49 protein-coding genes and 2 riboswitches (2 of these 51 cut by a window edge) are annotated in these 56,379 nt (G+C 70.9%); of the genes, 25 read left to right on the plus strand and 24 right to left on the minus strand.

All coding sequences use genetic code 11. The features are described from left to right. A protein-coding gene (locus GA0070612_RS23770) for an acyl-CoA dehydrogenase (protein WP_088989924.1) crosses the window boundary here: on the minus strand, positions 1 to 1,292 show its 5' portion. It extends 511 nt beyond the left edge of the window; 1,292 of the gene's 1,803 nt are visible here — the first part of the coding sequence; the start codon lies at positions 1,290 to 1,292; its stop codon lies off the left edge, out of view. 152 nt (positions 1,293 to 1,444) lie between these two features. Here GA0070612_RS23770 and GA0070612_RS23775 point away from each other — a divergent pair, with 152 nt between their 5' ends. The 4 genes from GA0070612_RS23775 (at position 1,445) to GA0070612_RS23790 (ending at position 3,643) form a co-directional block, all read left to right on the plus strand. Continuing rightward, positions 1,445 to 1,864, plus strand: a complete 420-nt coding sequence (locus GA0070612_RS23775) for an MmcQ/YjbR family DNA-binding protein (protein WP_088989925.1) — start codon at positions 1,445 to 1,447, stop codon at positions 1,862 to 1,864. 129 nt (positions 1,865 to 1,993) lie between these two features. Next, complete coding sequence (locus GA0070612_RS23780; RefSeq protein WP_088989926.1) at positions 1,994 to 3,031, plus strand: L-dopachrome tautomerase-related protein; 1,038 nt, start codon at positions 1,994 to 1,996, stop codon at positions 3,029 to 3,031. Positions 3,032 to 3,058: 27 nt separating this feature from the next. Beyond that, positions 3,059 to 3,439, plus strand: coding sequence for a VOC family protein (locus GA0070612_RS23785; RefSeq protein WP_088989927.1), 381 nt, complete (start codon positions 3,059 to 3,061; stop codon positions 3,437 to 3,439). Positions 3,440 to 3,448: 9 nt separating this feature from the next. Beyond that, entirely contained in the window at positions 3,449 to 3,643 is a 195-nt protein-coding gene (locus GA0070612_RS23790; RefSeq protein WP_197699228.1) for a hypothetical protein, read from the plus strand. 167 nt (positions 3,644 to 3,810) lie between these two features. Here GA0070612_RS23790 and GA0070612_RS23795 read toward each other — a convergent pair whose 3' ends face one another. The 3 genes from GA0070612_RS23795 to GA0070612_RS23805 all read right to left on the minus strand — a co-directional run bounded on the left by GA0070612_RS23795 (position 3,811) and on the right by GA0070612_RS23805 (position 7,356). Beyond that, positions 3,811 to 5,085: an MFS transporter gene (locus GA0070612_RS23795; RefSeq protein WP_088989928.1), complete on the minus strand. Its 1,275-nt coding sequence runs from the start codon at positions 5,083 to 5,085 to the stop codon at positions 3,811 to 3,813. Then, a complete protein-coding gene (locus GA0070612_RS23800; RefSeq protein WP_088989929.1) occupies positions 5,082 to 5,699 on the minus strand; it encodes an ArsR/SmtB family transcription factor in 618 nt (205 codons plus the stop codon). Before GA0070612_RS23800 ends, GA0070612_RS23795 begins: the two co-directional genes overlap by 4 nt. A 61-nt stretch (positions 5,700 to 5,760) precedes the next feature. Continuing rightward, positions 5,761 to 7,356 (minus strand): LLM class flavin-dependent oxidoreductase, encoded by a 1,596-nt coding sequence (locus tag GA0070612_RS23805; RefSeq protein ID WP_088989930.1) that lies wholly within the window; start codon positions 7,354 to 7,356, stop codon positions 5,761 to 5,763. A gap of 114 nt (positions 7,357 to 7,470) precedes the next feature. On the opposite strand from GA0070612_RS23805, the gene GA0070612_RS23810 reads away from it, so the two are divergent. Beyond that, a complete protein-coding gene (locus GA0070612_RS23810) occupies positions 7,471 to 8,046 on the plus strand; it encodes a MarR family winged helix-turn-helix transcriptional regulator (protein WP_088989931.1) in 576 nt (191 codons plus the stop codon). Positions 8,047 to 8,113: 67 nt separating this feature from the next. On the opposite strand, the gene GA0070612_RS23815 is transcribed toward GA0070612_RS23810, so the two are convergent. Together GA0070612_RS23815 and GA0070612_RS32645 are read right to left on the minus strand one after the other, a co-directional pair. After that, complete coding sequence (locus GA0070612_RS23815; RefSeq protein ID WP_088989932.1) at positions 8,114 to 9,625, minus strand: CehA/McbA family metallohydrolase domain-containing protein; 1,512 nt, start codon at positions 9,623 to 9,625, stop codon at positions 8,114 to 8,116. 125 nt (positions 9,626 to 9,750) lie between these two features. Then, positions 9,751 to 10,410, minus strand: a complete 660-nt coding sequence (locus GA0070612_RS32645; RefSeq protein WP_231924313.1) for a hypothetical protein — start codon at positions 10,408 to 10,410, stop codon at positions 9,751 to 9,753. Between the two features lie 430 nt (positions 10,411 to 10,840). On the opposite strand from GA0070612_RS32645, the gene GA0070612_RS23825 reads away from it, so the two are divergent. Beyond that, entirely contained in the window at positions 10,841 to 11,803 is a 963-nt protein-coding gene (locus GA0070612_RS23825) for a helix-turn-helix transcriptional regulator (RefSeq protein WP_088989933.1), read from the plus strand. 41 nt (positions 11,804 to 11,844) lie between these two features. On the opposite strand, the gene GA0070612_RS23830 is transcribed toward GA0070612_RS23825, so the two are convergent. After that, complete coding sequence (locus GA0070612_RS23830) at positions 11,845 to 12,261, minus strand: winged helix-turn-helix transcriptional regulator (RefSeq protein ID WP_088989934.1); 417 nt, start codon at positions 12,259 to 12,261, stop codon at positions 11,845 to 11,847. Positions 12,262 to 12,347: 86 nt separating this feature from the next. Here GA0070612_RS23830 and GA0070612_RS23835 point away from each other — a divergent pair, with 86 nt between their 5' ends. Beyond that, positions 12,348 to 13,205: an SDR family oxidoreductase gene (locus tag GA0070612_RS23835; protein ID WP_088989935.1), complete on the plus strand. Its 858-nt coding sequence runs from the start codon at positions 12,348 to 12,350 to the stop codon at positions 13,203 to 13,205. A gap of 81 nt (positions 13,206 to 13,286) precedes the next feature. Here GA0070612_RS23835 and GA0070612_RS23840 read toward each other — a convergent pair whose 3' ends face one another. Continuing rightward, on the minus strand, positions 13,287 to 13,976 hold the full coding sequence (locus tag GA0070612_RS23840; protein WP_231924314.1) for a TetR/AcrR family transcriptional regulator: 690 nt from the start codon (positions 13,974 to 13,976) through the stop codon (positions 13,287 to 13,289). 64 nt (positions 13,977 to 14,040) lie between these two features. Between GA0070612_RS23840 and GA0070612_RS23845 the strand changes: the two genes are divergently transcribed. From GA0070612_RS23845 to GA0070612_RS23865, 5 genes are all read left to right on the plus strand, one after another. Beyond that, on the plus strand, positions 14,041 to 14,874 hold the full coding sequence (locus GA0070612_RS23845; protein WP_088989937.1) for an alpha/beta fold hydrolase: 834 nt from the start codon (positions 14,041 to 14,043) through the stop codon (positions 14,872 to 14,874). 140 nt (positions 14,875 to 15,014) lie between these two features. Continuing rightward, entirely contained in the window at positions 15,015 to 15,962 is a 948-nt protein-coding gene (locus tag GA0070612_RS23850; protein WP_088989938.1) for an ion transporter, read from the plus strand. A 77-nt stretch (positions 15,963 to 16,039) separates the two neighbouring features. Next, positions 16,040 to 17,209 (plus strand): acyl-CoA dehydrogenase family protein, encoded by a 1,170-nt coding sequence (locus GA0070612_RS23855; protein ID WP_088989939.1) that lies wholly within the window; start codon positions 16,040 to 16,042, stop codon positions 17,207 to 17,209. Continuing rightward, positions 17,209 to 18,054: a phosphate/phosphite/phosphonate ABC transporter substrate-binding protein gene (locus tag GA0070612_RS23860; RefSeq protein ID WP_088989940.1), complete on the plus strand. Its 846-nt coding sequence runs from the start codon at positions 17,209 to 17,211 to the stop codon at positions 18,052 to 18,054. The genes GA0070612_RS23855 and GA0070612_RS23860 overlap by 1 nt, the downstream gene beginning before the upstream one ends. Further along, a complete protein-coding gene (locus GA0070612_RS23865; protein ID WP_088989941.1) occupies positions 18,051 to 19,262 on the plus strand; it encodes a hypothetical protein in 1,212 nt (403 codons plus the stop codon). Before GA0070612_RS23860 ends, GA0070612_RS23865 begins: the two co-directional genes overlap by 4 nt. A 49-nt stretch (positions 19,263 to 19,311) precedes the next feature. On the opposite strand, the gene GA0070612_RS23870 is transcribed toward GA0070612_RS23865, so the two are convergent. After that, the gene (locus GA0070612_RS23870; protein WP_088989942.1) at positions 19,312 to 19,662 is read right to left on the minus strand and encodes a DUF1330 domain-containing protein; all 351 of its coding nucleotides are present in this window, start codon (positions 19,660 to 19,662) and stop codon (positions 19,312 to 19,314) included. A 123-nt stretch (positions 19,663 to 19,785) separates the two neighbouring features. Next, complete coding sequence (locus GA0070612_RS32870) at positions 19,786 to 20,376, minus strand: TetR/AcrR family transcriptional regulator (protein WP_167393669.1); 591 nt, start codon at positions 20,374 to 20,376, stop codon at positions 19,786 to 19,788. 115 nt (positions 20,377 to 20,491) lie between these two features. Here GA0070612_RS32870 and GA0070612_RS23880 point away from each other — a divergent pair, with 115 nt between their 5' ends. Further along, positions 20,492 to 20,845: a TraR/DksA family transcriptional regulator gene (locus tag GA0070612_RS23880; RefSeq protein ID WP_088989944.1), complete on the plus strand. Its 354-nt coding sequence runs from the start codon at positions 20,492 to 20,494 to the stop codon at positions 20,843 to 20,845. Positions 20,846 to 20,859: 14 nt separating this feature from the next. Here the strand turns inward: GA0070612_RS23880 and GA0070612_RS23885 are convergent, their stop codons facing one another. Continuing rightward, a complete protein-coding gene (locus GA0070612_RS23885; RefSeq protein ID WP_088989945.1) occupies positions 20,860 to 21,357 on the minus strand; it encodes a GNAT family N-acetyltransferase in 498 nt (165 codons plus the stop codon). A 156-nt stretch (positions 21,358 to 21,513) separates the two neighbouring features. Further along, a complete protein-coding gene (gene eno / locus GA0070612_RS23890) occupies positions 21,514 to 22,779 on the minus strand; it encodes a phosphopyruvate hydratase (RefSeq protein WP_088989946.1) in 1,266 nt (421 codons plus the stop codon). A gap of 119 nt (positions 22,780 to 22,898) precedes the next feature. On the opposite strand from eno, the gene GA0070612_RS23895 reads away from it, so the two are divergent. Further along, the gene (locus GA0070612_RS23895; RefSeq protein ID WP_088989947.1) at positions 22,899 to 23,813 is read left to right on the plus strand and encodes a MerR family transcriptional regulator; all 915 of its coding nucleotides are present in this window, start codon (positions 22,899 to 22,901) and stop codon (positions 23,811 to 23,813) included. Here GA0070612_RS23895 and GA0070612_RS23900 read toward each other — a convergent pair. Both GA0070612_RS23900 and GA0070612_RS23905 read right to left on the minus strand, forming a co-directional pair. After that, on the minus strand, positions 23,810 to 24,805 hold the full coding sequence (locus GA0070612_RS23900) for a ribonucleotide-diphosphate reductase subunit beta (RefSeq protein WP_088991726.1): 996 nt from the start codon (positions 24,803 to 24,805) through the stop codon (positions 23,810 to 23,812). The genes GA0070612_RS23895 and GA0070612_RS23900 overlap by 4 nt on opposite strands. 59 nt (positions 24,806 to 24,864) lie before the next feature. Next, positions 24,865 to 27,213, minus strand: a complete 2,349-nt coding sequence (locus tag GA0070612_RS23905) for a ribonucleoside-diphosphate reductase subunit alpha (protein WP_231924694.1) — start codon at positions 27,211 to 27,213, stop codon at positions 24,865 to 24,867. 193 nt (positions 27,214 to 27,406) lie between these two features. Next, positions 27,407 to 27,622: riboswitch (cobalamin riboswitch) on the minus strand. Between the two features lie 633 nt (positions 27,623 to 28,255). Here GA0070612_RS23905 and GA0070612_RS23910 point away from each other — a divergent pair. Both GA0070612_RS23910 and GA0070612_RS23915 read left to right on the plus strand, forming a co-directional pair. Continuing rightward, entirely contained in the window at positions 28,256 to 29,650 is a 1,395-nt protein-coding gene (locus tag GA0070612_RS23910; RefSeq protein ID WP_088989948.1) for an enolase C-terminal domain-like protein, read from the plus strand. 7 nt (positions 29,651 to 29,657) lie between these two features. After that, positions 29,658 to 30,371: a FadR/GntR family transcriptional regulator gene (locus GA0070612_RS23915; protein ID WP_088989949.1), complete on the plus strand. Its 714-nt coding sequence runs from the start codon at positions 29,658 to 29,660 to the stop codon at positions 30,369 to 30,371. Positions 30,372 to 30,391: 20 nt separating this feature from the next. Here GA0070612_RS23915 and GA0070612_RS23920 read toward each other — a convergent pair whose 3' ends face one another. From GA0070612_RS23920 to GA0070612_RS23940, 5 genes are all read right to left on the minus strand, one after another. Further along, entirely contained in the window at positions 30,392 to 31,360 is a 969-nt protein-coding gene (locus tag GA0070612_RS23920; RefSeq protein ID WP_088991728.1) for an aldo/keto reductase, read from the minus strand. 70 nt (positions 31,361 to 31,430) lie between these two features. After that, a complete protein-coding gene (locus GA0070612_RS23925) occupies positions 31,431 to 32,249 on the minus strand; it encodes an ATP-binding cassette domain-containing protein (RefSeq protein WP_088989950.1) in 819 nt (272 codons plus the stop codon). Continuing rightward, entirely contained in the window at positions 32,249 to 33,304 is a 1,056-nt protein-coding gene (locus GA0070612_RS23930) for an ABC transporter substrate-binding protein (RefSeq protein WP_088989951.1), read from the minus strand. The genes GA0070612_RS23925 and GA0070612_RS23930 overlap by 1 nt, the downstream gene beginning before the upstream one ends. Positions 33,305 to 33,344: 40 nt before the next feature. Further along, positions 33,345 to 34,352, minus strand: a complete 1,008-nt coding sequence (locus tag GA0070612_RS23935; protein ID WP_088989952.1) for an ABC transporter permease — start codon at positions 34,350 to 34,352, stop codon at positions 33,345 to 33,347. Between the two features lie 509 nt (positions 34,353 to 34,861). Next, complete coding sequence (locus GA0070612_RS23940; RefSeq protein ID WP_088989953.1) at positions 34,862 to 35,740, minus strand: amidohydrolase family protein; 879 nt, start codon at positions 35,738 to 35,740, stop codon at positions 34,862 to 34,864. A 266-nt stretch (positions 35,741 to 36,006) separates the two neighbouring features. Next, positions 36,007 to 36,151: riboswitch (cobalamin riboswitch) on the plus strand. Positions 36,152 to 36,186: 35 nt separating this feature from the next. On the opposite strand from GA0070612_RS23940, the gene GA0070612_RS23945 reads away from it, so the two are divergent. Genes GA0070612_RS23945 through GA0070612_RS23955 form a run of 3 tightly spaced genes read left to right on the plus strand, consistent with a single transcriptional unit; the run spans position 36,187 to position 37,738 of the window. Next, on the plus strand, positions 36,187 to 36,390 hold the full coding sequence (locus tag GA0070612_RS23945; protein ID WP_088989954.1) for a CbtB domain-containing protein: 204 nt from the start codon (positions 36,187 to 36,189) through the stop codon (positions 36,388 to 36,390). After that, on the plus strand, positions 36,381 to 37,154 hold the full coding sequence (locus GA0070612_RS23950) for a CbtA family protein (RefSeq protein WP_088989955.1): 774 nt from the start codon (positions 36,381 to 36,383) through the stop codon (positions 37,152 to 37,154). The genes GA0070612_RS23945 and GA0070612_RS23950 overlap by 10 nt, the downstream gene beginning before the upstream one ends. Continuing rightward, complete coding sequence (locus GA0070612_RS23955; protein WP_088989956.1) at positions 37,151 to 37,738, plus strand: histidine phosphatase family protein; 588 nt, start codon at positions 37,151 to 37,153, stop codon at positions 37,736 to 37,738. Before GA0070612_RS23950 ends, GA0070612_RS23955 begins: the two co-directional genes overlap by 4 nt. A 141-nt stretch (positions 37,739 to 37,879) precedes the next feature. On the opposite strand, the gene GA0070612_RS23960 is transcribed toward GA0070612_RS23955, so the two are convergent. Together GA0070612_RS23960 and GA0070612_RS23965 are read right to left on the minus strand one after the other, a co-directional pair. Further along, positions 37,880 to 43,495: a GH92 family glycosyl hydrolase gene (locus tag GA0070612_RS23960; protein WP_088989957.1), complete on the minus strand. Its 5,616-nt coding sequence runs from the start codon at positions 43,493 to 43,495 to the stop codon at positions 37,880 to 37,882. Positions 43,496 to 43,783: 288 nt separating this feature from the next. Continuing rightward, positions 43,784 to 44,863: a glycoside hydrolase family 19 protein gene (locus GA0070612_RS23965; protein WP_088989958.1), complete on the minus strand. Its 1,080-nt coding sequence runs from the start codon at positions 44,861 to 44,863 to the stop codon at positions 43,784 to 43,786. A gap of 449 nt (positions 44,864 to 45,312) precedes the next feature. Between GA0070612_RS23965 and GA0070612_RS23970 the strand changes: the two genes are divergently transcribed. The 3 genes from GA0070612_RS23970 (at position 45,313) to GA0070612_RS23980 (ending at position 48,354) form a co-directional block, all read left to right on the plus strand. After that, a complete protein-coding gene (locus GA0070612_RS23970; protein WP_088989959.1) occupies positions 45,313 to 46,341 on the plus strand; it encodes a polysaccharide deacetylase family protein in 1,029 nt (342 codons plus the stop codon). A 142-nt stretch (positions 46,342 to 46,483) separates the two neighbouring features. After that, positions 46,484 to 47,902, plus strand: coding sequence for a WGR domain-containing protein (locus GA0070612_RS23975; RefSeq protein ID WP_088989960.1), 1,419 nt, complete (start codon positions 46,484 to 46,486; stop codon positions 47,900 to 47,902). 119 nt (positions 47,903 to 48,021) lie between these two features. Continuing rightward, complete coding sequence (locus GA0070612_RS23980; RefSeq protein ID WP_088989961.1) at positions 48,022 to 48,354, plus strand: putative quinol monooxygenase; 333 nt, start codon at positions 48,022 to 48,024, stop codon at positions 48,352 to 48,354. Between the two features lie 89 nt (positions 48,355 to 48,443). On the opposite strand, the gene pdxY is transcribed toward GA0070612_RS23980, so the two are convergent. The 3 genes from pdxY to GA0070612_RS23995 form a co-directional block, all read right to left on the minus strand. Beyond that, complete coding sequence (gene pdxY, locus GA0070612_RS23985) at positions 48,444 to 49,295, minus strand: pyridoxal kinase PdxY (RefSeq protein WP_088989962.1); 852 nt, start codon at positions 49,293 to 49,295, stop codon at positions 48,444 to 48,446. A gap of 143 nt (positions 49,296 to 49,438) precedes the next feature. After that, complete coding sequence (locus tag GA0070612_RS23990; RefSeq protein WP_088989963.1) at positions 49,439 to 50,233, minus strand: S1 family peptidase; 795 nt, start codon at positions 50,231 to 50,233, stop codon at positions 49,439 to 49,441. 178 nt (positions 50,234 to 50,411) lie between these two features. Then, a complete protein-coding gene (locus GA0070612_RS23995; RefSeq protein WP_088989964.1) occupies positions 50,412 to 51,428 on the minus strand; it encodes a LacI family DNA-binding transcriptional regulator in 1,017 nt (338 codons plus the stop codon). Positions 51,429 to 51,667: 239 nt separating this feature from the next. Between GA0070612_RS23995 and GA0070612_RS24000 the strand changes: the two genes are divergently transcribed. The 3 genes from GA0070612_RS24000 to GA0070612_RS24010 all read left to right on the plus strand — a co-directional run. Further along, positions 51,668 to 54,022: an AbfB domain-containing protein gene (locus tag GA0070612_RS24000; protein ID WP_088989965.1), complete on the plus strand. Its 2,355-nt coding sequence runs from the start codon at positions 51,668 to 51,670 to the stop codon at positions 54,020 to 54,022. Positions 54,023 to 54,478: 456 nt separating this feature from the next. After that, a complete protein-coding gene (locus GA0070612_RS24005) occupies positions 54,479 to 55,771 on the plus strand; it encodes a cytochrome P450 (RefSeq protein ID WP_088989966.1) in 1,293 nt (430 codons plus the stop codon). 230 nt (positions 55,772 to 56,001) lie between these two features. Continuing rightward, on the plus strand, positions 56,002 to 56,379 hold the 5' portion of the coding sequence (locus GA0070612_RS24010; protein ID WP_088989967.1) for a helix-turn-helix transcriptional regulator. Its footprint extends 114 nt past the window's final position; 378 of the gene's 492 nt are visible here — the first part of the coding sequence; it begins with the start codon at positions 56,002 to 56,004; the stop codon falls past the right edge of the window.

A 56,379-nucleotide genomic window follows, 5' to 3' on the forward strand; every position in this document is an offset into this window, starting at 1 on the left:
CGGGTGTAGCCGGCGCCTCCGAGCACCTGGATCGCCAGGTCGTTGGCGGTCAGGCACCACTGCGACGGCCAGCTCTTGGTGATCGGGGTGAGCACGTCCAGCAGTAGGTGGGCACGCTCGCGGTCCGCCTCGACCGGTGCGGTCCTCTGCTCGTCGAGCAGCCGCGCGCAGTAGAGCACCAGCGCCAGCGCCCCCTCCACGTAGCTCTTCTGGGCCAGCAGCATGCGGCGTACGTCGGGGTGGTCGATGATCGGCACCTGCGGCGTGGCCGGGTCCTTCGCGTCGACCGGTCGGCCCTGCGGCCGCTCCCGGGCGTACGCCAGGCTCTTGAGGTAGCCGGTGTAACCGAGCGCGGTGGCGCCCGCCCCGACCCCGATCCGGGCCTCGTTCATCAGGTGGAACATCTGCGCCAGGCCCTGGTGCGGTGCCCCGACCAGCTGCCCGACCGCGCCGGCCCGGCCGCCCGGGGTGTGCCCGCCGTCGCCGAAGCTGAGCAGGGTGTTCGTGGTGCCCCGGAACCCCATCTTGTGGTTGAGCCCGGCCAACACCACGTCGTTGCGCTCCCCGAGCGACCCGTCCGCGCCGACGAGGACCTTGGGCACGATGAACAGCGAGATGCCCTTCACGCCGGGCGGCGCGCCGGGGATCCGCGCCAGGACCAGGTGCACGATGTTCTCGGCCAGTTCGTGGTCGCCACCGGAGATCCACATCTTGGTGCCGAAGAGCCGGTAGGTGCCGTCGGCCTGTGGTTCGGCGCGGGTGGTGATGTCGGCCAGCGAGCTGCCGGCGTGCGGCTCGGACAGGCACATGGTGCCGAAGAAACGGCCGTCCAGCATCGGCCGGACGTAGGTGTCCACCTGCTCGGCGCTTCCGTGCGCCAGCAGCAGGTTGGCGTTGCCCAGGGTCAGGAACGGGTACGCCGAGGTGGCCACGTTGGCCGCCTGGAACCAGGCGAAGCAGGCAGCCGCGACCGTGTGCGGCAGTTGCAGGCCGCCGACCGAGGCGTCCAGCCCGGCGGTGAGCAGACCCGTCTCGGCGAAGCTGTCCAGCGCGGCGCGAACCTGCGGGATCAGCCGCACCCGCTGCCCGTCGACTGTGGGCTCGGCGAGGTCGGCGGCCCGGTTGTGCGGGGCGAACTGTTCGGTGGCCACCCGTTCGGCGAGGTCCAGTGCGTCGTCGAACGTCTCCCGGGAGTGCTCCGCGTAGCGGGGACGCTCGACGAGCTGCGACACCCGCAGCCAGTCGTGCAGCAGGAAGTCGAGGTCGCGGCGGGAGAGCAGGGTGGACGGCACGGAACTCCTCAGCGGGCGCGGGGTGGGACTGCCGGGACGACGGCCCACTGTCGTCCCGGCCCATCCTGACGGATCGTGGAAGCGGGCACCACCGGCGCGGGCGGTGCCGGGCGAGCGGAATCTGTCACACCGGGCGGCTAGGGTCGCTGGCCGTGACCGAACCCGGAGATGTCCCGCCCGAGGTCCTCGACCGGCTGCGCCCGATCTGTCTCGGCCTGCCGGAGACGTACGAGGAGCCGGCCTGGGTGGGCATCCGCTGGCGGATCCGCAAGCGCACCGTCGCCCACGTGTTCACCGTCGACCCCGCCCGTCAGGTGGTGCACGCCCGGGCTGCCGAGCTGGACCAGCCCGCCTGCCTGCTGACCTTCCGCTCACCGCTCGACGAGATCGCCGGCCTGCTGAGCGGCGGTCACCCCTTCTACAAGCCGGACTGGAGTCCGACGGTGATGGGCATGGTCCTGGACGAGGGGGCCGACTGGGTCGAGATCGCGGAGTTGCTCTCCGAGAGCTACTGCATGCTCGCCCCGAAGCGGCTCGCCGCCCTGGTCGGCCCGCCAGCATCGACCCACTGAACGGCGGCCGCATCGGGGGCAGGCGGTTTCGCCCGGCATGCTCCGGGGATACCGCCCTGGGTGGCCGAGGAGGGTCGGGCGCCCCGCCGAAGTGCCGACGACGCCGCAGGGCGGGTGAGGAGCGGGCCGATGTCCACCCTGCCCACCCGGGAGGACCCCCGGCTGACTCCGATCCTCGGCGAGGGTCGGGTGTGCACGGGGGTGACGACCCTGCGGGGGCGGGTCTTCCTGAGCTACCCGTCGGCGGACCGGCCCGGCGTCCAGGTGGTGGAGGCCCATCCGGACGGCCGCCGCACCCCGTACCCGGACGCCGCGTGGAACCGGACGAACCAGCCACCGGACGGTGCGTTCGTGCACGTCAACGGGTTGCGCGCCGGCCCGGACGGTCGGCTGTGGATCCTCGACTCGGGCACGCCGCAGATCGGCGGGGAGCAGGTGCCGGGAGGTGCCCGTCTGATCGCGGTCGACCCGCACCGCGACCGGGTGGAACGCGTCTACCACCTCGGCGAGGCGCTGCATCCCACCAGCTACGTCGACGATGTCCGGTTCAACGGGATGATCGCGTACCTCAGCGACGCGGGGATGCCCGGCCTCGTCGTGCTCGACCTCGAATCGGGTCGGCCTCGGCGCGTACTGGACGGACACCCGAGCACTGTGGGCGGGCCGATGGTCGCCGACGGGCGGGTGCTGCGCGATCCGGACGGCGTCGAGGTGCGCCTGCACGTCGACCAGCTCGAGGTGTCTCCCGACGGTCGCTGGCTCTACTACCAACCGGCCTCCGGTGGGATGTCCCGGATCGACACCCGCTGGGTGGACGACCCGACGGTGTCGGTCGACGAGGTGGCCCGGCGGGTCGAACGGTGGTGCGACACTCCCAGCACCGGCGGTACGGCGATCGACAACACCGGGACCATCTACCTCAGCGACGTGCAGCGCAGGCGCATCCTCACCGTCGCTCCGGACGGCAGCGTGCGTACCCTCGTCGCCGACCCTCGGCTGGTCTGGGTGGACGCGATGTGGCTCGACGCCGAGGCCCGGCTCTGGATGCCGGCGGCCCAGTTGCACCGGACCGCCGGGCTCAACGACGGGCGTTTCGCGGTCGACTACCCGGTGCACGTCTACCGGATGCCGGTCGCGGCCGGGCCGCCCCTACTGGACCACTCCTAGCTGACAGACGTCGATATGCTGCCGCGTATGCATCGAAGTCGCGTCTACGCCCTGCTGATCGACGCCCCCGCGGCGGAGGCCACCCGGGCTGCGGAGTTCTGGTCCGCCGCGCTCGGCGTCAGCACCCGGACCCATCCGGCGGAGCCGCAGTACGTCGGCCTGCACGAGGCGCTGCCGGGGCTGGTCTCCGCCGTCCAGGCAGTCGACGACGAGCCCCGTCTCCACCTCGACATCGAGACCGACGACGTGCCGGCCGAGACCGCGCGGCTGATCGGCCTGGGCGCCACGGAGGTGTCCCGGTGGCTCGAGTGCCGGACCCTGCGGGCGCCCGGCGGTCACCTGCTCTGCGTGGTGCCGGTGGAGAGCCCGCCGGAGCTCTTCGCCGCCGAGGCCCGCACCTGGTCCTGACGGTCGGCCGTGCTGACCCGCCCGTTGGGTGAGCTTCCGGCAACATACATCAGGTGCCTGCTCGTCGGGCCTGAGCCCAACGACACCGTGGCCACGCTGCTGGGCAGCGACACCTGGCGACTGGTCACCATGGACACCGGCCGCTGGCCGATGTTCTCGCAGCCCACCGAGCTGGCCCGGATCCTGGCGGCGCAGGCTGACTGACGGCGTCGGGCGCGTGAGTGGCGCGCGGCGCACCCGGGCCGCCGACGACGCGGTGTCGCCGTCGTCGACAGGGGTGCGTCGTCCAGCCGGCCCGACGGGTAGGACGTCTGCGGCTGCGAGGTGCCCACCCGGGGTGCGCCGCCCCGGGGTGTCCCGCGCCATCGAGGTCAGGGGGTCTGGTCGTCCAGGGTTTTGATCTGACGCACCGGCGACGCGACGAGCCAGAGCACGGCGAGCACGCCCCCCAGCCCGGCGATGGCCAGGGTGGGCCGCAGCCCGATGGTGGTGCCCAGCGCGCCACCGACCAACGCGCCGAGCGGTCGGACGCCGTAGTTGACGGCGCTGTACGCCCCGGCCCGGCGTCCTCGCGCCTCGTCGGGTGTCACGGCGGTGAGCAGGGCGTTCAGGTTGACGTCCATCAACATCACGCCGATGCTGGAGACCAGTTCGATGGCCGCCAGCATGGCCACCTTCGTCCAGGTGGGGCCCGTCACCAGTGCGGTCAGGGCCAGCGGTGCGGGAAAGAGCACCGCGCCGATCATGGCAGTCCGCCCCAACCCGATGGCGCGGGAGATCAGTGGGGCGAGCCCCGCGCCGGCGAGGCCGCCGAGCGCGCCGAACCCGAGGGCGACGCCGATCGCGCCGGCCGACAGGTCGAGGTCCCGGCTGGCGTAGAGCACCAGCAGTGCGGTGGCGATGAACGTGAAGAAGTTGACGGTGGTGGTGCAGCCGAGGGCTGCCCGCAGCACCGGGTGCCGCACCACCATCACGAGTCCTTCGCGGACCAGACCGAGGGTGGACGTGTGGCGCGGCGGTGGGGGCGGCTCCGTCACCGGGATGCGGCGGAGCAGCAACGCCGAGCCGAGGAACGACACCGCGTCGACGAAGATGGCGACCGGCGCGCTGAGCGCCTGGACCAGCCCGCCGCCGACGGCGGGGCCGGCGATGAAGGACAGCGACCGGCTCATGCTGAGCTTGCTGTTCGCGTCCACGTACGCCGATCGCGGCACCAGGGCGACGAAGAAGGCCTGACGCGCCATGGCGAACAGCACCGCCCCGAAGCCGGTGAGCAGTGCCACCAGGTAGAGCTGGGCGAGGGTGATCGCGTCGAACAGGTACGCCACCGGCAGGCTGAGCAGCACCGCGGCGCGGACCAGGTCCGCGATGATCAGAAGCCGGCGCTTGTGGGTGCGCTGGTCCACCCACGCGCCGAGGAACAGGCCCAGCAGGTTGGGCAGCCAGATCAGCGCGGTGAGGACGCTGACCTGCACAGGCGTCGCGGTGAGCAGGGAGACGGCGATCAGCGGCAGCGCCAGTTCGCTGACCCGGTCGCCGAACTGGGAGATCGTCTCGCCGGCCCAGAAGGTGCGGAACCGTCGGTCGCGGTGCAGGGCCGGCGGGGGTACGGCGCCGGTGGCGCTCGCGGTGCCGACGGCGGTCATGATGTGCCCGCGCCGTCGCCCGGCTCGGCCGAGGAGTCGTCGCCGGACTCGGGCAGGAGGTAGCGCAGCATCCGGACGATTCGCGCGCCGTCCGGGGCCGACTCCTCCTTGCGCCGCACGTACGGAGCGAGCAGCTCCTCGATCGATTCCTCCAGCTGCCGCAGCTCGTCGGCGGTGGCCACGAATCGGGTGTCGGCGACACCGGCCAGCCCGCGCCACTCGGCGTCGAGTCGGGGTTCGTCGTGCAGCAGCCACTGCTGGGGCACCTCGGCCCGCCGGGCGAACATCTCACCGCGCAGTTGCCGGCCGGCGGCCTGCCCTTCGGCGTCGTCGGGCAGGACGAAGCGGAAACCACGGGCCGCTGCCTGCCACCAGCGCTCCCGCTTGCTGGTGGCACCGTCCCAGTCGGTGACCAGGCCGAACGTCGCGAGGTGCCGCAGGTGCCAGCTGACCACCGACGGTGTGGCGCCGACGTGCGGCGAGAGCCCGGTCGCGGTGGCCGGGCCCTCCCGCTGGAGGTGTTCGAGGATGGCCAGCCGGACGGGGTGGGCCAACGCCCGCAGCGCCTGCGGCTCGGTGATCTCGAAATCCCCGTACGGATTCTTGAGAGACATGTTTCGAGAGTAGTCTCTCAGATTAGATCGGGGCAACCCCGAGCCGGCGGCGCCGCGTTGATCAGGCGATGCCCAGCCGCGCCAGCGGCTCGACCAGTTCCCGCTCCTCGTAGCTGAGGTGCGACAGCAGGGCGTCGGTCAGCAGGTCCACCGCGGCGCGCAGCTCGGCGATGCCGTCCGGAGACCCGACGTACGCGACCAGGGCCCTGTCGACACCCTCCAGCACGTCGTGGATGGCGTGGTGCTCCTGCTCCAGCCGGTCGACCACCGGGCCGAGTCGGGGGTCGCGCGCCCGCAACCGGGGGAAGAGCGACTGGTCCTCGATCGTGTGGTGGGTGGTGACGATGCGGCAGTACGACTCGCAGTAGACGCCGAGCGTCCACCGGTTCTGCCGCATGGTCATCGTGTTGATGTGCGACCGGGCCGCGCCGGCATCGATCTCGCCGGCCGCCACCTGCTCGATCAGGTCGTGGATCTGGGCCAGCTCGGCGCGCAGACCGTCGTGGATCTGCACCAGGTGCGCACCGGTGGCCTGCTCCTGCGGCGTGTAGGTGCGATCCGGGTCGGGCGCCGGACCGGTCGGGCGGGTCGACTCGTCCCAGACCCGCTGGTCGCTACGCCGTACGCCGTCGTCGGGGGTCGGCACCACCGCGAACGCGCCACCGGTCACTGCCGCCCGGCTCGGCCGCACCGCGGGGGCGGCAACCGGCTCCGCCGGCGCGCCCCGACCGTCCGCCGCCATGCCGCCGTCGCCCAGTGCCGCGCCCCGGTCGCGTTCGGCGGCGACCACCTCGCGGACCCCCGGGGCGACCTCGGCCGCGAAGCGGCGCAGGTCGTCGGGGTCGTCGCCGGCGAGGATGAAGGTGCTGACGCCGTCGCCCAGGGCCAGCTCGGCCAACTCCCGCACCCACTGCTCGGCGGGCCCGTTCAGCGGGCCACGACCGACGGCCGAGAACTGGCCGGCGATGTTGAGCAGCCGGCGCACGTCCCGGGGGGACCGGCCGGCCTCCTGCGCGGCGTCGTCGATGATCGCGTTGCCCTTGGCCAGGTCACCTGGCTGGAGGTAGCCCAGCGTGGGCAACCAACCGTCGGCCCGCCGTCCGGTGAGTTGGAGCATCCGAGGCTTGTACGCCCCCAGCCAGATCGGCACCGAATGCGCCGGAGCCGGACCGCGCTTGGCACCCACCACCCGGTGGAACTCGCCGTCGACACGAACACCACCGCGGGTCCCGGTGTCCCACATCTGCCGGATGATCTCGATGGCTTCCTCCAGCGCGCGTACGCCCTGGCCGGGGGTCAGCCGTCGGCCGCCCATCGCCTCGATGGCGTCCCAGAACGCCCCCGCGCCGAGGCCGAGGGTGATCCGGCCGTCGCTGAGCAGGTCCAGGCTGGCCACACTGCGGGCGAGCACCGCCGGTGGGCGCAGCGGCAGGTTCGTCACGTTCGCCGCCAGGTGCACCCGGTTGGTGCGGGCCGCCACGAAGCTCAGCAACGTCCAGGTGTCGAGGAACGCCGGTTGGTACGGGTGGTCCTGGAAGGTGACCAGGTCCAGGCCGACCTGCTCGGTCAGGACGGCGAGGCCGACCGTGCGGTCCGGATCGCCGGCGCCGGGGGTGACGAAGGATCCGAAGACCAGGTCATGGCCGTAGTCGCTCATCTGCGAGCCTCCCGATTCACACGACGCGTCGGACGATGCGCCACGACCCGAACCTTATGCCAGTCAGAACATCTCCTGCCAACAAGGTCTGCGTCACTGCGCTACTGTCGAGGCATGACGGGTGCCACCCACCGGCCGGACCGGCCCGACCCCTCCGACGACGACCTGGGCTGGATGCTCGGGATCGTCTTCCGTGGCTACGTCCGGGCAGCCGACCACGCGCTCACCGATTTCCCCGGCGGCCCCCGCGGCTACCAGGTGCTCACCGCCGCGATCAACGGGCCAGCCCGCAACCAGGGGGCGATCGCCGAGGAGCTCGGCCTCGACCGCACCGTCCTGACGTACCTCATCGACGACCTGGAACGGCCCGGGTTCGTCGCGCGTCGGGCGGACCCGGCAGACCGACGCAACCGGTTGATCGACGTCACCGACGCCGGCCGTGCGGCCTGGGAGAAACGGCGCTCCGCGCTCCGGCAGGTCGAGTCGCACCTGCTGGGTGCGCTCACGCCGGCCGACGCGACGACACTGCGGGCGCTGCTCCAGCGGGTCGCCTGCTCGACCCAGGCGGCGGACCCGCTGCGTGACCTGTGCGAGGTGGTGACGCAGGTGCAGCCGACGACGGACCGCCCCGACGCCGCGTCCGGCCAGGGCGGGCCGACTCCGACCCCCCGAGCCCGCCGCCGCGGCTGACACCCGTCGCACACGGGCGGGTGCCGCTCGACCGTCGAGCGGCACCCGCGTCACCGCTGCCGCGCTGTCAGCGCACGTGCACGAACACCGGGTTCGAGTAGAACCACAGGTCGTCCCACGGGCTCTCCAGCCCGTCGGCGAGCGGCTCGGCCTCGTCGGTGCTGGTGCCGCGAACTCGCGCGTAGGTGTCGGCCTCGACGTTGCGCAGGGTGTGCCGGATGACGTAGCTGTCGCCGCGTCGACGCCAGTCCCGCGGGCCGAACCGGGCCACCACCTTGGTGGTGGGGTTGGTGTCGGCGTCCAGGTTGGCGCTCGGGCCGGTGATCTGGCCGACGATCAGGTCGACCCGGCGGACCTCGGGGCGGTCCCCGTTCGCGTTCACACCGCCCAGCGGACGGAACGTGATCTCGATCTCGACGTCGGTGCGGCTCCGGCGGCTGACCGTGATGGTCTGACCCACCTCGGCGGTCCTGCCCTGGGACGTGGCGGTGACGTCGAGGCTGCGGATCAGGTCACCGGTGGTGACCCAGATCCGGCCGTTACGCAGACCGTCCATGATGTCGCCGTAGTCCTGACGGGCGTGCACGTAGGTCTTGCTGTACTCGCCCGGCCAGAAGTCGGAGCCACCACGGGTCCAGTGCACGTGCGAGTCCGACGTCGCGGTGATCCACCAGCGCCGACCCTCACCGAGCAACGAATCCCACAGCCCACCGACCCGCGCGGTCATCTGGTCGAACCCGCCGTAGGTCGGGTGGTTGCCGTACCCGCCGCGCCTGCCACCGTTGAGGGGGCCCGCCTGGTGGCCGGGCGCGCCCTCGAAGCCGATGTAGACGTCCGGCGCGGCGTTGTTGCCGTTGCGGAACTCGCGCGGGGTGTCCTGGCCGTAGACACCCAGACCGGGCGCCGATCGGGACGCGTGGTGGGCGATCACCAGCGGCTTGTGCGGCATGCCCCGGGCCACCTTGAGGAACTCCACCATCTTCGCCTCGGCGTCCCGCGCCGGGTCGGTGGGGAACGCGTCGTACTTGGCGAACCGGCTCTCCAGCTCGAAGAGCTGCTTCGCCTCGTCGTCGTGGCGCGGGATCATCAGCGTGTGGTGGTCCAACGACGGCGCGTCGAACTCCATCCCCCAGAACTGGAGCACCTCGGGGACCAGCTTGCGCGACCGCAGCAGGTCCGGGTACGCCTGCTCGATGTTCACCTTCGAGTGGGTCGGTCCCCCGTGGTCGGTGCACATCGCCCAGGTCAGGCCGAAGCTCTTCGCCATGATGGCGTTGGTGACGATCGGGTAGACCGCGTCCGCGCCCTTGTGGAAGACGATCGGTGACTTCGTGGTGTCGAACTCGCCGCTGTACTCGGAGTGGACGTGGTGATCGCCGGCACGCCACGCCCGGTTCTTGGAGTTGCCCCGGCCGTCCTTGTCGTCGTCACCCGGCTTGCGGTCCTCGTCGGCCCACGCCGCGCCGGCACCGACCAGGGGGCTGGCCGCAGCCAGCGTCGCGCCGACGCCCGCGTACTTGACCAGCTTGCGCCGTGACAACTGCGCCTGCTCGGTCTCTTCGGCTTGCTTGTCCCTCACGTGAGTGCCTCTCCTTGATCAAGCGATTGCTCTTTCGATCAAGGAGCCTTGAAGAGCGGCGTTAACGCCCGTCGTACGGGATGCGTGTCCACGATGAACACCCTGCCCGGTCAGGGTTCCAGCCGTCAGATCCGGGCGCGGGGCAGCCAGCCGAGGAACCGGTGCCGCACCCGGGGCAGCGGCAGCGTGGGCAGGTCCTGGGCTGCGGCGACGAGGCAGGAGCCGAGGTAGACCGCGAGGGCGGCGCGCGCTCCACCGAACTCGGCGAGCAGTTGGCTCTGCTTCGTGGCGCAGGGCCACTCCCGACCGCATCCGGTGCAGGTCCAGCTCGGCGGGCTGGGAAGGTGCTCCGGCAGCTTGGCCCGGCGGTACCGGCCGACGACGCTGTTGTCCGAACGCACGTCGCGTCGTCGCGGCGCGGGGCCCGCGTTGCGGTGCGTCGGGCGGGCACCGGGAAGGTAGCGCCCGACGGTGCCGAGGAGCACTCCGACACGGATGAGCGCGTCCGGCCCGACGTGCTGGGCCAGCAGCGCGGTCATCAGATAGTGCCCGAGCAGGTCGAAGGAGTCGCGGTGGAGACGCAGGTCGCGGCACAGGTCGACGAAGTCCGGCGTGGTCAACGGCACCCGGTCGTCGAGCGCACGGTGCAGCACCTCGCGTAGGGCACCCCCGAGTCGCTGCACCGCGTCGCCCTCGCCCAGTCCGAGGCTGTCCTCGTCGGCCACCCGGGCCAGCGCTTCGGCCACCGCCAGTCGAACGACGCGTTCAGGGTCAGTACTGTCCAACGCTCATCCCTCCGTGGGCCGGTCCGCCGGGCGGTGCCCCATTCGTCAGATGACCGCCCGGGATGATCGTGAATAACATTTCGCCAGCGGCCGCGCGGGTGGCTAGGACAGCAGACGTAGAACGACGTCAGGCGTTAGTCGGAAAGCGAAGTCGGTCCGCCGACACGCGGTGGTGATTCGCGGGACAGCGCAGCCGCGGTTGTCGTATGGTGGCATTCCCATTGACAGATATTGCATCCCGGAATCGCCCTACGGTCTGTGCACTTCCGCCGCCCCGCCCGGTCGCTGCCGTCCCGCTCGCGACGTTTCATCCACCGCACCGCCGGCCACGACGTGCCGGGTCACCGCCGAACACCCCGGCACGTCCCGATCTGCCGCCGGCACCGTCTCGTCCACCGGCGGCACCCGCACCGGACGGAGGCAGCAGCGGATGACGTCAACACCAGTGCACACACACCAGTTCGACAGCCACGACCCGGTGGCCATCCACCAGTTCCTGTGCACGACGTACGACCCGAAACTGCGCGTCCAGAGCAGGAACGGTTACCACCTGAGCCATCACCGCCTCGACGCCGGTCCGTTCGCCATTGCGACCACGCGCCAGAACGGGCATCTGGACATCGACGCCAGCCGACTCCACGGTCTGGTCGTCGGTCGCACCCGAACCGCGCGGGTCGATCGCGCCTGTCACGGATCGGCCGACCGCTTCGGGCCCGGAGACGTCTTCCTCGTCACCAGGCCGGAGGAGCCGTGCCGCGTCCAGTGGCATCCCGGCGAGGTGGAACTCTGCGTGCTGGACCTGTCGGTCCTTGCGCAGGTGGCCACCACCGCGCCGACCCGGCGACCCGGTCCGATCCGATTCACCGACCTGGGCCCCGCCAGCGCGGCACTCGCCCGCCAGTGGCGCAACACCACCAGCTTCGTCAGTGGTGTGGTGCGGAACAGCCCGGCCGCCGGAACGCAACCGCTGGTGATCGGCAACGCCGCGCGCATGCTCGCCGCGGCGGCGCTGACCGTCTTTCCCAACACCGCCTTCACCGAACCCACCAACGGTGACCGGCACGACGCCGGCACCAGCACGCTCCGGCGGGCCATCACCTTCCTGGAGGAGCACGCCGACCAGGACATCAGCGCGGCCGATATCGCCGCTGCCGCCCGGGTCTCGGTGCGGGCGGTGCAACTCGCCTTCCGCCGCCACCTCGGGACCACGCCGACGGCGTACCTACGGCGAATCCGCCTCGACCGGGCCCATCACGACCTGGTGCGGGCCGATCCGCACCAGGAGACCGTCTCGGCGATCGCCAGTCGGTGGGGCTTCGCCAGCCACAGCAGGTTCACGGCCCGCTACCACGCGAGCTACGGCGTACCGCCGCGCGAGACGCTGCACGCCTGAGGGCTGGGCTCTGGTGAGTGGACCAGGGCCGTTACCGCTGCTCACATGGATGGCCCTCGCCGCCCGCGCTCGTGGGTGTCGCGGGCGGCCTCCACCTCGGGCACCGAGGCCTCCAGCAGGTCGGCGAGGCCGCGCAGCTGGTCGGCGACCCGCGTGCCGAGGGGCGTCAGCGAGTATTCGACGCGGGGCGGGATCGCGGTGAGCACCTCGCGGGTCAGCATTCCGTCGCGTTCGAGGGTCTGCAGGGTCTGGGAGAGCATCCGCTCACTGACCCCGTCGATGCGGCGACGCAGGGCGTTGAACCGGTAGCGACCCTCGCCGAGCGCCAACAGCGCCAGCGAGGCCCACTTCGAGGTCACGTCCTCGAAGGCCGCCCGGGAGGTACACCCTCGGGCGAAGACATCGCTGACGAATTCCTGGGTAGGCCCCGCCGGGTCCTGGGCGGGTATGTCGCTCACCTCACCAGCGTACCCCCAATTACTCACCGACAGTGCTGTAGATTCGTAAGTGCATACATATTCGGCACCACTCTTCGGAGGTTCCCATGCCCACCTATGCCGTGACCGGCGCCACCGGTCGCCTGGGCCGCCTCGTGGTCGGGCAGTTGCTCGACAGCGGCGTACCGGCCGCCGAGATCGCCGCTGTCGTCCGCAGCCCGGAGAAGGCCGCCGACCTGGCCGCGCGCGGGGTCGAGATCCGCCAGGCCAACTACGACGACCCGTCGACACTGCCCGGCGCCGTGGCCGGTGTACGCCGGCTGCTGCTCGTCTCCGGCGACACCCCCGGTCAGCGCGTCCCGCAGCACACCGCGGTCATCGACGCCGCCACGCTCGCCGGGGTCGATCGGCTGGTCTACACCAGCATCCTGAAGGCGGACACCACCACGAACCCGCTCGCCCCGGAGCACAAGGCCACCGAGGAGGTCCTCGCCGCGTCCGGCCTGACCCACACGGTGCTGCGCAACGGCTGGTACACCGAGAACTACACCGACCAGCTGCCGCAGTACCTGGGGTCCGGCACCATCCTCGGCGCCACCGGCGGCAGCAAGATCTCCGCCGCGACCCGGGCCGACTACGCGGCAGCGGCCGTGGCGGCGCTCACCCGCGAGGAGGACGGCAACGCCGTCTACGAGCTGGGCGGCACCCCGTTCACCTTCGACGAGCTGGCCGAGGCCGTCACCGAGGTGACCGGCACCCCGGTCGTCCACCGGGACCTGTCCGCCGCCGAACTGGCCTCGGCGCTGGAGAACGTCGGCCTCGACGCAGGCACGGCCGGATTCGTCGCCGCGCTCGACCACTCGATCGCCATCGGCGAGCTGGTGACCGACAGTGACGACCTCAGCCGACTGATCGGGCGGCCGAGCACCCCGCTGCGTGACGCCATCCGGGCCGCGCAGGCCTGACCTGGTCGTCGTCCACGCCAACTCCGGGCGGGTGGCGGGCAGACGCCCGTCGCTCGCCCGACCCACGACACGTCGCTGAGGTCAGCCTGTCTCAGTCGACCCGGCAAGCAGCAGACCGGTCAGCAGACCGCGCAGGGTCCGCTCGACGAGGTCGGCCCGGGGCGCCGGTCCGGAGGGCTGGCCGAACGCCGCGACCAGGTGCGGGTACGCCGTGAGGTCGGCCCCGGCGAGGCTGAACGCCCCGGCGGCGGTCTCGCGACGGGCGAAGAGGCTCACCACGCCGGTCATCATCGCGATGGCCTCGAACTTGGACGCGACGGGGCAGCGTACGGGCTGCAGGATCCGGATGCAGTTGTCGAACCAGGCCAGGCTCTCCGGGCCGACCCCGGACGGCCGTTGGATCACGTCGAGCAGCCACGGGTGCGCGCCGAACAGCGCCAACTGTCGTCGTCCCAGCAGCACCATCGTGTCCAACCAGTCGCCGTCCGCCTCCGGGTACGGGCGCAACTCCCCCACCGCCCGGTCGGTCATCAGGTCGAGCAGGTCGTCGCGGGACGACAGGTACCGGTAGAGGGATCCGGCCCCCGTGCCCAGCGCGCCGGCCACGGCGCGCATCGACACCGCGGCCAGCCCTTCGGCGTCGGCCAGGGTGATGGCGGCCACGACGATGGCGTCCCGACTGTGCGCCGGAGTGGGTCCACGGGTGCCGCGTTCGGGCCTGCTCCAGATCGACTGCCGGTCGGGGCCGGCACTGGCGGGTGCGTCGCTCACCGATCTACTGTAAACTGCAAACGTCGTTCGCAGTTGTTGTCGGTGTCGGAAGGATGGGCCAATCATGGAGCAGGTCAGGGCACGGGACGGCGCGACGATCGTGCTGCACTCCACGGGGGTCGGGCCGGGGATCGTCGTGGTGCACGGCGGCGGCACGACCATCGCCGTCTACCGACGGCTGGCCCGGGCGCTCGCCGACCGGTTCACCGTGCACCTCTACAACCGACGTGGGCGGGCCGACGCGCCACCGAGGCCGAGGCCCTACACCGCCGACCAGGAGGTCGACGACCTCGCCGCCGTGCTGGAGCACACCGGCTCGGGCAACGTCATCGGCCACAGCAGTGGAGGGTTCCTGGCGCTCGAAGCCGCACTCCGACTGCCGATCGACCGGCTCGCTCTCTACGATGCCGCGATCTCGGTCGACGGCAGCTTCCCGTCGGCGTGGCTGCCGTCCGCGCGGGCGGCGGCGGAGGCTGGTGACATCCCCCGGGCTCTCGCGATCACGAGCGCCGGGATCAACCCCCAGATGGCGGCGGGGAAGCTACCGCTCGGCGTCCGGATCGCGATCATCCGCGCCTTCCTGCGTACGTCGATCGGCCGGACCATGGGCGAACTCCTGCCGACCACATTGGAGGAGACAACCCTGATCCTGGCGCACGACGCCCCGGCCACGCGGTGGGCCGGGGTGAGCGCCGAGGTGCTGCTGGCCTGCGGCGCCGACGGTCCGGCGTACTACGTGGAGCAGAACACCGCGCTGGCCCGCGCGCTGCCACACGCCCGGACGCTGACGATTCCCCGCAGCGGCCACGACGCCGTCAACCGGGCGCACCCGAGGATCATCGACCCGCTTGTCGAGTTCTTCGCGGCGCCGGTGACGCCGGAGCGGGCGCGTCACTGACGAGCGGCGCACGATCGCGCACCGTCATTGATCTTGGCTAGGCTGGTGGGCATGCCCGCACACCAGCCGCACCGCCACGACGACGGCCGGAGGTGGGCCCCCGCCACGGCCCCGGCGCGCCCGATCGAACCGGCCGGCCGGTGAGCGACGCACAGGTGCCCGCCCAGCGGGGCGGGCCGGCCACGTCCCCGCACCACCGCTCCGGTTGGGCCGCCCGCTGCGCCCGCCTGTCCCGGTCGCGGCCCTTCGAGATCGCCATCGTCGTGGTCATCCTCGCCAACGGGATCGTGCTGGGCCTGGAGACGTACGACGACCTCAGCCCGGCGGGCACGGCGCTGCACTGGCTGGAGTTGTTCTTCCGCGCCGTCTTCGTCGCCGAGATCGGCATCCGGCTCGCCGCGTACGGCAGGCGTCCGCAGGACTTCTTCCGGCACGGCTGGAACGTCTTCGACTTCGTGGTGATCGCCGCCATTTTCATACCGGGCCTGCACGGCGACCCGGCCCTGCTGCGGGTCGTGCGGGTCGCCCGCATGGTGCGGCTGGTGCGGTTCTCGCCGGGCCTGCGGACCATCGTCTCCGCGCTGTGGCGCAGCCTTCCCGGCGTCACCGGCTTCCTCGCCCTCGCGGTGGTGACGCTCTACGTGTACGGCATGGCCGGCTGGTTGATCTTCGGTAACAGGTATCCGGAGGAGTACGGCGACATCGGCCGGTCGTTGCTGACGTTGTTCGTCCTGCTGTCGCTGGAGACGCTGCCGGACCTCATCGAGCAGGGCATGACCATCTCGCCGTGGACGCTGCTGTACTACGTCAGCTACGTCGTCATCACCGTCAACCTGCTGCTCAACATCCTCATCGCCGTCATCGTCAACTCGATGGAGGAGGCACGCCGGTTGGAGATGACCGAGCGGCTGGCCCCGGACTACGACGAGGACGGCGACGGCGTACCGGACGAGGTGGACCGCATCGCGCTGACCCAGCGGCTGGACGACCTGCGGGCGGTCATCGCCGAGTTGGAACGGGAGTTGCGGATCGACCGGGAGGACGGGCACGGCCGGCCGCACCGGGACGGCGCCCGCGTCAGACGGTGATCCGACACTCGCGCCGCGTACTCCGGTTCGGATAGTGTCGGCGGCGGTCCCACCGCTTCGGCCGAAGGGGCACCAGCATGACGTCCACTGTCGACAGTCTCCGATCCGCCAGCGACGTCGCCGACACTCTCGGCACCGTCATCGACGAGGTGATCCGACCGCAGGCGCCGTCGGTCGACCGGGAGGGCGTCTTCCCCCGGTCGGGTGTCGACGCTCTCGCCGCAGCCGGCCTGCTCGGTCTGTCATCCTCCACCGACGTCGGTGGCGGCGGCCACGGCATGCGGACCGTCGCCGAGGTCGTCGAGCGGCTGGCCGCCGAGTGCGGCTCCACAGCGATGGTGGTGCTCATGCACTACGCGGCGACCGCCGTGATCGAGGCGCACGGCCCGCGCGAGGTCCGCGCGGCCATCGCGACCGGCGGCCACCTCACCACCCTGGCCTTCTCCGAGTACGGGTCACGCAGCCACTTCTGGTCGCCGACCGGCACCGCGACCGTCACCGACGACGGCAGCGTCCGCCTCGACGCCCGCAAGAGCTGGGTCACCTCGGCCGGCGAGGCCACCAGCTACGTCTGGTCGAGCCTCCCACTGTCCGGCGACGCCGGCCCGATGACGCTGTGGCTCGTGCCGGCCGACAGTGCCGGCCTCACCGTGACCGGGAGCTTCGACGGGCTCGGCCTGCGCGGCAACGGCTCCCGGCCGATGACCGCCGACGGGCTGCGGGTCCCGTCGACGGCGATGATGGCTGCCGACGGTGCGGGGCTCGACACCGCGCTCGGCGCAGTCCTGCCCTGGTTCCTGGTGCTCAACGCCGCGTTCTGTCTCGGCCTCGCCGACAGCGCGGTCGCCGAGGCGGGCCGGCACCTCACGGCGACCACGCTCACTCACACCGGCGCCGCCCTGCGCGACGCTCCGGTCACCCGGCGGGACCTCGCCCGACTGCTGATCCGCACCGACGCGCTGCGCGCCTTCCTGGGCGACACCCTCATCGCGCTGGAGACCGGCCGTGACGACGCGATGCTGCGCGTGCTACAGGTCAAGGCGCTCGCCGGGGAGACCGTCGCCGAGGTGACCGACGGCGCGATGCAGCTCTGCGGTGGCAGCGCGTTCCGCAAGGAGTTGGGCCTTGAGCGTCGCTTCCGCGACTCGCGGGCGGCCCGGGTGATGGCACCCACCACCGACGCGCTGTACGACTTCGTCGGCCGGGTCGCCACCGGGCTGCCACTGCTCGACGAGGCGAACCGCTGATGTCGACGCCCAGCGTCCTGATGGGCGCGGTCGCGTACGACCCCAAGGTGGTGACCATCTGGGAGGGTTTCCGCGCCTGGCTGCGCGGCCGTGGCCTGGACTTCGACTTCGTCCTCTACTCGCACTACGAGCGCCAGGTCGAGGACCTCGTCGCCGGGCGGATCGACGCGGCGTGGAACTCTCCCCTGGCCTGGTTACGCGCCGAACGACTGGCGACCGCCAACGGCACGAGGGTGCGCGCGTTGACGATGCGCGACACCGACCAGGACCTCACCTCGGTCGTGGTGGTCCGGGCCGACTCACCGGTGCGCCGCACCGCCGACCTGGAAGGGCTGACGGTCGCGGTCGGAGCGGTGGACAGCCCTCAGGCGACGTTGATTCCGCTGGGTCACCTCGCGGCGGCCGGGGTCGGTGTCGACGTACGCCGCTTCGACGTGGGTGTCGGCCTGCACGGCGACCACATCGGTGGTGAGCGCGACGCGGCCCGCGCCCTGACGGCCGGGGAGGTCGACGCCGCCTGCATGATCGACGCCAACCACCTGGTGTTCGTTCGGGAGGGCACGTTACCGCCCGAGGGCACCCGGATCGTGGCGCAGACCGCGCCGTACGACCACTGCAACATGACGGTCCGCGTACCGGAGTCCGCCGGCGTCCGGCTCTTCGGCACGCTCCTGCTCGGCATGTCGTACGCCGATCCGCAGGTGCGTCCGCTGCTCGACCTGGAAGGGCTGACGGCCTGGCGGGAGGGCCGCAGCACGGGGTATGACGCCCTCGCCGACGCCGTCGACGCCAGCGGTTTCTACTCCCCCGACGGGCGGGTGACGGCCACGGACTACCGGCCGTGAGCGCGACACCCGCCGCCCAGGTCGACCTCGGTGACCTGGGTTTCGGTCGGGGCGCGCACCTGCTCGTGCAACGCGCCCTGGCCGGGCTGCCGCCCGGCGGCCGGTTGGGGGTCTCCGGCCGCGACCCGGCGTTGCGCGTGCACCTGCCCGCCTGGTGTCGTGGTCGGGGCCATCGGGTCGAGTCAGCCGTGCCCGACGACCGCAGCGACCTGGTCGCGGTGATCGTGCGGGGTACCGCGGACGACGACCGTTGGCTCGGCGCGGAGCGGGCCGGTCCGGCCCTGCCAGCGATGCTGAGCAGCCGCCCACCGGCGCGCTGGGGGCTGGGCGTCCGGGGCGCGCTGCTCGAATCCGGTGGCCCGGAGGCCCGGTTCGACCTGGACGACCGTGACCTGGTGTGGGCCGACGTCGCTCCGCAGCTCTACGCGCAGGCGGCGGCACGGCAGTGGGATCCACAGACCGCCGTCCCGTGGGACGACCCGTTCGCGCTACCGGCCGACGTCGAGGCCGCTGTGGTGCAGGTGATGACCTACCTGGTCGAGAACGAGCAGGCCGCTCTCGTGGTGCCGGCCCGGTTCGTGGGGCGCATCCACCCGCACTTCCGGGAGGTGGTGCAGCTCCTCGCCGTGCAGATGGCCGACGAGGCCCGACACATGGAGGTCTTCAGCCGGCGGGCGCTGCTGCGCGGCAGCGACCTGGGTACGTCGTCCGCCGGCGGCCGGCAGTCGCTCTTCACGCTCGTCGCGGAGTCGGACTTCGCGTTGGCGTCGTTCCTGCTCTCCGTTCTCGGGGAGGGCAGTTTCGTCGACCTGCTCTCGTTCCTGCACGAGAACGCGCCGGACCCGGTGACGCGCCGGATCTGCTGGCTCGCGATGCAGGACGAACGCCGGCACGTCGTGTTCGGCATGGCCCACCTGGAGCATCAGGCCCGGCTGGACCCGCTGCTGCGCGACCGGCTGCGGGCGGCGATCCACCGTCGCCACGACGCGCTCGCCGACACCGCCGGCCTCAACGCGGACGTGTTCGACGCGCTGGTGGTGCTCGCCGCGGGTGGATGGCACCCCGACGACGTGGCCGCCGGCTTCGACCGGGTGCAGGCCCTGCAACAGGCGATGGACCAGGGCCGTCAGCGCCGGCTGGTACGCCTGGGTTTCCGACCGGACGAGGCTGCCGCGCTCTCGGCCCTGCACACCCGTAACTTCATGTAGGCGCGGCCCCCGCGCACGACACCGCGTGCGCGGGGGGCCGAGGCCGGCGTCACTGGCCGAGCAGGGTCCGGATCTGCTGCGCGTAGCCGGCCACCGTGAACTCCGGGCCGACCGAGTCCACCAGGATCAGGTCGTTGATGGTGTGCGCGGTGCGCAGCGACAGGATCGCCTGGTACTCGGGCGAGTTGTACCAGGCCTTCGCGGTCTCCGCGTCCTTGAACTCGATCAGGACGACCGAACCGGGCCAGGCGCCCTCGATGACCTGCACCTCGGCGTCGACGGCGAGCCACTTGGCGCCGTACGCCTCGGTGGTGGCCTGGACCTGCTCCAGGTAGCGCAGGGACTCCTCGGTGGGCACGCCGCCGGGGATACGCAGGTGGTTGATCAGGTAGGTGCTCATGTCCGACTCCTCAGTGCGGTTGATGGGCCTGCCGGCCGAAGGCGTACGACCGGTCGTCTTGCAATTGGTACAAACCGAGGCTCAGGTACAACGCCCCTCGCCACAGTTGGTGATCGACAGGGATCAGGTGAGGATCCGCGTCGTGGTGATCGTGAAGAACTCCCGCAGGGCATCCGGGTTGCCGGAAGCCTTGGCCCGCGCTGCCGCCCCCTCGTAGCCGGAGACCACGAAGCCGGCGAGGTCGCGGGCCGGTTCGTCGCCGTGCAGCTCATCGGCGGCACGCGCCTGCTCGATCGCCACGGTGAGGGCGGCGACCCACCGGCCGAAGCCGGCGTCGACGGCGGCGCGTAGGACGTCACTGTGCGCGGGGATCTCGCTGGCGAAGTTGCCGAGCAGGCAGCCCCGGTCCCCCATGGTGTCGCCGAGGCCGGTGATGTAGCGGAGGTGGTTGACGATCCGCTCGCGCGGCGTGCCGCCCTGCTTCTCGTCGAGCATCTCCAGCCCCATCGCCGCGGAGTATCTCGCCACCGAGTCGAGGGCGAGGTCCTCCTTGCTGGCGAAGTGGTTGTAGAAGGTGCCCTTGGGCGCTCCGGCGGCGGCGACGATGTCCTGGACGCTCGTGCCGTTGTAGCCGCGCAGGTGGAACAGGTCCAACGCGGCGTCGGACAACCGTTGCCGCGTCCCGGCGGAGGCCGGCGACTTCGACCGTGCCATGGCGGGCTCCTTCCGATCGGCGGTTCCGGCTTGCTGACACCACAAACGATATGACCGGTCGTCTCGAAATGCAAATGCTGTGACCACGGTCATTCGGCAGTACCGTGGAACGGCCATGGACAGGGACTCCGCCTCGATCCGCGAGGAACTGCTGCGGCTGCGCCAGCAGACCGAGGCCCAGGTCGCCGCCCTCGACGGCGACCTGCGCAGCCTCTTCGAAGCGTCCCGGGCGTCGAACGCCGACGACGAGCACGACCCCGAGGGCGCCACCATCGCCTTCGAACGCGCACAGCTCACCGCCGTCCTGGACGCCGCCCGCCGCCGCCTCGCCGAGCTGGACGTCGCGCTGCGACGAGTCGACGACGGCAGCTACGGGGTGTGTGAACGGTGCCGTCGTCCCATCCCGGTGGAACGGCTGGTCGCCCGCCCGTCGGCGCGTACCTGCGTGGCCTGCGCCAGCCGACGCTGACCGCTCCGGCCCGCTCAGGTGACGACAGGGCTGCGTCGCTCCAGCAGGACCACGTCACGCCAGCGTCCGTGGTGACGACCAACCCGCTCGCGTACGCCGACCGCCCGGAACCCGGCCCGCTGGTGGAGCACCAGACTGGCGGCGTTCTCCGGGAAGATTCCGGACTGGATCGTCCAGATGCCGGCCGCCTCGGTGGAGCTGATCAGCGCGTCCAGCAGCAGCCGACCGGCACCACGGCCCTGGGCAGCCGGGTCCACGTAGACGGAGTGTTCGACCACACCGGCGTACACCTCCCGGGTCGAGGTCGGCGAGGCGGCGACCCAGCCGAGGACCGTGCCGACGCGGTCGACGGCCACGAAGCGGTGCGCGGCCAGGCGGGCGACGTCGAACGCCGCCCAGGTCGGCGCGGTGACCTCGAAGCTGGCGTTGCCGGCGTCGAGGCCGGCCTGGTAGATCGCCAGGACCCGACCGGCATCGCCGTCGGTCATGGGCCGCACGATGGTGTCACTCATCTCTGGGCGCAGTGACGGGCGCTTGGCTGGCCGCCATCGCCAGTGCGCTGACGAGCGGTATACCTCAGGGTCATCATCATGACTCTGAGGTATACCGCCTACTACCGCACCCCTGCCCGGGAGGTGACCGACAGAACGACGCGCGGTGCGGTGCCGTCAGCGACTCCCCGCGTAGACGGCGCGGTCGCCGAGCTCCTCCTCGATGCGGATGAGCTGGTTGTACTTGGCCGTACGGTCCGAACGCGACAGCGAGCCGGTCTTGATCTGGCCGCAGCCAACGCCCACGGCCAGGTCGGCGATGGTGGTGTCCTCGGTCTCGCCGGAGCGGTGTGACATCACCACCCGGTACCCCGCCTTGTGGGCGGCGTCCACCGTCGCGAGGGCCTCGGTGAGCGTGCCGATCTGGTTGACCTTGACCAGGATCGCGTTGGCGTAACCACCCTCGATGCCGTCGCGCAACCGGTCGACGTTCGTGCAGAAGACGTCGTCGCCGACCAACTGCACCCGGTCCCCCGCCAGTGCCGTCAGCCGCTGCCAGCCGGCGATGTCGTCCTCGGCCATCGGGTCCTCGATCGAGCTGATGGGGTACCGGGCGGCCAGGTCCACCAGGTGGTCGATGTGCTCCTCCACCGTGCGCCTGCGACCCTCGCCGGCGTAGTCGTAGACGCCGTCGCGGTAGAACTCCGAGCTGGCCGGGTCGAGACAGATCGCCACCTCGGTTCCCGGCTGGTAGCCGGCGTCCTCGACGGCGCGCACCACGAAGCGCAGCGCCTCGTCGGCGGTCGAGAAGTTCGGGGCGAACCCGCCCTCGTCGCCCACGTTGGTCTGGTGACCGGCCGAGGCCAGGGACGCCTTCAGGGTGTGGAAGACCTCCGCGCCGACCCGGACCGCCTCGGCGAAGGTCCGTGCCCCGACCGGGGCGATCATGAACTCCTGGAAGTCCAGCGGGTTGTCGGCGTGTACGCCACCGTTGACGATGTTCATCATCGGCACCGGCAGCAGGCGGGCACCGACGCCGCCGACGTAGCGGTAGAGCGGCTGCCGGTGCGCCGACGCCGCTGCCTTCGCCGTCGCGAGGGAGACCGCGAGGATCGCGTTGGCGCCCAGTCGACCCTTGTCCTTCGAGCCGTCGAGATCGATCATCGTCTCGTCGATCAGCGCCTGGTCCTCGGCGTCGAGCCCGAGCACCGCGTCGGCGATCTCGCCGTTGACGGCGGCGACCGCCGTCGTGACGCCCTTGCCGTGGAAGCGGGCGGGGTCCCCGTCGCGCAGCTCGACCGCCTCGTTCGCCCCCGTCGACGCACCGGACGGTACGGCCGCCCGGCCGACCGAGCCGTCGCTGAGTTCCACGTCGGCCTCGACGGTCGAGTTGCCCCGGCTGTCGAGGATCTGCCGAGCACGCACCCGATTGATCACCGTCATCACACACACTCCCTGGTCACACTGCCTTTCGCCGACAGACTGGCAGGAAACGGCGGTCCTGGCACCGCGACGATGGACACGTTGACCCGTACCCCAGGGTGCGGGTTTAGGGTCGCGGGATGCGGGTGGGTGAGCTGGCACGACGGACCGGGACGACGGTCCGGGCACTGCGGTACTACGAGTCGGCGGGGCTGGTCGTGCCCCGGCGGCTCGGCAACGGCTACCGCGAGTACGACCCGATCGCGGTGCGGCTGGTGGCGCAGATCCGCGAGCTGATGGCGCTCGGCCTCACCGTCGAGGAGACCCGGCCATTCGTCGAGTCGATCGCCGGTGGCGCCGACGACGCCGACGTGTGCGCGGCGGCGGTGGCGACGTACCGCAGCACCATCACCACCCTGCAGGAGCGGATCGGCAGGCTGACCGCCCAGCGCGACGCCCTGGACGCACGCCTGGACGCGGCGGCGACCCAGGTCGTACCCGGCGGTGGTGAGGTCGGGGGCGACCCCGCCGCGCTGGTCGGCACCAGCCTGCCGTCGTCGTCCTTCTACGGCACCGACGGCCGCCCGGTCGACCTGGGCGCGCTCGGCGTCGGACGCACCGTCATCTTCGTGTACCCACTGACCGGGCGGCCGGGCGTCGACCTGCCCAACGGGCTGCTGGAGGTCCACGGCGCCCGGGGCAGCACCGAGCAGGCCGCCTGGTTCCGTGACCACCACGCGGAGATTCGCGCGGCCGGTGCCGCCCGGGTGTACGGACTGTCCGCGCAGTCGACCGGGTACCAGCGGGAACTGGCGTACCGGTTACGGCTGCCCTACCCGCTGATCCCCGACCCGAGGCTGACCCTGGCCGACGCGCTGCGCCTGCCGACCCGCACCGCCGGTGACATGACGCTCTACGAGCGGCTGACCCTGATCATCGCCGACGGCGTGGTGGAACACGTCTTCCACCCGATTCCGGACCCGGCGTCGCACCCCCTGGACGTGATGCGGTGGCTCACCAAGCGACGCCAGGCCCCCGGATCGGTTGCCGCCTAGAAGTCGTCGTCGAAGGCGACGGTGCCGGTCACCCCGACCTGGTACGCCGACACCCGCCGCTCGAAGAAGTTGGACAGCTCCTGCACGTCCTGCAACTCCATGAAGGCGAACGGGTTGCTCGACCCGTAGTGCGGGGCGATGCCGAGCTGGGCGAGTCGGCGGTCGGCGACGTGCTGGAGGTACTCCCGCATGTCGGCCAACGTCAGGCCGGGCACACCCTGGCCCACCAGGTCCTCGGCGAACTGCACCTCGCACTCGACGGCCTCGGTGAGCATCTGCCGGACCTGCTCGGCGAGGTCGTCGTCGAACAGGTCCGGCTCCTCGGTGCGAACGGTGTCCACGACGTCGAACGCGAACGCCATGTGCATGCTCTCGTCGCGGAACACCCAGTTGGTGCCGGAGGCGAGACCGTGCAGCAGGCCACGGGAGCGCAGGAAGTAGACGTACGCGAACGCGCCGTAGAAGAACAGCCCCTCGATGCAGGCGGCGAAGCAGATCAGGTTGAGCAGGAACGCCCGCCGGTCCTCGCGCGAGCGCAGCTCCCGAAGGTCGCCCAGGGAGTCGATCCAGCGGAAGCAGAACTCGGCCTTGCGACGGATCGAGGGGATGTTCTCGATCGCGGCGAAGGCCTCGAACCGCTCGGTCTCGTCCGGCACGTACGTGTCGAGCAGGTTGAGGTAGAACTGGACGTGCACCGCCTCCTCGAACAGTTGCCGGGACAGATAGAGGCGACCCTCCGGGCTGTTCACGTGCTGGTACAGGTTGAGCACCAGGTTGTTCGCGACGATCGTGTCGCCGGTGGCGAAGAACGCCACCAGACGGCTGACCAGGTGCCGCTCGGCCGGGGACAGCTTGTCCAGGTCGGTGAGGTCGGCGTGCAGGTCGACCTCCTCGACCGTCCAGGTGTTGCGGATGGCGTCGCGGAAGCGGTCGAAGAAGTGCGGGTAGCGCATCGGACGCAGGGTGAGGTCCATCCCGGGGTCGAGCAGCATGTGCGTGGTCCTCGTGTCGGTGGTGCGGGCGTCGGTGGCGTCGGTGGTGGCGGCGGGCGTCACTGGCAGGCCTCGCACGACTCGGGGTTCTCCAGCGAGCAGGCCAGCGCCTCCGCGTCGAGGGCGACGGGCGCGAGAGCCACGGGTGCGACGGCCACGGGCGCGACGGCGCTGACGGTGGCCTGCTGGATCCGCGTCGCGGGGCGCGAGCGCAGGTAGTAGGTGGTCTTCAGGCCGGCCTTCCAGGCGTACAGGTACATCGAGGAGAGCTTGCCGATGGTTGGCGCGGCCAGGAACAGGTTCAGCGACTGGGACTGGTCGATGAACGGGGCCCGGGCGGCGGCCAGGTCGATCAGCGCCCGCTGCGGCAGCTCCCACGCGGTGCGGAACAACTCCCGGACGCCGGCCGGCAGCTCGGCGATGTCCTGCACCGACCCCTCGGCCCGCTTGATCGCCGACCGGATCCGGTCGGTCCACAGACCGCGGGCTTTCAGCTCGCGGACCAGGGCGGTGTTGACCTGGAGGAACTCCCCCGACAACGTCTCGCGCTTGAACAGGTTCGACACCTGCGGCTCGATGCACTCGTAGCAACCGGCGATCGAGGCGATGGTGGCGGTCGGGGCGACGGCCACCAGCAGCGAGTTGCGCAGCCCGTGCGCCGCGACCTGCTCCCGCAGGGCGTCCCAGCGTGCGGTCTGCGTACCCTCGACACCCCACAGGTCGGGCTGCAACTGGCCCCGCGCGGCCCGCGTCTGCGGGTACGACGGGTGCGCGCCGTACTGTCGGGCCAGGTCGGCGGAGGTCTCCAGCGCGGTCAGGTACAGCTCCTCGCTGACCCGGGTGGACAGCTCCCGCGCGGTGGGCGAGTCGAACGGCAGCCGCAGTGCGAAGAAGACGTCCTGCAGGCCCATCAGCCCGAGCCCGACCGGCCGCCAGCGGGGGTTGCTCGCCGCCGCCTGCGTGGTCGGGTAGTAGTTGATGTCGATGACCCGGTCGAGGAAGGTCACCGCGGTACGCACCGTGGCGCGCAGCCGCTCCCAGTCGATGTCGCCGTCGGTGAGGTGGGCGGCGAGGTTCACCGAGCCGAGGTTGCACACGGCGGTCTCGGTGTCGCTGGACACCTCGACGATCTCGGTGCAGAGGTTGGACAGGTGCACCACGTTGCCGTCCTCGGCGGTCTGGTTGCACAGCCGGTTCGACGCGTCCTTGAAGGTCATCCACCCGTTGCCGGTCTGGGCCAGGGTGCGCATCATCGTCCCGTACAGCTCCCGCGCCGGAACCTGCCGCACGTAGCGGCCCTGCGCCTCGGCCTTTCGGTACGCGGCGTCGAACCGCTCCCCCCACAGGTCGGGCAGCTCGGGCACCTCGTGCGGGTCGAACAGCGACCACATCTCGTCGGCCTCGACCCGGCGCATGAACTCGTCCGGGATCCAGTTGGCCAGGTTGAGGTTGTGGGTGCGGCGGGCGTCCTCGCCGGTGTTGTCCCGCAGGTGCAGGAACTCCTCGATGTCCGGGTGCCACGGCTCCAGGTAGACGCAGGCGGCGCCCTTGCGCCGGCCGCCCTGGTTGACCGCCGCGACGCTCGCGTCCAGGGTGCGCAGCCACGGCACGATCCCGTTGGACTGCCCGTTCGTGCCGCGGATCAGCGCTCCCCGGGAGCGGACCCGGGAGTACGCGATGCCGATGCCACCGGCGAACTTCGACAGGTTGGCGACCTGGGCGTACCGGGCGTAGATCGAGTCCAACTCGTCCAGCGGGGAGTCGACCAGGTAGCAGGAGGACATCTGGGTGTGCCGGGTCCCGGAGTTGAACAGCGTCGGTGAGCTGGGCAGGTACGCCAGGCTGGACATCAACCGGTAGAAGCCGACCGCCTCGTCCGGCGTGCGGGACAGACCACAGGCCACCCGCAGCAGCCAGTACTGCGGGGTCTCCAGCACCAGCCGGCTGGTGGGGTGGCGCAGCAGGTAGCGGTCGTAGACGGTGCGCAGGCCGAAGTACTCGAACCGGCGGTCGCCGTCCGGGTCGACGGCGGCATCGAGGGTCGTGGCGTGTGCGGCGACGAACGCGGCGGTGTCGTCCCCGATCAGACCCTCGGCGTGGCCGACCCGGATCGCCGCGCTGAACGAGGTGATGCCCTGCCGGCGTACCTCCTTGTCGACGTAGCCGGCCAGCAGCCGCGCGGCGAGGCGGGAGTACTGCGGCTCCTCACCGATCATCTCGGCCGCGGTCTGGATGGACAGCCGGTCCAGTTCCGCTGTCGTCGCGCCGTCGTACAGGCCGCTGATCGTGCGGGTGGCGACGCGCATCGGGTCGACGTCGGTCAGGTCGTCGGCCCACCGCTCCACCGCTCGGACGATCTTGTTCACGTCCACGGGTTCGGTCGCGCCGTCGCGCTTGCGGACCTGCATCGGCGTCCGCCGCAGTGCCGCGTCGGTGCTGGCCGGGACTACCTGGGTGACTGTCACCACTCGCTCCTCGGAGTTCGAGACCTGGAGGTCCGAACGCGCGGAGACAGACACCGACGGACGCCACGCCGGGGCGGCGTGGGATCAGGTGGCGTCAGCCGTCCCACGCGGCCTCGGACCGCCGCACACCCGGGTGCGGGTACGCGGCGCGCTGGCAGGTCTTCGGACTCGTGGGCGCGACCGGGCTCGCCGGTCTCCTACTGGCCGTCGCTTCCCAGGCCGAACGTGGCCCAGTGCTGATGACGGCTGTCGTTCCCACTCACCGCTGCGGGACAGTCCCGGATTTCCACCGGGTTCCCTCTTGCCTCGACCGCCCTGGGTGAGCGGTCGAACCAGCTGCGCTCGACACCATATATAGGGACCCGGCGGTTGTCACACCCCACATGTCGGTGTGGGCGTGTCGGCGGCGGAGGCGGTGACGACCGTCACCCGACCGCACCCCCGGCCACCCGACCCGGGCGGCCGACGCCTGTGGGAAGCGGCGGTCAGCGGCGCGACACGGCAGCGGGACAGCCGGCAACGCTCCACAAAGATGCGATGTATGCAGGATCCAGATGTAAGGAACGTTGCTCATACTTCGTTGTCGATATCAGTAGTCAGGGTGAACATCCAATCTTCACAACCCTCGGTGCGCCACTGACCCGGACCCTCGCTCCGACCCGCGCACCGCCGTCCGGCATTCGACCCACCCTGCGGGCCGGGGCTCCACTTCGCACAGCACGCGACCACCACCAGCGGTTTGGGGTTCGACATCAGCGCCCGTACGCGAACGCGGGCCGCTCCGGCGGGACATCTCCACCGCTGCGGCGGTCGCTCGGCGTCCGCACACGCCAGGCGGCAAGCATCTCTCACCAGAAGACCGATATCGATCAGAAACATTGGATGTCTGCCTCGGTCGGGTGATCGACGTCGTTGACGTGCCTGAACCAGCCTCCGTATACTCCGAATGATCATCTGATCTTTTGCCTAGTCGGGCGAGGAGCGCATGCCGCAGATCACTGCTGTCACCGTCGAGGACGTCCGCTTCCCCACCTCCCTGACCGCTGACGGGTCAGACGCCATGAACAAGGACGGCGACTATTCGGCGGCCTACGTCGTCCTGCACACCGACGGCACCGACAGCGTGGGCGCGCCGCTCGCGGGCCACGGACTGACCTTCACCATCGGTCGCGGCAACGACATCGTCGCCGCCGCGGCGGTCCACCAGGCACAGCTCCTCGTGGGCATGGACGTGGCGGCGATGGCGGCCGACATGGGGGCGGTCTACCGCCTCCTCACCTCCGACTCGCAGTTGCGGTGGCTCGGGCCCGAGAAGGGCGTCGTCCACCTGTCGCTCGCGGCCGTGCTGAACGCCTCGTGGGACCTGGTGGCCCGCCTCGCCGCCAAGCCGCTGTGGCGGCTCCTGGTGGACATGACCCCCGAACAGCTCGTCGACATCGCGGACCTGCGCTACCTGTCCGACGCGCTGACCCGCGACGAGGCACTGGCCATCCTGCGCGCCAAGGAGAGCACGAAGGCCGAGCGCCTCGCCGAGCTGGACCGCACCGGCTACCCCGCCTACACCACCTCGGCCGGCTGGCTCGGCTACGGCGACGACAAGCTGCGCCGGCTGTGCCAGGAAGCCGTCGACAGCGGCTACGGCTACGTCAAGCTCAAGGTGGGCGCCAACCTCGACGACGACATCCGCCGATGCGCGATCGCCCGGGAGATCCTGGGCCCGGACCGCAACCTGATGATCGACGCCAACCAGGTGTGGGACGTCGGCCAGGCCATCGAGTGGGTCACCGCCCTCGCCCCGTTCACACCGCTGTGGATCGAGGAGCCGACCAGCCCCGACGACATCCTCGGCCACGCGGCCGTCCGCCGGGCCGTCGCCCCGATCGGCGTCGCCACCGGCGAACACTGCCACAACCGGGTGATGTTCAAGCAGCTGTTCCAGGCCGGGGCCATCGACTTCTGCCAGTTGGACACCGGTCGACTGGCCAGCATCAACGAGATCGTCGCCGTGCTGCTCCTCGCCGCGAAGTTCGACGTACCGGTCTGCCCGCACGCCGGCGGCGTCGGGCTGTGCGAGATGGTCCAGCACGTGTCGGTGCTCGACTACGTCGCGGTCTCGGGAGACCTCACCAACCGGGTCACCGAGTTCGTCGACCACCTGCACGAGCACTTCACCGACCCGTGCGTCATCCGCGACACCGGCTCGGGCAGCGGCTACGTGCTGCCCGACCAGCCCGGCTACTCCACCCGGATGCGTCCCGAGTCGATCGCGCTCTACCGCTTTCCCGACGGCCACTACTGGGCGGCGGCGGACCCGACTACCGTGTCATCTCCGGAGCCGTACGTGATCGCGGGTGGGACGGCCACATCCGCTGGCCGCTAGGGGGACCATGTCACGCACTGACGAAGTGGTGAACGGCATCAAGCGGATGATCCTGGACGGGAAGTTCAAGCCCGGGGACCGCCTGCCGATCGAGAAGGACCTCGCCGAGTCCCTCGGCGTCTCGCGCGGCTCGCTGCGCGAGGGGATGTCGGCGCTGTCGATCCTCGGCATCGTCAACATCCGCCAGGGTGACGGCACCTACGTCACCAACCTCGACGCGCCGCAACTGCTGGCCCCGATGGGCTTCGTGGTGGACTTCCAGGGTCAGGACGACCCTCGGCACATCCACACCGTCCGGCGGCTGCTGGAGTGCGAGGCAGCCCGGTTGGCCGCCACCAGGATCACCGACGAGGCACTCGCCCAGGCCGGGGAGCTCCTCGACGAGGCGGCCCGGATGGTCGGCCAGTCACCGCAGGACCACGAACGCATCCTCGAAATCGACATCGCCTTCCACCGGATCATCGCCGTGCACGCCGACAATCCGGTGCTCGTCGGGCTCATCGAGGCGTTCGCCGGTCGCACCATCCGCGGGCGGCTCTGGCGGAGCCTGCACGAGGAGGGCGCGGACCGGCGTACCCATGACGAACACGTGGCGATCCTCAAGGCCCTCGTGGCGCGTGACCCGGAGCGGGCCCGCACCCGGATGGCCAACCACCTGATCGGTGTGGAGGAGTCGTTGCACGGGTTGCCCGACGACGGGGACGCGACCACCACCGAGTGACGGGCCCCTGACCGCTGACGCTACGGCTGCACGTCGAGCAGCCCCGCCTCGTACAGCGCCGCCCAGAGCTGGTCCGGGACCTCGGTGTCGAACCGGCGCAGGGTCTCGGTCACCTGGACCGCGTCCCGCACGCCGACCACTGTCGAGACCACGGCCGGGTGCCGACGGACGAACGCCAACGCCGCCTGGGGCAGCGTGACGCCGTACGTCTGACAGACCCGCGCTATCCGCCGGGCCTGACCGACCACCTCCACCGGCGCCCGCTGGTAGTTGTAGGCGGCGTCGCTGGGCGGCAGGTCCCGGGCCAGCAGCCCGGAGTTGTAGACCCCGGCGATCACCACCCCGACGCGGCGGGCCTGCGCGGCGGGTAACAGGTCGGTCAACGCGCCCTGCTCCAGCAGCGTGTACCGGCCGGCGCACATCACCACGTCGACGTCGGTCTCCGTGACGAAGCGGGCCAGCATCGCGGACTGGTTCATCCCGGCGCCGATCGCGCCGATCACGCCCTGCTCGCGCAGCTCCACCAACGCCGGCAGCGCCTCGTACGCGGCCTGCTCCCAGTGGTCGTCCGGGTCGTGCAGGTACACCACGTCGATCCGGTCCAGGCCGGTGCGTCGAAGGCTCGCCTCCACCGACCGGTGTACGCCGTCGCGGCTGAAGTCCCAGACCCGTCGGTGGTCGGCGGGCACGTCGAACCCCTCCGGGTCACGCAGGTGCGCGGTCTCCGGCGACGGCACGAGCAGCCGACCGACCTTGGTGGACACCACGTACTCGGCACGGGGGCGGGAGCGCAGGGCGGCACCCAGACGCCGCTCGGACAGGCCGAGCCCGTAGTGCGGCGCGGTGTCGAAGTATCGGACACCCCCGGCCCACGCGGTGTCCACCGCGGCGGCGAACGCCTCGTCCGACGTCCTCCGGTGGAGGTTGCCGCCCTGCGAGGCACCGAATCCCAGTGGGCTGAACCGCACCTGTGGGCGCGCGGTGTCCACCGCGGTCCGCCGACCGAGGGGGCCTGTCACCGGCTGTGCCAGCCGTCGCCGTCGGCCGGGACGTTCGTCGTCACCGCTCGTCCCGGTCCGTGCTGGTGCTCCCGGTCATCGCCGCCACCAGGTCGTCGGTGGTGACCTCGTCGGCGCGGAGCCGGGCCGCGCGGCGGCCGAGGCGCAGCACCTCGACCCGGTCGGCGATGTCGAGCACCTGCGGCATGTTGTGGCTCACCAGCACCACCGACATGCCGGCGTCGCGGGCGCGTCGGACCACGTCGAGAACCCGCCCGGTCTGGACCACGCCGAGCGCTGCGGTGGGTTCGTCGAGGATGACCACGTTGGTGGCCCAGATGATGGCACGGGCCACCGCGACGCACTGCCGTTGGCCACCGGACAACATGGCGATCGGGGTGGTGACCCGTGGGATCCGCACCCCGAGTTCGTCCAGGGCCGCGGCCGCGCCCTGCCGCATGGCGCGCTTGTCCAGCAGGCCCAGCCGGCCGAGCGGTCCGGAGCGCAGGATCTCCCTCCCGAGATACAGGTTGGCGGCCACGCTGAGGTCGTCGGCGACGGCCAGATCCTGGTAGACGGTCTCCACCCCCGCCCGCCGGGCGTCGACCGGGGTCGAGAACTGCACCGGGCGACCGCCCACGAGGATCTCGCCCTCGTCCGGTGGGTGCACGCCGGAGAGCGTCTTGATCAGCGTGCTCTTCCCGGCGCCGTTGTCGCCGATCAGTGCGACGACCTCACCTCGGTGGACGGTGAAGTCGGCGCCCCGCAACGCCTCGACGTGGCCGAACCGCTTGACGATGCCGCGAGCTTCCAGGACCGGCGGTTCACCGGCGGGCGGCAGGTCGGCGGTGTCGGCGGTGGCCGTCGGAGTCGTTCCCATCACTGCACCGGAGGGTTGGCGCAGCTGGGCTCGAGCACCGCCTTGATCTCCGCCGTGTCGATGTTCTCCTTGGTGACGAAGGTGACGCCGGTGTCGGCGGACGCGAGCGGCGCCTTGTCCCGGAGGTGCTTGACCATCTTGTCGACGCCGAAGTAGCCCATCTTGAACGGATTCTGCACGACCAGCGCCGAGATCTGACCGCTGCGCAGCCCGGCCACCTCGTCCGGGGCGGCGTCCCACCCGATGATGACGACCTTGCCCGACTTGCCCGCCGCCTGGATGGCCTGGGCGGCGCCGAGCACGCTCGGCTCGTTGGCCGCGAAGATGCCCTTGAGGTTGGGGTTCGCGGTGAGGATGTTCTCGGTGACCCGCCGCGCCTCGTTGACGTCGCTCTTGCTCGGCTGTTGGCCGACCAGCTTCAGGTTGGGGAACTGGGCGAGGCCGGCCTTGAAGCCGTCGACCCGCTCGGTGTTGGTCTGCGATCCGGGCTGGAACTCCACCAGGGCCACGTCGTGGTTGCCGGGGCCCAGCTCCTTGGCGAGCAGCTTCGCCGCCTCGGTCGCCGAGGCGCGGTTGTCGGTGGCGAACAGCGGGACGCTAGACGGCTGCGGGCTGGTGCCGGAGTCGATCATCGCGACCGGGATCTTGGCGGCCAGCGCCTGGTCGGTGGCGGGCGCCAGGGCGCTGGAGTCGGTCGCCGCGTAGACGATGCCGTCGACCTTCTTGGTGACGAAGTTCTGGATCAGATTGACCTGGCCCTCGACGTCGGTCTCGGCGGTCACCCCGTCCCACTGGACGGTGACGTCCCCGGCGCGCTGCGCGGCGCACTCCGCGCCCGCCTTCACCGTGTTCCAGTAGTCGGCGCCGACGGCCTTCGGTACGACGGCGAGCTTCAACGGCCCGCTCGCGTCCTTGCTCGCGCCGTCGCCGCCGCCGTCCCGGACCTCGACGCCGCCGCAGGCGCTGAGCAGGGCGGTGGCCGCGACCGCGGCCAGGATGGCCTGGGCACGAACAAGACGCGTGCGCGTCGGTCGACTGGTGGTGGTGTGTGCCATGGTGGGTGTCCTTCCTCGTTCGGACTCGTGGAATGGCATGTCAACCCCGCGATTCCAGCCGCCGGCGGCGGTACTGGTCGAAGTAGACGGCGGCCCAGATGATCAGGCCGACGATCACCTGCTGGTAGTGGATGCTGATGTCGAGCAGGACGGCCCCGTTCCGGACCAGGGCGATGAGGAAGGCGCCGATGATCGTCCCGACGATGCGGCCCTGCCCTCCGAACAGGCTGGCTCCGCCGATGACCGCGGCGGCGATGACGTCGAGCTCCAGCGAGATCCCGTAGTTGGGCTGGCCGGAGTTGACCCGGGAGGCGGCGATCATGCCGCCGAGCCCGACCAGCACACCCGCCAGCACGTACACCCCGGTGAGGTGACGGCCGACCCGGATGCCGGAGCGACGCGCGGCCTCCAGGTTGGAGCCCATCGCGTAGGTGTACTGGCCGAAGCGGGTCTGGGAGAGCAGGAAGGCGACCCCGACGGCGACCAGGACGGTGATCACGACGGCGAACGGAATGCCGAGGATCTCCCCGTTGCCGAGCAGTTGGAACGACCGGGGCAGGCCGTAGACGCCGACCGCGCCGGTGATGATGAAGACCAGACCACGGCCCACGGACATCGTTCCCAGCGTCGCGATGAACGGTGGGATCCGGGCGGCCGTCACCAGCAGGCCGTTCAACAGGCCGGCCAGCGCGCCGACGCCGATCGCGACCGCCGTCGCCGCCAGGAGAGAGAAGCCGAGGTCGCGGACGGTCATCGCTCCCAGCACGCCGGCGAGCGCGGCCACCGACCCGACGGAGAGATCGATGCCCTTGGTGATGATGACCATCGTCTGCGCGGTGGCGATGATGGCGATCACCGCCGTCTGGGCCCCGATGTTGAAGAGGTTGTCCGCCGTCAGGAAGTAGGGACTCGCGAAGGTCAGCGCGACGAACAGGACGACCAACGCGGTGGCGGCGGTGAACTCGGAGACGGCGTGGGAGACCCGTTCCCGGAGCCAGTCGGCGATGTCGCCGCGCTGCGTGCCGGCGGATGCCTCGGCGGTACTCATCGTCGGACCTGACCTCCCCATCGTGGGGCCGGCGCTCGACGGAAGGACCCGCCGTCGCGCCGAGCACCTATGAGCGACCGAGCCTCCCCGCGCAGGGGAGAGCCGGGTGTCGACCTGCCGCACCGTCACGATAGGTCAGATGTTTCCCTTGATCAGCCGTTACCATGCCATGCACCCCCGTGGATTGCCAAGGTCTTACAACCATGTTTTGACATCGTTACCCGGACCGCCCCGCGCATACGTCTGATCAAATCGGCACAAGTGCGGCCGAGCGGCGCGGCGACGCCCGTCGAGGGTCGGCGAGGGTGCTCTGGGCGCGAATGTCCACACTGGACTGCCAGGTCCGGCCCCGACGACCATGCGCACCCCGCACCCTAGGGTGGCCCTCCGGCTCGATCCGGCGGACCATCGCGAGCATGTTATCGATAACATGCTATGCCCGGTGGCGGTCGAGGGCATCTCTTTCTCCGCCGAACTCCCGGCTGGTCAACCGACGGCCCCCAAGCGGGTCAGGACGCCGCGAGCCGGTACTCCCGACTGGCCGTCTGTCGCCAGATCGCCGCGCGCTCGCCGTCGGTCAGCGGCTCCAGCAGGTCGCCGAGGACCCTGACCCAGCGGGTGTACGAGGTGGCCAGCAGACACACCGGCCAGTCCGAGCCGAACATCAGCCGGCCCGGCCCGAACACCTCCAGTGCGTGCTCGACGGCCGGCCGCAGGTCCGCCACCGTCCATGAGCTGCCGCTCACCTCGGTCACCAGGCCGGAGAGCTTCGCCGTCGTGTTGGGTTCGGCGGCGAGCGTCCGCAGGTCACGGGGCCAGTCGCCGAGGCCACCGCTCCCGAGTGGCGGCTTACCGAGGTGGTCCAGGACGAACCGGACCTGGGGCAGGTCACGGACGAGCCGGGTGGCCGCCGGCAACTGGTGATGGCGTACGAGCAGGTCGAAGGCGAGGCCGGCAGCACCGACCGCAGCGACACCCCTGCGCACGTCGGGACGGTCGAGATAGGCCGGATCCGGCTCGGACTGGACCAGATGGCGGATCCCGACGAGCCGCTCGCCGCCCCGCGCCGCCCGGAGTCGCTCCAGGCGCCCGACGACATCGTCGGCGGTGAGGTCGACCCACCCGACGACCCCGGCGATGAGCGGGTCGTCCGCCGCGATCCCCAACAGCTCCGGCGTCTCCGACCGGGCGGCGACGGACTGCACGACGACGGTCCGGGTGACTCCGGCGACCCGGGTGGCCGGGCCGAGATCGACCGGGGTGAAGTCGTCGTCGATCGCGGCCATGGTGTGCGGGTCGATCCAGGGCTGCGGGTGCCGGGCGCGAACCCAGAGGTGATGGTGCGCGTCGACGATCCCCGACTCCCGCACGCCCGCACCGGTCGTCATCGGACCCGTCCCGGCGCGCTCACGTCCACCCACCCCGCTCCACCACTGGTCGGACCTCCGGCTCGGCCCGGTGCCGTCGACCGATCTGGCAGGGTGACCATGTTAGCGGTAACAGACCGGCCGCCGGCCGCGGAACGCGCGTACCAGCCGGAACTCCGCGACACTCCGACCGGGCGAATACCGTCGCCTGGCCGAAGTGACGATGTGCCGGTACCCGTACGTCGGCGAGCCGGGGGCGCTGCCCGGGGACCGGGTTGACCGCCTGAGGTGGCACCGATACCGTCGACCCACTATCTGCGGCGACGCGAGGGAAGCCGGTGTGATTCCGGCGCGGTCGCGCCACTGTGAGCGGTTCCCCCACCTTCAGAGGGACCGCGAGCCAGGACGCTCGGTCGTCCGCAGCCTTGCGATGGGGACGCGTCATCCCCGGGGAGGTTCGTGATCACATGTCCAGTTCCACGTCCAGCCAGCCGTTGGTGAATCCCGCTGGCACCACGCGTCTGCTGTGGACGGTGTTGGCCACCGTCACCGCGCTCGCGTTGCTGGCCTACCTCGTCGCCTTCGACCAGGGCGCGGTGTCGCGCAGTGGCATGTACCTGCACGAGCTGATGCACGACGGCCGGCACCTGCTGGGTGTTCCGTGCCACTGACGGCCACCACCACTCCCCCGTTCGTCACCGTCCTCGTCCGCGGCCTGCTCGCCGGCCTGATCGCCGGTCTGCTCGCCGGGACGTTCGCCTATGTCGCCGGTGAGCCGCACGTCGACGCGGCCATCGCCATCGAGGAGGCGGCGTCGGCGCACGCCGAGCCGGCCTTCGGTGCGCACGACCACGAGGATGCCCTGGTCAGCCGTAACGGTCAGCGCGGCGGCCTGTTCCTGGCCACCGGCCTGTTCGGTGCCGCGATGGGCGGCCTGCTGGCCACGGCGTACGTCCTGCTGGCGCGCCGACGGCGGGCCTACGACGACGGACGGTCGGGCCTGCTGCTGGCCGGCGCGGCGCTGCTCGGCGCGGTGGTCGTGCCGTTCCTCAAGTACCCGGCGAACCCGCCGGCGGTCGGCGATCCGGCCACCATCAACCAACGCACCGTCACCTACCTGCTGATGGTGGTGCTCGGTCTGGTGGCGGTGTGGGCGGGCTCGCTGGGCTACCGATCGGTCGGCGCGCAGGCACCGCTGTGGCAGCGCGTCGCTGCGGCCGTCGGCGGATTCCTGCTGGTCACCGTGGTCGCCTACGTGGTGCTTCCGTCGTTCCAGGAGGTCCCCGCCGACTTCCCCGCGACGCTGTTGTGGGACTTCCGGCTGGCCTCCCTCGGCACCCAGGTGGTGCTGTGGACCGGGATCGGCCTGCTGTTCGCGGCCCTGATGCACCACGACCGACGTCGCCGGGTCGCCGCCGCGCCTGCGGGCACATGACCGCGACCAGCCTCCGGCTGGTCGCCCACGCGCACACCACCGCCCTACGTCGGGCCCGCTTCGGCGGACCGGACGACGGCCTGGACGAGGGCGGCCTGCGTGCCGCCCTCGCCCTGGCCCAGGCCCGACGGGGACACCTGGGCGTCCCCGATGCCTGCGTGTCCAGTCCCGGCGTGGCGGCCACCGCTACCGCCGGCGCACTCGGTCTGCTGCCCACCGTCGAGGTGGCGTTGGCGGACTGTGACCACGGCGACTGGACCGGGCGGTCTTTCGAGGAGATCGCCGTCGAGCAGCCGCAGGCGCTGCACGAGTGGATGTCCGAACCGGAGTCCGCACCGCACGGCGGTGAGTCCGTCGCCGCGGTGCGGGACCGGGTCGGTCGCTGGTTGGACGGACAACGAGGCGCCGACCGGCGGATCACCGTGATCGCGCACCCGCTGGTCATCCGGATTGCGGTCGTGCACGCCCTGGACCTGCCGTTGGCGGCGTACCGGCAGGTGGACGTGGAGCCGTTGGCGATCGTCCGGCTCACCGGCCGTGGGGCGCGGTGGCACCTTCGGCTGGGCGCGCCCCGGGTGGATTGAGATCGTGCTGCCACCTCACTGACCGGACGCGACGAGCACGTGTTCCGGCCATCGCGGCCGACGGTACGGCACGGCGGCGGTCAGTTCCGCCCCGCGTAGGGCGGGCCGTGAGGACGGCCCGCCCTACGCGTCGACTCCGTCCTAGCCGGTGACGGTGAACGGTCGGGACACCGTCATGGCCGACGTCTCGCCGGTCAGGGTGACGCTTGTCGCCCCGGGCTTCGCCGCTCCCGGAACGCTCACCGTCGCGCCCGAGATGACACCGTCACCGTTCGCGCGCACGGTGGTGACCGCGACGCCGTTGCCGAAGGTGATCGTGACCACCTCGTTCGGCACGAACCCGGAACCGTCGACGGTGATCGCCGTCGCGCGCGGCCCCGAGGCCGTCAACAGCACCGCCCTCGGCTGGTAGGTCCGCGCCTGCGCCTGCTCGGTCACCTGGACGGTGGCCGTGGCCGGCGTACGGGAGGACGCGCCGGTCGCGGTGACCGCGTACCGGCCGGGCTGCGCGCCCTCGGACGTCGGAACCGAGACGCGCACGGTTCCCTTCGCGGAGGCCGCGACCTTCGTGGTCCGGGCCGGGTCGGTGCCGATGCTGACGGTCACCTGCTCGCCGGCGGCGAACCCGCTGCCGTCGACGGTGATCGCGCCGCCGGTCGTGACGCTGCCCGCCGAGGACAGCGCGATCGCCGGCTGCGATCCGCCCCTCGCGACGGTGACGGTGAACGCCTTGGTGCTGCTGGACACCGTGTCCCACGCGGTGACGTGCACCGTGTAGGTGCCCTCGCGGGAGTAGGTGTGCTGCCCGGTCATGGCACCGGACGCGTCGATCGTGACGTCCTGCGGAGCCGTGCCGTCACCCCACTGGACGCGGGCGCGGTAGCCCGTCGTGCCGGGAACGCCGCCGGTCACCGAACCGAGGCTCGCCGTGAGGGCCTGCCCGGCGTTCACCGTCTGGTCCTTCGGCGCGTCGGTGGTCAGCGCGGGGGCCGACGTGCCGTCGTTGGCGACGGCGAACACGTGGATCCGGCCCGCCGAGCGGGGGTCGCCGGTCTGCGTCGGCAGGGTCACCGACACCAGCGTCTTGCCCGCCGGGATCTGGTACGGCGCGGTGGCGAACAGGAACGGCTGGGCGCCGTCCCGGCTGGTGCCGTGCAGTCGGTACGCCGTCTTGGCGACGACGACGTTGCCGTAGGACGGGGTGCCGTTGGCGTTGCCGCCCAGCGTCCAGTCGCTGAACTGGATCGGGATGCCGGCGGTGCTGCCGTCGCTGAACGTCGCGGTGCCGGTGGTGCTCTGGTTGCCCTGCGTACCGGCGCCGATGAAGGAGATGCTCCGGGCGTCGGCCGGCAGGTCGAGAACGACAGTCGCGCCGTTGCCCGTGGCGTTGTCCGGCTGCCCGGGCGGGATCACCGGCAGGGTGAACCGCAGTGCCGTTCCCGGGACCTGCTGCCGCTGACCCTGGACCGCGCCGCCCGCCGTCAGGGCGGCCCGCGAGTACGCCCACGACTTGGCGTCGCAGTCGGCCGCGAGGACCCCTTCGTCACCGACGCAGACGGTGTCGAAGGCGGCGGTGAGGCCGGACGTCGGGGCGTACGCCACCTCGACGCCGACCGTCGCGGAGGTCTGGTTCTCGCCGTCGGTCACCGTGACGCTGGCCTGGTGGTAACCCGGCGTGGCGTAGGTGTGCGACCCACCGACGCTGTAGACGGCCCGCGAGCTGAGCGTCAGGGTGCCCTCGGTGACCGGCGTGCCGTCACCCCAGTCGATGGTGGCCCGGTAACCGTCGGCGGTGCCGCCGGTGACGGACGCCAGCGGCACCGAGACGGGCACACCGGAGGTGGCGTGCGCGCTGCCCGCGGGGGTCACCGTGATGTCGCCGCCACCGATGCTGACGTCCCCACCGGCGAGCAGCTCGATCTCGGCGAGGTTGGTCTGCGCGGCGCCGACGGTCTTCGTCACGGCGAGCCGGAACTGCGCGAACCGGCCCGGCTTGTCGATCGGGTACGGACGGGTCTGGTTGCGCCACCGGAACACCTGGTCGGTGCGGGTGTCCAGAGTGGTCCAGGTGATGCCGTCGTTGGAGCCCTGCAACCGCCAGTCCGCCGGGTCGCCCGCAGCCGCCCCGGACGTCACCGTGTAGTACGTCGGCTTCTGCTTGCCACCGCGGTTGGTCCAGGTGACCTGCGGCGTCGCCGAGGTGAAGGTCAGCTGTGTGGTCGACGAGTCGTCGAACAGCTTCGCCGCGTCCTGCCCGCCGGTGGCGGTCGCGGTGCCCAGACCTGGGCCGGTGGTGTCCTGCAACGGCTTCGGCGCGTCCTCGCCCTTGGTCAGCGACGGCGGTGCGTCCTTCTTGCCGCTGCCCCAGGACGACGGGTTGGGTCCCATCTGGAAGTCGATGGTGCCGCCCTTGGCGAGCGTGGTCACGTCCACCGACAGGCCGCGCTGCTTCTTGCCGTTGACCTTGACGTCCTGCACGTAGATGTTGCGCGTGCTGTTGGCCGGCGCGTTGACGACGATGTCGCCGGTCGGGCGACGCACCGTCATCCTGGTGAACTGCGGCGAACCGATGGTCCACTCGGCCGAGCCGGCCTGCAACGGGTAGATGCCCAGCGAGCTGAGGACGTACCACGCCGACATCTCGCCGTTGTCCTCGTCGCCCAGGTAGCCCTGGCCGATCTCGCTGCCGACGTAGAGACGGCGCAGGATCTCGCGTACCGCCGCCTGTGTCTTGGCCGGGGCGCCGGCGAAGTTGTACATGTACGGGATGTGGTGCGACGGCTGGTTGCTCATGCCGAGCTGACCCATCCGCACCGCGCGTGCCTCGATCATCTCGTGGATGATGCCGCCGTACCCGCCGGGGCGGTCGGCGCTCTCCGGGGTGGCGAAGAACGTGTCGAGCTTGTCGCGCAGCGCCTGCTGCCCGCCGTACAGGTTGGCGAGGCCCTGCCCGTCCTGCTGGGCGGTGAAGGCGAAGTTCCACCCGTTGGTCTCGGTGTAGACGCCACCCCAGTCCAGCGGGTCGCCGGCGAGGAAGTTACCGGCGCCGTCGCGGCCCTGGAAGAGCTTCGTCTTCGGGTCGAACAGGTGGACGTAGTTGCGCGCACGCTCCAGGAAGTAGCGCGACTCCTCCTTGAGCCGGGTGCGCTCCGCCTTCGGCGTGGCCGGGTCCTTGGCGAGGGCCGCGCCCATGTTGCCGATGCCGTAGTCGTTGATGAAGCCTTCCAACGCCCAGGACACCGACTCGTGCGTGGAGGTGGGCGTGTAGCCGAGGAACAGGGAGGTCTCGATGCCCTTGCGGCCGACCTCGCTGCGCCCGGAGGCGACGGTCGCGTCCTTCACCGCCGCGTCGTACGCCGCGAGCGGGTCGGGCAGCTCGACCCCGGTGAGGTACGCCTGGGCCAGAGCCACGTTGGCGCTGGTGCCGGTCATCAGGTCGGCGTAGCCGGGAGACGACCAGCGAGCGATCCAGCCGCCGTCACGGTAGTGCTGGACGAACCCGTCGGAGATCTTCGCGGCGACGTCCGGGTACAGCAGCGAGTAGGCGGGCCACACGGTGCGGTAGGTGTCCCAGAAACCGTTGTTGACGTAGATCTGCCCGTCGACGATCTTCGCGCCGGTCTGGGTGGGGGTCGACGCGCCGGTGGGCGCGGAGACCGGGCTCGCGTACTGCCAACGCGGGGCGGCGGCGGTACCGGTGTTCTCCGACTGCGAGTTCGGGTAGAGGTTCAGCCGGTACAGGTTGGAGTACATCGTGACGAGCTGCGACTCGTTGGCGCCACGCACCTCGACCCGGCCGAGCCGGTCTTTCCACGCTGCCGTCGCGGCGGCGTGCACCTGGTCGAAGCTCTTGCCGGTGACCTCCAGGTCGAGGTTGCGGCGCGCCTGGTCGACGGAGAGGAACGACGTCGCGAGGCGCATCGTCACCTCGCGGCTGGTGGAGACGTCGAAGGTTGCCGAGGTCGCGGCGGAGGCGGTCGGCGCCCGGTCGAACGAACCCGCCACGAACATGCGGCTACGACCGGCGGAGAAGCCGCTTCCGTTGTCGACCCAGCCGGTGAAGGCACCGTCCGTGCCGAGGGTGAACGTGCCGTTGTAGAAGACGAGGCTGCCGGTCGCCTGCCCGGTCGGGAAGGTGAACCGCATGATCCCGGCGTGGTCGGTCGGCGACATCTCCGCGACGAGGCCGTTCTGCAGCGTGACCCGGTAGAGGTCCGGTCGCGCGATCTCGTCGTCGTGGCTGAAGGCGAGCGCCCGGCTCGCCGGCTGGCCGGTCAGGGAACCGCCGCCCACGACCGGCATCACCGACATCTGGTTGCGGTCACCCATCCACGGGCTCGGCTCGTGCGAGATCGCGAGACCCTGCAACATCGGCAGGTTGGCCGCGTTGTTGAGCCGGTGGTACTCGTACTCCCACGAGTTGGAGGTGGCGTCGGTGACCGGGGTGAAGAAGTTGAACCCGTTCGGCACGGCCGTGATCGGCAGGTTGTTGCCGCGTGAGAAGCCGATCGTCGAGTTGGTGCCGCGTCGGGTGTCGACGTAGTTGGTCAGCTTCGAGCCGTCGATCGACGCCGGCGTCCCCGTCAGCTCGATGTCGTCGAGCCACCCCTGGAACTGGGTGTCCGCGGCGGCCTGCGGGTTGTCGTACGCGAGCAGGATGCGGTCGATCGTCTTGCCGCGGGCGACGGTGCCGAGGTCGGCCTGCACCAGGTTCCACTGGTCGGCGAAGAGCGCCTTCGACGCGCCCTGGCCGGCGGCGGTGAGCGGGTTGCCGTGCTGGTCGACGGGCGAGCGTCCACTCAGGTAGCTGCCGTCGGTGAAGCGCAGGTCGACGGCCGCGTAGGTGGACGGGTACCGGGCGTTCCCGGCGGTGAACTCCGGGAAGATCTTGTACGACAGTCGGGTCTTCGGCCCCACCGAAACGTTGACGTCGAACAGCTTGTTGGTGGCGTACGAGCGGCCGTCGCCCTCGGTGCCGCCGGAGTAGCGCAGCGCGGCGAGGCCGGTGAACCCGGCGTCCGGCTTCGTGGTGTAGCCACCGTTCGGGCCGGCGGCGGTCTCGCTGACCATCGGGGTGGCCGGCGGGTGGACGTCCGAGCCGTCGCTGACGTTCCAGTCGGCGAGTTGCAGCAGGTCGTCGCCGGAGTTCGCGGTGACGTTCAGCCGGTAGTACGCGTAGGCGGTGTTGTTGGTGACGCGGTAGCGGTTGGTGGCGAACCGGCCGCCGAACGTCTCACCGGAGCGCTTGTCCAGGTCGGTCCACGAGGCGCCGTCGGTCGACCCCTGCACGACGAAGTCCCTGGGGTCGCGGCTGGGCGCGTCGTTGGCCGAGGTCAGCGAGTAGCGCTTGACCGTCACCGGCTCGGTGAACCGGTAGGTCACCCAGCCGGTCGTCTGGAACACGAGCCACTTGGTCGACGAGTCGTCGTCGGCGAGGTTCGCGGCGATCTCGCGGGGCTGGTACTCGTCGCTCGCGGTCACCGCGCTGACCTGACCGAGCAGGCTGCCGGGCAGCGTGGTGACGGTGCCGCTCAGGTTCGCCTGGATCGGCTTGCCGTTCGCGCCGACCTCCACCGTGCTGGTGAAGGGCTGCGGGTCGGCGGTCTCGAACGAGGAGCTGAAGTTCCCCGGCGTCGCCGAGGAGGGAGCCGCGGTGGCCAGGGGTGCGGCCACGAGCAGGCCCAGCGGCAGCAGGGCCGCTGTGGTCGCGGCGACCAGTCGGGGAGACAGGGAGCGTACGGGGGGACTATGTGACATGGGGGACGGTGCCTTTCGACTCGAACCGGTCGAGTACGTCGAAGGTCGGGGCAGTGTGGAGCGTGCGGTGGTGCTGGTCAGGCTCTGACATCGTTGTCATACCGGCTGGCGATCAACGAGGGTCGGAGCGGTGAACTGTTCGCTGATAGTTCCGGGCGCACCACGGCCCTGTCAACGGGTTGCCCGGAGCGAGGCGCACCGGGCCTCGACGTCGCACGGTGATTCCGCTGTGGCATCTAGATGCCACAGCGGAATCAGGCGGCGAACGCACCGAGGCCCGACCGCGGATCAGCAGTAGAGGTTGGCTCCGGCCGACACACCGAGGATGCCGACGAACTGCTGGTACCTGGTGACGCGGCTCTGCACCTGGGCGGGGTTACCGCCGTTGCACTCGATCGAGCCGTTGATGCTGCGGATCGTCTGGCCGAACCCGGCGCCGGTGACCATCGCATTGTGGGCGGTCATGGTGCCCGGCCCGTTCTGGGTCATCCAGTACCAGATCCCGGTCTTCCAGGCCACCGCGGCATCGTTCTGCACCAGCCAGGGGTTGGTCAGCAGGGGCAGGTTCAGCGCGATGCCGGCGGCGTTGTAGTTGAAGTTCCAGCTGAGCTGGATCGGCCCGCGCCCGTAGTAGGCAGCCTGCCCGGCCGGGCAGCCGTAGGACTGGCCGGGGTCGCAGTAGTGCGGGTAGTTCGCCGTGTTCTGCTCGACGATGTGCACGAGCCCGCCGGTCTCGTGGTAGACGTTCGCCAGGAAGGCCGCGGCCTCCTGACGTTGCACTGTGGCGCTGCCGCTCTTCGCGAACGCCGGATAGGCGCTGAGCGCGGCGACGAGCCCGGAGTAGGTGTAGAAGGAGTTGCGACCCGGGAACATCTGGTTGAACTGGGCCTCGGTGACCACGAAGCCTCCCGGGTTGGTGGGCGGCGGGGTGGTCGGCGGTTGGCCACCACAGGTGTACGGCTCCCAGTACCAGGTGCTGACGACCGGGTCGTACCCGGGATTGTCGTGCTCGGCGACGTAGTAGAGACCGTTGGTGTACCGCACGACGGCTCCGGCGGCGTACCAGGTACCGGCGACCCAGTTCGGGTGGTTGCAGGTGCCGCCGGTGGGCGGTGTGGTGCCTCCCCCACACGCGCCGAGGTCCTCCCAGACGCCGGTCGTCCCGGGCGGCGCCTCGTTCTGGGTCCACCACTTCGCCCGGTAGTTACGGCCGTTGTGGGAGACCTGGGCGTCTCCCCAGTAGACGGCAGAGGCCTGCCACGATGCCGAGCAGGCTGCCGCCGACGCGGCGGTGGGCGGGATGACCGCGACGAACGTGCCGGCGACGATCAGTGCCGCCAGTGCGACCAGCGCACGCAGTCTCGTCATGTGCTCACTCCATCCTGGAACTCCGTTGGCCGGAATCAGCTGGATATCGATGGCAGTGACTGTAACATCTTCTGTTCACAATCTTTACTATTTCCCCTGACGCCAGGCATGAGCGCCACCGGGGCTCACGCCGACATCGACACCGGTATTTCCATCGGCTTTCCGGATCATGCCGCGAGAGATCCGACGCCTGGCACGGTCGAGCTGCTGAACAGATGACACCCCGCCAGTCAGACACGCAGTACAGGGACCAGTCGGCCGCCCACAGTGCCCCCTGAGGCGTTCCGGAGCTGTTCCGGAAGTTGTTGACGCGTTGGAATTCCCGCTGTAATACTCCGATCCATCGAGGTCAATGCGAGCCGCGTCGGCCGGCACGACCTCCCACTCATCCACACCCGTCCGGACCGTGCTGCCCAGGCGTCCGGCCGGCCTGCGCGAAGGGGCACCAGATGAGCAGGCTCTTCCCCCGCACGACCTTGTGGTCGAGGCGGTTGCGCGCGGCGCTCGCCGTCCTCGCCACCGCCGTCGCGATGTGCGGCGTCGTCCTCGCCGCCACCACGACGTCGTCGAGCGCCGCGACCTGCAACGGGTACGTCGGCCTCACCTTCGACGACGGCCCGACCGGCAGCACCAGCGCGCTGCTGAACGTGCTGCGCAGCAACGGCGTACGGGCCACCATGTTCAACGTCGGGCAGAACGTCCAGAACAACCGGTCGGCCGCGCAGGCACAGGTCTCCGCCGGCATGTGGGTCGCCAACCACAGCTGGAACCACGCGCACATGACCTCGATGAGCCAGTCGCAGATGCAGTCCGACCTGTCCCAGACCAGCTCGGCGATCCAGTCGGCGACCGGCGTCCGGCCGGTGTTGTTCCGGCCTCCGTACGGGGAGACCAACTCCACCCTCCAGTCCGTCGCGTCCTCGCTGGGCATGCGCCAGGTGATCTGGGACGTGGACTCCCAGGACTGGAACGGGGCCAGCGTCAGCCAGATCGTCGCCAACGCGAGCCGTCTGCAAGCCGGTCAGGTCATCCTCATGCACGACGGCATCCAGAACACCCGCGACGCCATCCCGCAGATCGTGGCCAACCTGACCAGCCGCAACCTGTGCCCCGGCATGATCTCGCCGTCCACCGGCCGGGCCGTCGCGCCCGATGGCACGACCCCGCCGACCGACGGCGGCACCACCCCGCCGCCCGGCGGCGGCAGCTGCACCGCGACGGCGACGACCACCAACGTCTGGGGCGACCGCTACAACACGTCGGTGACGGTCAGCGGCGCCAACACGTGGACCGTGGTCGTGGCCCTCACCTCGCCGCAGCGCGTCTCCAGCTACTGGAACGGCACCGCCACCTGGGACAGCAGCGGCACCGTCATGACCATGCGGTCCAACGGCAGCGGCAACACCTTCGGCTTCACCACGATGACCAACGGCAACAGCAACGCCCGTCCACAGATCCGCTCCTGCACCTCCGGCTGACACCGCCGGGGCGAGACGTGCGCGGCGGGTGCGCCCGGCACCCGCCGCGCACCGCGTTCTGTCGGGGGCGGTCGCTAGCGTGTGGTCACTGTCGCCGCGCCGGCCACGTCGAGCCGGTCGCTGACCCCTCGGAGGCCCGCCCATGTCCCAGGAGACGACCTACCTCGAACTGTCCGAAGTGGACGGTGCCCACAAGTTCTACGAGGTCGTCGTCGACGACGCCACGCTGACCGTGCGCTACGGCCGGATCGGCGACCAGGGTCAGGTCAAGGCGAGCGCCTACCCGGACAACGCCCGTGCCCGCGCGGCCGCGGCGAAGAAGATCGGGGAGAAGGTCCGCAAGGGGTACGCACCGGCCGTCCCGGGCGTCCGGCAGAAACGCTCCGTCTCCCGTCGGCAGATCGTCAGCACCCGCTCGACCGCGCACACCGCTCCGGTGCTCTGGCGCTACGACTCCGGCGCTCCCGCCTTCGGCATCTTCGTCGACGGGCAGCACTGCATGGTCGGCAACGAGCACGGCGTCATCACCACGCTCGACCACGATGCCCGGGTGCGCAGTCAGGTGCGTCTTCCCGACGGGGTGAAGTGCATCGTCGCCGACGACGCCTGGGTCTACGCCGGCTGCGACGACGGCAACGTCTACGACCTCTCCGGCAAGGTGCCCCGCGTGGCGTACGCGATCGCTCCGGAGATCGACATCTACTGGCTGGACATCCACGACGGCGTCCTGGGCGTCTCCGACGCCGACGGTGGGATCACCGCCGTCGACCACGAGGACGAGTTCCTGTGGCGCAGGCCCGGGCGGGGGCGCTCGGCCTGGATGGTGCGGTGTGACCGCGACGCGATCTACCACGGCCATTCCCAGGGTGTGACCGGCTACGAGTGGCGTACCGGCAACGAGTTGTGGCACACCAGGACCGGCGCGGTGCTGTTCGGCTGGCAGGAGGACGGCAGTGTGTTCGCCGGGACCAGCACCCGCGAGGTGGTGCGCCTGTCCAAGTCGGGTCGGCACGAGCGCACCTACCTCTGCGACGCCCCGGTGTTCTCCTGCGCGACCGCCGAGGGCGGCCGGTACGTCTTCGCCGGTGACAGCCAGTCCTCGATCTACTGCTTCGACGCGGACGGCACCCGGCTGTGGAAGCTCGGCACCGGCTGCGGCTCGGCGTACTCGATGCAATACCACGACGACCGGCTCTACGTCGTCACCACCGGCGGCCATCTGGCCTGCATCGACGCGAGCGAGCCGGCGATCCGCGCGGCCCAGGCCGGTGACGTGCCCGAGGTACGCGACATCAAGGCGCCCCGGCAGGCCCCGCGGCCGGCGCAGCCGACAGTCGTCGAGGTGACCAGCGACCTCGGCGGTGGCGTGGTGGTGCAGTGCCTGGACGACCGGGGCCGGTTGCGCGTCCAGGTGCTGTCCGACGGCTACCGACGGGACTGGTCGGTGCAGTTCCCCAAGGGGATCCGCGAGCCGGGTGCCCGCTACCTGGTGACCGAGGTCCGCGAGTCCAGCCGTGGCGGGTTCTACCGGGCGTTCGGCGACATCCGCCGGCTGGGCTGAGCGTCACGGGCGGTCGTGCCGTCCGCACCGGGGCGGCACGACCTCGGCCCGGCGGCGGCACCCCGCCACGCTGGGCGGCTGGCCCGCCCGCGCCCGGTCGGTCTGGGTAGCCTGGGGCCATGATCTTCATTACCGCGAAGTTCCGCATCCTGCCCGAGCACGCCGACCAGTGGCCGCAGATCGCCGCCGAGTTCACCGATGCGACCCGGGCCGAGCCGGGTTGCCTGTGGTTCGACTGGTCGCGCAGCGTGGACGACCCGACCGAGTACGTGCTGGTCGAGGCCTTCCGCGACGGCGAGGCCGGCGGGGCGCACGTGCAGTCGGCGCACTTCCGCAAGGCCCAGGAGACCCTGCCGCCGCACCTGGCCGAGACCCCGCGCATCGTGAACGCCACAGTGCCGCAGGACGACTGGTCGCTGCTCGGCGAGATGGCCGTCCCCGAGGGCCGCTGACCGGATCGGGTTCCTCGGGCCGTCGGCGGGTCCGTCGCCGAACCGCCGACAGCGGGGCCAACCCGCCGGCGGCGGGGGGCGGCCTGTCGTCAGCGGAGCCGGCGGGCGGTGAACCGGGCCGGCGGGTCGGCGATCACGTCCTGCGCCGCGACGAGCTGGATCTCCCGGGTGCCGGCCGCCAGTGTCGCTTCGAGCACGGCGAAGACGGAGGCGACGGTGCGTTCCACGGCGACAGCGGGTGAGCCCGTCGTGCTGAGGTGCGCGAGGTACAACGCGGCGGTGACGTCGCCCCCGCCGTTGGGGTTGATCGGCAGCAGCGGTGTGGTCACCGCCCAGGCTCCCTCGTCCGAGACGGCCACCACCTCCAGCGAGTCCGGCGGCAGGTCGCCGTGCAGCACGCTGGTCACCAGGACGTGCCGCGGGCCGGTCGCGCGTACGACGTCGACCGCGTCGAGCACCTCCGCCAACGAGGTCGTCGTACGCCCGGCGAGGAAGTCGAGTTCGAAGTGGTTCGGCGTGATGATGTCGGCACGCGGCACGACGGTGTCGCGCAGATACTCCGGGATACCCGGGCGGACGAACATTCCGCGACCGGCGTCGCCCATCACCGGGTCGCAGCAGTACACCGCCGCCGGGTTGAGAGCCTTGACCTTCTCGACCGCGTCCAGGATCACCGCGCCCATGGCCGGGTCGCCCTGGTAACCGGACAACACCGCGTCGGCGTCGCCGAGGACCCCACGGTCGGTGATGCCCGCGATCACCTCGGCGACGTCGGCCGCCGCCAGCATCGGTCCGCGCCACGCGCCGTACCCGGTGTGGTTGGAGAAGTGCACGGTCAGGACCGGCCAGACCTCGTGCCCGAGCCGTTGCAGGGGAAACACCGCCGCCGAGTTGCCGACGTGCCCGTAGGCGACCGACGACTGAATGGACAGGATCTTCACCGGCTCATCATGGTCGCCGTGACGGGAAGCGCACGCCCGGCCCGCCGAATCTGTCGGCTGGCCCACTCGCCGCCCACCCGTCGGTGCCGGCACGAGTGGGCGGCCCGGACGCCGTCGTCCGGGCCGCCCGAGTGGTCGTCCGGTCAGCCGCCGAGGCTCGCCGCCGCCGAGGCGATCGACGAGGCGAAGTAGCTCACCTGGGTGTAGACGCCCGGGTAGTTGGGTCGGGCGCAGCCGTTGCCCCAGCTGACGATGCCGACCTGGATCCAGGCGTTGGAGGCGTCGCGCCGGAACATCGGGCCACCCGAGTCACCCTGGCAGGTGTCCGTGCCACCGCCGGCGTAGCCGGCGCAGATCTCCTGGGCGGGGATGAGGTCGCCACCGTAGTTGGCGTTGCAGACGGAGTCACTCACGAACGGGACCGTGGCCTTGAGCAGGTACCGCTGCTGCCCGCCACCCTCGCGGGCGGCGCCCCACCCGGCGACGGTGAAGGTGCCGCTGTCGTAGGCGGTCGTGCTGGCGATCGGCAGCGTGCTCAGCCCGGTGACCGGGCTGGCCAGGCGGATCAGCGCCCAGTCCCGGCCGGCCCCGTTGTAGCCGGGGGCCCGGTAGACGTAGTTCGACCGGACGGTGATCCGGCTGGACGACTGGAGGTCCACCGCCCCGAGCGTCGCGGTGATGCTGGTGTTGGTGCCGGTCGCGCCCACGCAGTGAGCCGCGGTGAGCACCAGCCGGGGGCTGTAGAGCGCCCCGCCGCATCCCATCGAGAGTCGCACCATGAACGGGAACTCGCCCTGGGCGGCGCGGGTGCCGCCGACGACGTTGGGCGTCATGGGGTTGTCGGCCGCGGCGGCCGGCGCGGTGAGGGTGAGGCTGGCCGCGGTCACCGCGGCCAACGCGGTGGCCAGCAGGCCAGTGAGGGTACGCCAGCGAACCATGCATTCCTCCGCATCAGGATGGCACGCCTCGTGAGCGCACCGGCATTCGAGATAGCGGTCATCATATTGAGATCTTTGGATTCGGCGGGTCATCCCCTCTGGGTCGTACCACCGGCGCTATGGACCTCGGCCGACGCACCGCACCGATCCGGTCGGACAGCGCGCGGGCGAACGCCCGTCATCCGCCCGGCGTGCCGGTGCTCTCTCGTCGGACGAGCCGGAACGGCGTCTGCACGGTCAGCGGCGCCGCGACCGCCGTGCCCTCGATGCGGGCAACGAGGCGGCGTACCGCGAGACGGCCGATCTCCCGCTTGTCCGGCGCGATCGTGGTGAGGGTCGGCCCTCCGAAGCGTCCCTCCTCGATGTCGTCGATCCCGACCACGGCGACGTCCTCCGGCACCCGGAGACCGGCCTCGGCCAAGGTCCGCAGCGCGCCGATGGCGACCAGGTCGTTGTAGCCGAACACCGCGTCGGGCGGGTCGCCGAGGGCGAGCAGGTCACGCATCGCACGCTTGCCGTCGAGTCGGCCGAACGCGTCGGTGCGGGCGACCAACCGGGGGCGGTACGGCAGGCCGGCGGCGACGAGCGCCTCCCGGTAGCCGCGTACCCGCAGGTGCGCCGACTGCCGGTCACCGCCGGGCGTGGCGCCGATGAACGCGATCCGCCGACGGCCGATCGCCACGAGGTGCTGGATCGCCGCGTGACTGGCGGCGACGTTGTCGATGGCGATGTGGTCGTGCGGCACGTCCGAGACGCCCTCACCGATCAGCACGAGCGGAGTGTGCCCGGTCCGGGCCAGCACCTCCTCACGGCCGATCCGCACCGGGCTGAGGATCAGGCCGTCGATGATGTGCCGCCGGGCCCCGTCGAGGAGAGCCAGCTCGGCCTTCCGGTCGGCGGCGGTGTTCTCCATGACGAGCGTGTAGCCGAGCGCGGCGGCCTCGGAGATGGCGATCTCGGCGAGCTCGGCGAAGTAGGGGTTGGTCAGTTCCGGGACGGCCAGGGCGATCAGCCCGGTACGCCCCCGCCGGAGGTGCCGGGCGCCCAGGTTGGGGCTGTACCCGAGTTCGTCGATCGCCTGCTGCACACGCTGCCGGGTCCGCTCCCCCACCGGCCGGTACCCGTTGACCACGTTCGAGACGGTGGCCAGCGACACCCCGGCGCGCTGGGCGATGTCCTTGAGGTTGACGCCCATCCACCGACCCTCCTCGCAGGGACCGCCGGACCGCAGACATCGACGAACAAGGATTGACGGGAGGGTCGGCGCGGCTCTATAACGTTATACAGGCGACGACAGATGTCAATATGCCCACCACCCTGACGCGCGGAGACCGCACCGACGTCCGATCGTCGTCGACCACCACCCGATGCCCACCGCCCACGCGCTTCGGGCTTGTCTGCACCGCCCGCGGCGACTCGCCCCACGGAGACGGCATGACACGTCAGGTCCCCATCCGCCCCACCCTGCCGCTGCTGCTCATCCTCACCCTGGTCGCCGGCATCCTCGCCGCTCCGGCCACGCCGGCGCACGCCGCACTGGCCAAGACGCCACCACTGACCACCCCCTGGACCAGCCAGGCCCTCGCCGGTACGCCGCTGCCCGAGTATCCGCGACCGCAGATGACGCGACCGGACTGGCTCAATCTCAACGGCGAGTGGCAGCTGCGCCAGTCGGCCACCGACGACGCCCCGCAGTTCGGCACCAACCTGCCCGAGCGGGTCAACGTGCCCTTCCCGGTGGAGAGCGCGCTGTCCGGCATCCAGCGGGCCGCCAACGACAACCGCAACTACCTGTTCTACCGGCGCACGGTCACCATCCCGGCGAACTGGTCGGGTCGCCGCACCCTGCTGCACTTCGGCGCCGTCGACTGGCAGAGCACCGTCTGGGTCAACGGCATCCGGGTCGGCGCGCACACCGGCGGCTACGACGCCTTCACCTTCGACGTGACCCCCCAGCTCACCACCGGGACGAACGAGATCGTCGTCAAGGTCTGGGATCCCACCGACACCCGCCAGAACGGCAGCCTGCCGGCCATCGGCAAGCAGACCAAGACACCCAGCGGGATCTTCTACACCCCGAGTTCGGGAATCTGGCAGACGGTGTGGCTGGAGCCGGTGCCCGCGGCCTCCATCAGCAGCGTGGACGTCTACCCGAACCTGAGCAACAACACAGTGCGGGTCCGGGTCTTCACCAGGGGCACCGTGAGCGGGCACAGCGTGCTCGCCGAGGCGCTGAACGGAAGCACCGTGGTCGGAACGGCCACCGGTGGCTTCACCGACTTCAGCGTGCCGGTGCCCAACGCCCGCCGCTGGTCGCCCGACGACCCGTTCCTCTACAACCTGCGGATCACGCTGCGCACCTCCGGCGGCGTCACCGTGGACCGGACCACGCACTACTTCGGCATGCGGGAGATCACCACCGGTCTGGTGAACGGGGTGCTGCGCCCCAAGCTCAACGGTCAGTTCGTGTTCCAGGTCGGCACCCTCGACCAGGGCTACTGGCCCGACGGCCTCTACACCGCGCCGACCGACGCCGCCCTCGCCTTCGACCTGCAGAAACACAAGGACCTCGGCTTCAACATGGTGCGCAAGCACATCAAGGTCGAACCGCAGCGCTGGTTCTACCACGCCGACCGGCTCGGCCTGCTCGTCTGGCAGGACATCCCGTCGCTGACCGCCCAGGACATCGACCCCACCGACGCCCAGCAGGCCCAGTTCGAGGCGGAGGCACGCGAGATCGTCGACGAGCACCGCAGCTCGCCCGCCGTGGTCGCGTACACGCCGTACAACGAGGGCTGGGGCGAGCGCTCCCTCGCCGACACCCGGCGGGTCGCGCAGACCATCAAGAACCAGGACCCGACACGGCTGGTCAACCCGCACAGCGGTCACAACTGCTGCCAGTCCCTCGGCAACCCCGGCAACGGCGACATCGACGACTGGCACGTCTACCTCGGACCCGACTCCCCCGTGCCGTCGAGCAGCCGGATCGCCGTCCTGGGCGAGTTCGGCGGGCTGGGCCTGCACACCCCCGGACACGAGTACAGCCCGAGCGGCAGCTTCTTCGCCTACGAGTGGCAGACCAGCTCGACTGCCCTTACCGACAGGTACGTGGGCCTGGTGCAGGGCAGTCAGAACCTGATGCTGGGCAAGGGACTCAGCGCCTCGGTCTACACCGAGATCACCGACCTGGAGGGCGAGCTGAACGGCTTCCTCACCTACGACCGGCAGGTGATCAAGATGGATCAGGCTCGGGTCCGCGCCGCCAACACCGCCCTGATCAACGCCTCGAAGACCATCGGCAGCTCGGCGCCGGTGGCCCTGCCGGTGAACACCCGACGGTCCCTGCAGGTGACAACGCCCGGCTACACCAACAGGTACCTGCGCCACCAGGACAGTCTGGCCTTCACCGAGGTCGTCGACGCCGCGAGCTCCAGCCTGCTCAAGGCCGACGCCACGTACACCGTCCGGACCGGCCTGGCCGACGCCGGCTGCTACTCGCTCGAGTCGGTCAACTTCCCCGGGCAGTACCTACGCCACCAGAACTCCCGGGTCCGCAACTCGCCCGACGACGGCTCGACGTTGATGCGGGCCGACGCCACCTGGTGTGCGCGGGTGGGACTGGGCGGCGCGGGGGTCTCGCTGGAGTCGTACAACTTCCGGGGCCGGTACCTGCGGCACTACAACTCGGGGATCTGGCTCAGCAACGGCGCGGGCGGCGACGCGTACAACACACCGACGCTGTGGACCGCCGACACCACCTGGAACGTCACCGCACCCTGGGCCCCCTGACCCCGTACGCGGTAAGGACGCCGAGGGGGTCTCCGGCCTGGCCGGAGGCCCTCTCGACGCGGGTTTCATCGCGGACCGCCACTGTCGGGACGGCGAGGGCACGGCAGCGTCACCGGGCGACAGGAAGATCGTTCTTCCGGTCATGAGGGAGAGCGGCACATCGAACCCACGGACCGTCATGGCCGGCTGCCCACCCCTGACGTCGGAGGGCCCGCCCGTCTGGGTTGACTGACGACAAGGACCATCTCGCAGGTTGCAGACCGCCGCGTTCACCTGGCCGTTGCGACCCGCATCATGTCACGCATTAAATAGACGTTGACCTATCTTGACTTGTGCAGCCGATCAGCGCACCGTAAAGAGCCACAGGCAGATGCGCGCCATTATCGGCCCAACTGAACGTGGATCGCTGAATGGGGACGCTGCCGGTTTCGCGCCGCGTGCATCAGGAGGCGTTCCATGCGGTTGAATCCGTTCACCGGGACCTATCTCACCGATCCGGCAAGCATCTGGCGGCGCATTCTCGACGATCCTGACGGGGTGCACCACGCCGAGGATCTGGGCCTGTGGTTGATCAGCAGGCACGCCGACGTCCGGCGGGCCCTCGCCGACGCGACAACCTTCGCCAACACTCTCACCCTCACCCCGGTCTATGAGGTCTGCCCGGAGGCGTTGAGCGTGCTCATGCAGATCGACGCGCCCCCCACGACGGCCGCCGCGGACCCACCGGTGCACCCCCGAACCCGTCGGGCGCTCCGCGCGACCTTCGCGAACACCGCCGAGCGGGTCGAGGCCGACTACGGCCCGATCGTCCGCCGCAGGGTCGACCGACTGGTGTCCCGACTCGCCGCCCGCCAGGGCGAACAGGTCGACCTGATCCCGGAGTTCGCCACCGAGCTTCCCCTGCTGGTGGTCCTGGACATCCTCGGGGTGCCCGACGCCGACATCGGACGGATCAGGAGGTGGGCCGACGGCCAGATCGCCCTCGTGTGGGGGCAACCCGACCCGGCCGAGCAGGTACGCCTGGCACGGGACCTGCTGGAGTTCTGGCACTACTGCGAGGAACTCGTCCGGCAACGCGTGGCCGACGGACACGAGGGCGACGACTTCATCGGCCGCGCCCTGGCGTACCGCGACGACGACGACACCGTGCTGACGGTGTCCGAGGTGGCGAGCCTCGCCTTCAACCTCCTGGTCGCCGGCCACGAGACCACCGCCGGGCTGCTCGCACACGCCCTCGACCAGGCGCTGTCCAACCCGCAGCACTGGTCGGCGCTGGCCTCGGACCCGCAGGCCGCCGCCACGTTCGTGAACGAGACCCTCCGATTCGCGCCCGCCATCGACGGCTGGCTCCGGGTGACCAGCCGCGAGGTCACCGTGGGAACGGTGACGATTCCCGCCGGGGCGCGTTGCCTGTTGTTGATCGGAGCCGCGAACCGCGACCCTGCGGTGTTCGCCCACCCGGACCAGTTCCACCCACACCGGGTGGACGCGGGCAATCACCTGTCGTTCGGCCACGGACCACATTTCTGCATCGGGGCGGGATTGGCGAAACTGGAGGCCGAGATCGCCCTCACCCGGCTCGCCGACACCATTCCCGGCCTCCGCCTGACGGCCGAGCAGCAGCGCTCGTACAAGCCGAACGTCGCATTCCGTGCGCACCGCACGCTGCTCGCGACAATCGACACCCGCGCGCCTGCCGACATCCCGGCAGCGCGCGACGAGGTCGTTGCCGAAGCGCGCGTCGCGTGACATGGGCGAGCGCCAGCACATCGGACCGAGGGTGCGGCGGGTACCGTTGCCCGCCCCAACCAAACTGGTCCGGGGCGCATCCTTCACGCTTTGCCTGACGATCGATGCCGACGAACGTCTTCACACTGATCGGTTCCTGGGTTAAGAATTGCCCTCTATGAATGTTCAGCTCATCCGCCAATCCCGATCTGGCGTCCGCTGCTGATTCCCGTAGCCACGAAGGTGAGCGCATGGAGCACACGTCCCCGTCGAGCTCTGCTCACTCTGCGGCCAGCCAACGGTTCCGGCGGGAACTGCGCGACTGCCGGGTCCGGCGGGGCCTGACCCAGCGCGCCCTGGCGGATCTGGTGCGGTTCAGCCGCGAGACGGTCGCGGCGGTCGAGTCGGGTCGCCGGTTCGGCAGTCACGAGTTCGCGCTGCGCTGCGACGACGTGCTCGGCACCGGCGGACGGCTCGCGGCACTCTGGCCGCAGGTGGCGGCCGAGCAGTTGGCCGCCGACGGCCGTCGGGGCCCCCGTGACGCACAACCGCCGCCGCAGCGGCGACCGGTCCCGCGTCAGCGTGATCGGCGCGACGCGCGTGACCCGGGCGCGGTGGTGGACGCGATC

The sequence above is a fragment of the Micromonospora chokoriensis genome, from assembly GCF_900091505.1.
Lineage (GTDB): Bacteria > Actinomycetota > Actinomycetes > Mycobacteriales > Micromonosporaceae > Micromonospora > Micromonospora chokoriensis.

What these genes read in the sequence shown, in the direction of transcription:
- GA0070612_RS23780 (WP_088989926.1), top strand. Translation starts at nt 1,994, where the DNA reads ATGTCCACCCTGCCCACCCGGGAGGACCCCCGGCTGACTCCGATCCTC.
- GA0070612_RS23785 (WP_088989927.1), top strand. Translation starts at nt 3,059, where the DNA reads ATGCATCGAAGTCGCGTCTACGCCCTGCTGATCGACGCCCCCGCGGCG.
- GA0070612_RS23795 (WP_088989928.1), bottom strand. Translation starts at nt 5,085, where the DNA reads ATGACCGCCGTCGGCACCGCGAGCGCCACCGGCGCCGTACCCCCGCCG.
- GA0070612_RS23800 (WP_088989929.1), bottom strand. Translation starts at nt 5,699, where the DNA reads ATGTCTCTCAAGAATCCGTACGGGGATTTCGAGATCACCGAGCCGCAG.
- GA0070612_RS23805 (WP_088989930.1), bottom strand. Translation starts at nt 7,356, where the DNA reads ATGAGCGACTACGGCCATGACCTGGTCTTCGGATCCTTCGTCACCCCC.
- GA0070612_RS23810 (WP_088989931.1), top strand. Translation starts at nt 7,471, where the DNA reads ATGACGGGTGCCACCCACCGGCCGGACCGGCCCGACCCCTCCGACGAC.
- GA0070612_RS23825 (WP_088989933.1), top strand. Translation starts at nt 10,841, where the DNA reads ATGACGTCAACACCAGTGCACACACACCAGTTCGACAGCCACGACCCG.
- GA0070612_RS23835 (WP_088989935.1), top strand. Translation starts at nt 12,348, where the DNA reads ATGCCCACCTATGCCGTGACCGGCGCCACCGGTCGCCTGGGCCGCCTC.
- GA0070612_RS23845 (WP_088989937.1), top strand. Translation starts at nt 14,041, where the DNA reads ATGGAGCAGGTCAGGGCACGGGACGGCGCGACGATCGTGCTGCACTCC.
- GA0070612_RS23855 (WP_088989939.1), top strand. Translation starts at nt 16,040, where the DNA reads ATGACGTCCACTGTCGACAGTCTCCGATCCGCCAGCGACGTCGCCGAC.
- GA0070612_RS23860 (WP_088989940.1), top strand. Translation starts at nt 17,209, where the DNA reads ATGTCGACGCCCAGCGTCCTGATGGGCGCGGTCGCGTACGACCCCAAG.
- GA0070612_RS23870 (WP_088989942.1), bottom strand. Translation starts at nt 19,662, where the DNA reads ATGAGCACCTACCTGATCAACCACCTGCGTATCCCCGGCGGCGTGCCC.
- GA0070612_RS32870 (WP_167393669.1), bottom strand. Translation starts at nt 20,376, where the DNA reads ATGGCACGGTCGAAGTCGCCGGCCTCCGCCGGGACGCGGCAACGGTTG.
- GA0070612_RS23880 (WP_088989944.1), top strand. Translation starts at nt 20,492, where the DNA reads ATGGACAGGGACTCCGCCTCGATCCGCGAGGAACTGCTGCGGCTGCGC.
- GA0070612_RS23885 (WP_088989945.1), bottom strand. Translation starts at nt 21,357, where the DNA reads ATGAGTGACACCATCGTGCGGCCCATGACCGACGGCGATGCCGGTCGG.
- eno (WP_088989946.1), bottom strand. Translation starts at nt 22,779, where the DNA reads ATGACGGTGATCAATCGGGTGCGTGCTCGGCAGATCCTCGACAGCCGG.
- GA0070612_RS23895 (WP_088989947.1), top strand. Translation starts at nt 22,899, where the DNA reads ATGCGGGTGGGTGAGCTGGCACGACGGACCGGGACGACGGTCCGGGCA.
- GA0070612_RS23900 (WP_088991726.1), bottom strand. Translation starts at nt 24,805, where the DNA reads ATGCTGCTCGACCCCGGGATGGACCTCACCCTGCGTCCGATGCGCTAC.
- GA0070612_RS23905 (WP_231924694.1), bottom strand. Translation starts at nt 27,213, where the DNA reads ATGCAGGTCCGCAAGCGCGACGGCGCGACCGAACCCGTGGACGTGAAC.
- GA0070612_RS23910 (WP_088989948.1), top strand. Translation starts at nt 28,256, where the DNA reads ATGCCGCAGATCACTGCTGTCACCGTCGAGGACGTCCGCTTCCCCACC.
- GA0070612_RS23915 (WP_088989949.1), top strand. Translation starts at nt 29,658, where the DNA reads ATGTCACGCACTGACGAAGTGGTGAACGGCATCAAGCGGATGATCCTG.
- GA0070612_RS23925 (WP_088989950.1), bottom strand. Translation starts at nt 32,249, where the DNA reads ATGGGAACGACTCCGACGGCCACCGCCGACACCGCCGACCTGCCGCCC.
- GA0070612_RS23930 (WP_088989951.1), bottom strand. Translation starts at nt 33,304, where the DNA reads ATGGCACACACCACCACCAGTCGACCGACGCGCACGCGTCTTGTTCGT.
- GA0070612_RS23935 (WP_088989952.1), bottom strand. Translation starts at nt 34,352, where the DNA reads ATGAGTACCGCCGAGGCATCCGCCGGCACGCAGCGCGGCGACATCGCC.
- GA0070612_RS23940 (WP_088989953.1), bottom strand. Translation starts at nt 35,740, where the DNA reads ATGACGACCGGTGCGGGCGTGCGGGAGTCGGGGATCGTCGACGCGCAC.
- GA0070612_RS23945 (WP_088989954.1), top strand. Translation starts at nt 36,187, where the DNA reads ATGTCCAGTTCCACGTCCAGCCAGCCGTTGGTGAATCCCGCTGGCACC.
- GA0070612_RS23955 (WP_088989956.1), top strand. Translation starts at nt 37,151, where the DNA reads ATGACCGCGACCAGCCTCCGGCTGGTCGCCCACGCGCACACCACCGCC.
- GA0070612_RS23960 (WP_088989957.1), bottom strand. Translation starts at nt 43,495, where the DNA reads ATGTCACATAGTCCCCCCGTACGCTCCCTGTCTCCCCGACTGGTCGCC.
- GA0070612_RS23965 (WP_088989958.1), bottom strand. Translation starts at nt 44,863, where the DNA reads ATGACGAGACTGCGTGCGCTGGTCGCACTGGCGGCACTGATCGTCGCC.
- GA0070612_RS23970 (WP_088989959.1), top strand. Translation starts at nt 45,313, where the DNA reads ATGAGCAGGCTCTTCCCCCGCACGACCTTGTGGTCGAGGCGGTTGCGC.
- GA0070612_RS23975 (WP_088989960.1), top strand. Translation starts at nt 46,484, where the DNA reads ATGTCCCAGGAGACGACCTACCTCGAACTGTCCGAAGTGGACGGTGCC.
- GA0070612_RS23980 (WP_088989961.1), top strand. Translation starts at nt 48,022, where the DNA reads ATGATCTTCATTACCGCGAAGTTCCGCATCCTGCCCGAGCACGCCGAC.
- GA0070612_RS23990 (WP_088989963.1), bottom strand. Translation starts at nt 50,233, where the DNA reads ATGGTTCGCTGGCGTACCCTCACTGGCCTGCTGGCCACCGCGTTGGCC.
- GA0070612_RS23995 (WP_088989964.1), bottom strand. Translation starts at nt 51,428, where the DNA reads ATGGGCGTCAACCTCAAGGACATCGCCCAGCGCGCCGGGGTGTCGCTG.
- GA0070612_RS24000 (WP_088989965.1), top strand. Translation starts at nt 51,668, where the DNA reads ATGACACGTCAGGTCCCCATCCGCCCCACCCTGCCGCTGCTGCTCATC.
- GA0070612_RS24005 (WP_088989966.1), top strand. Translation starts at nt 54,479, where the DNA reads ATGCGGTTGAATCCGTTCACCGGGACCTATCTCACCGATCCGGCAAGC.